We start from the raw sequence: 57,671 nt of genomic DNA on the forward strand, positions 1-57,671 counted from the left end.
CACGGCTCCCCGGAGCTACGGAAAACGCTTTTTCTAGTGATGGACGTACTCATTAAGAAAGCCCCACCAGATGACCCTGTGTTCTGCTTTATGAACAGGAAACGGGACGAGGGAAAACCTTACTTCGTCTACATGACCGCCGGGGCTAACAAATTTCTGCGCATTTACTACGGGAAGGTAAAAGAATACTTAGCTTCGCTTAACACAACCGAGTAGTTCCCTGCAACTCACTTGGCTGCCAGCGCTTTTTGCGGTGGCTTGTTTGCATTGCGTATTTTTACTCGCACTGTTTTCTCAATTCTTCTCTTGACATTTACTTTGCAGGCTCATAATAAATAAAACTTAATTTCAGGGAAAGCTTTAACACCCGCTGAAACATAGTCAAAACACATCCGAGACGAACCTATTCTTATTCCTTTAGAGAAACGGAAAGAAAAACAGGTCGTCAGGGAAACTATTAACTTTTACTTCTCCTGCCGGTAGAAAATTTATAGCTTCTATTATTTTTCACAAAGCGTTTACCCGGCGTTATATCTATAACAACCGCTATTGACGGTAGCCTGGAGGGCGCCTACTCCGGCTTTCGCCTGCAGTTGTACAGAACAAATAAAAGGCTAATGAATTTCCGATAAAGGAAGTTCATTAGCCTTCATGACAATTTATGATCAGCCTGTTACTTAAAAAAATCGTATTTTGCTTGTCGGAACGGAGCGGCCATAATAAACAAAAGGCCAATGTGTCCCTTAACGGGAACGCATTAGCCTTCACTTTTTTATGACCAGCCTGTTTTTGCACTTATACATTTGAAATGAGTATAATATGGCGCGCCAGCCTTGTCAATATATTTTTGTAAACTTTTCTTTTTATTTAGCTTCCTAAATATTACTCATTATCGTAAGCATCTATTTAACCTTCCATTTTTCCCCAAAACCTTACAATAATCAACTTTTTATAAGGTTTTACCACAAAACATATTAAATATTTTATAATCCTTGTATAATAAATGTATAGTAATAAATTATTTTCAAAAAAGCAGTCCACTTTCTACATAAAGAGGTACTATTATGACCTTTTATGAGCTTTCTATTATCGCTACCGTTTCAGCTACTTTGGCCGTTACGTGTGTATATTTTTTCTTATATTCACTTTACCGACAGAGTTATATCGGCTTATGGGCAGTTTTCTGGTTAGTGCATTTTATTATACAAATTTTCTACCGTACCCCATTTCATCAAATGTCTATCCCTATGTTTGTTACAGTCCTATTCACAGTCAACGCTAATTACGTATTGCTTCTATATGCCACCAGCAAGTTTTTGAATCGCACTATTAACAAAGGCTGGTATTATTGGGCCGGGGCAATCACTATATTTACAGATATCGCTTTCTATCTAAAAGCCCACTTTCTCGTACAGCTAATTCCTTCCTGCATATTTGTAGCCTGTGTTGATTTTTGGCACGGTTATATGTTCACTCGCAAGCTACCAAATAAAAGCTGGGGCAAAAATATCGTTGGCTTTGCCTTTGCCGGCTTGGGTATCCACACCCTGGACATGCCTTTCTTACTGCCTGTTACCTGGTTTGCTCCCTGGGGTTTCCTTATAAGCGGTTTGCTGCGTTTTGTTATATCAATAGGCACTTTGATTCTCTATTTAGAGAAAAGCTTCCATGATTTAAGCATAAAAGAGGCGCAGTATCGTCTATTGGCGGAAAATGCAGTCGATGTTATTTATTTGTACCGGCTACAGCCAAAACAAGGCTTTGAGTATATCAGTCCCTCAATCGAACGTTTAAGTGGCTATCCAGCTAGTCATTACTATCATTCTCCCGATATGTTTTTCTCCCTTATTCATCCTGGTGACACCTTTTTATTAGAGTCTCTGCTGCGCAATCCGGCTGCCCATGCAAAGCACCCCTTGATCATGCGCTTTATTCGGCGGAATCATGCTCTTATCTGGGTAGAACAAACCACTGTTCCTATTTTTGACGAACGGGGAGTTTGCACCAGCTTTGAAGGAATTATCCGCGACATTACCGCTCGCAAAAAACTAGAACAGGATGTCTCCCGCCTGGACAGATTGAATACGGTCGGACAAATGGCTGCTAATGTGGCCCATGAAATCAGAAATCCCTTAACAACCGTACAAGGTTATTTGCAGCTTTTCCTTAAAAAATCTATTTTTGCCCCTTATACCGAGCAACTGCATTTACTGATCAGCGAACTGGAACGTTCCAACCTGATTATCAAAGAATACTTGTCGCTTTGCCAGAATAAAGCCCGTGAATTAAAGCCGTGCCCGCTAAATAAAATCATCGAAGATTTACAGCCCCTCATTACCGCCGATGCTAATGCCTCCAACAAAGACATTCATTATTATCTTGCTCCCACTCCGGATATTCATCTGGACGAAAAGGAAATGCGGCAACTCATTTTAAATTTAGTTCGCAATGCGTTGGAAGCAATGGACTCCGGCGGAGTCGTCACAATCCAGACTCAGGTCAATGAACAGGGGGAATTGGTGCTTATTGTACAGGATCAGGGAAAAGGCATTCCTCCCCACGTTTTAGAAAATATCGGGAAACCATTTCTAACTACTAAGGAAAATGGAACAGGGATTGGGCTTGCTGTAGTATACCGGATTGCCGACGATCATCAGGCAAATATTCAGATAGAAACGGGACCAACAGGAACCACTTTCCGGATCATATTTAAAGTTTCATAATCTGTTGATTTTGACTCTCATAGACAAGGAGCCCTAACCAGGGCTCCTTGTCTGTTTTTTTATCCGGGTCTTCCCCGAAATATACATTTCAGGGTTACCATACAAACTTTTTTAAAGCAGGTGATGCCTATGCTTGCCTAAACACTGGAATCAGCCTGGAATAATAAGACTCATTTCAGCAAGAGTTTTGCGCTCACGAAAAGCAGTCTCATTCCAGGACGAATCGCTTTTACTCTCGCCGGAAGCAGGCGTAAAAGCGCAAGTTTGTTATTGGATAAAAAATTTAGAATGGAGAGGTCATGTATGTTTAATAAAACTGTAACAAAACCCTCAATTGAAAAACCCAATTCTGAAAACTTTCAAGTGCATACGGCCGTTCACATCTGGGAAAAGAATGAAATCTATAAACTACGCTATCAGGTATATGTCGAAGAAATGGGCAAAGCAGCCAATCACGCTAAAGGAAATCAACTTTACGATGAACTGGATGACCGGAGCCTCCTACTTTATGTTCAAACAGGAGAAACCATATTAGCCACCGCTCGTCTCACCATAGCAACGGCTGCTGAATATTCTAAAGAACTGGCCGATATCTTTCAATTGCATACCTTTCAAGCTGGTTTTAATGACCCTAATCTTTTATACGGACTTTGCACAAAGCTTGCCGTAAAAAAAGAATACCGCAATTCTACAGCGCTTTACCTGATTTTGTCGGAAGTCTATAAAATTCTGGCCGATCAGAACATTCGCTTTTGGTTTGGTGGTTGCAACCCTTACCTGGTTCCTTTATACGAACGCCTCGGCTTCCGGCGTTTTGCTCCCAACTTTAGCGATGAAGGCTATGGGCTGTTGGTGCCGATTATCCTCTTAGTAGATGATACTGAATACTTACGCATGGTACGGTCTCCCTTATACCGGCAAGCCCGAACGAGAAAGGCCAACCCGGAAACTGCCCGGAAATTTACGGAGTTATTTCCGGCAACCAGAAAAGTCCTGAACAGCCGCCTAACCAGGCCACATGATCTATGGACTTTTTTAACAGAAAAATTAGGAAAGCCTCTTACCAGCATTCCAGCTTTTCAACATATATCCCAAGCTGACACTATGGCATTACTTGAATCCAGTGCAGTCTTCTCTTGTAAGGCTAGTGATTGCCTTATTGAAGAAAACACAGCCTGCCACGATCTATATATTATTCTGTCAGGTCAACTAGCTACCCAATCTGCCAACCCAAAATTAATTTTACAAGCAGGCGAGGTATTTGGCGGAATTACCCCACAGATAAAACGACTGCCCTCCGATTCCATTATTGCGTTAGAAGATTCGGATTTACTAGTCCTTCCACAGCAATCGCTTGAACGGTATTACTATCCCCTTCAGGAAGCTGCGGCTACGATGACGGACAATCTGCTAAATCAGCAGGAGAAAACTCCCCAAATTTCATCTAGCAAAGGAGAAAACCGCCATGCCTAGAAAAGATACCTCCATCGACCTGATATTAGTCAATAGTTTTGCGCCACGGCACCGAATTGCTTCCGATGCCGCACTAGAAAATGGCTTGGCCATTATCCGGACCTACCTGGAAGACCGTGACTTTATCGTCTATGTTGCCGATGAACAACGCGTTTCCGCCGTTGAGGACGGTGTTCCCACCTGGCTTTTGACGGTCTTACGCTGGGTAGTCCAGCTGCAAGGCAACCCGCTAGTTAGCCGTTTCAAATCACTCACGCTGTTGGTCATGCTGCTGGCCTGGCCGCTACAATCAATTACCCTCGCTTACCGCCAAAAACATATGGACAAAATCATTGATAACCTGGCCACACTAGTTACAACCGACCATATTCCCTTTGTGGGAATCAAGGTTTGGGGAGGCGCTCCCTATGCCTGGAGCAAACGACTTTCCGCAAAAATTCGTGCTTTGTCCCCTGAAACGACCGTTATCGCCGGTGGACCTCATGTCAAAGTATACGGCGAAAATATGCTGGCTCAGGGAGAATTCGATCTTGCTATTATGGGACCTGGCGAAGAAGTGCTTGAGGAACTCTTGAAATTACGGAAAACTGTGCCGACAAAAGTGGAGTTTATGGCACTAGTACGGCATACTTTCGGCCCTTCGCCGCTCATCCGTACCGGTCATTACAGTGAATCTGGCGATTACTATGCCCATACTTTTATCATTCCCCGCTATCGGCCAGCCGATATGGCGGACAAAGTATGGTTCCACACTCTGGTGGACGGGCTGGGCTGCACCTGGAACAAATGCGCCTTTTGCTCCCATACCCGGCAAAGCATTCATTATACGCCTAGGCCACTGGAGGAAATCAAAGCAGAAATTTTAGCTATGACCAGCCGGGGAATTGCCTTCTTTCGCTTTAGCAGTTCAGAAACGCCACTGGCCCATGGCAAGGCTATTGCTCAAATGGTTCTGGCCAATGGCCTTAAAATCAATTATTCCATGTTTGCCCGTCCGGCAAAGGTGTCAAAATCTACCTATGAGGCCTACCGCTTGATGATTCGCTCCGGCTTAAGGGCTGTTTTCCTGGGCGGTGAAACCGGACATGATGTTATCAATGATAAAATCATGCATAAAGGTGTAGTAAGAAAAGATATCATTGACACCATTCATTGCATCAAACTGGCGGCAGAGGCAGAAAAACAATCCTGCCAGGTAGTTTTATCCATGATCTATCCCTGCCCGGTTGTCCCCGGCGTTACGTTAGAAGATGTTTTCGACGCTAATGTCCGTTTATTCAAAGAAGCTAATCCCGATACCGTTATCGTCAACCCGCCGGGAGTATTTCCAGGAACTACCTGGTTTGACAAACCGGAAGAGTTTGGCTTTACACTCAGCGAAAACTATGTGTATGAGTGGATGAACTACGAATATTCCGTTTCCAAACCGGTTGAATTCTGGAGTACCGTAAACTACAAACTAAATGGCATGGATATGAAGGAAATGCTGAAAGAATTAGGCAGGCTCAATCGGGAAATTACCGCCATGGGAATCCCCATCAATATTTCCGATGACTATCTAATGATGAGCCAGGCTATCGGCTATAACTCGCAAAATGACTTATTTGATTTCAAGAAAAACTCATTTGTCGATATCCTAAGCGGCACGTCCCCCTTTATCAAAAAAATCACACAAAGAATGAATGAACGCAGTGTCGATCTGGCAAAATCGAATTATAACCAGACAGACACAGCAAGCAAGCAAGGGTAAAAACGGCTATCGTCTAATCTCGAATACTGAATTGGTGTCCTAATCACAAAAAATACCCGTTTCCTCGCATACAGCTTGGAAACGGGTATTTTAGTTCTTGTAGTCAAATATGGCATGATTCAGGCAACTAATTCAGTCAGACCTATTTCAACTTGCCGCCTTCAATCACAATATCTTCCGGATTAATAGTGTCACCGTAGGCCGGTTTTAACGTCGCTTCATAGGCTTTATGAACATAGTTTTCCTTGCCCAGCGTTTCCAGTTCCTGATTGATCCAGTCTAACAGTTCCTTGTTGCCCTTTTTAACGGCCGGAGCAATGGTATCCTGGCTGCCAAGTGTGGAAATTCCTACGGTATAACCGGAATTTTCCTTAGCCCAGGCAAATAAAAGAGTATTATCATGGGCCAAAGCGGCGCCGCGTTTATCTTTAAGCGCTTCAAAGGCTTCCGTGTTCTGATCGTATTTTAAAAGTTCAATATCGGGATAATTCTTGGCAAAATAGGTTTCAGCCGTAGTTCCTTTATTAACAATCAGCTTTTTACCCTTTAACTGATCAACCGAAGTAATCGGCTCACCGGACGGAGAAACCACACCCAAAGCTACTTTCATGTACGGGTTAGCAAAATCAACTTTTTCTTTTCTTTCGTCAGTTACCGTAAAATTAGCCATAATAATATCTACTTTGTTTGCCTGCAGGAATTCCACCCGGCTGGCTGCTTCCACCAGGACAAATTCCACTTTGGATTCATCGCCCAGCAGATCCTTGGCAAAACGTTTAGCCAGGAACACATCAAAGCCTTGATTTTTGCCATTGGCGTCAACGAAACCGAACGGCGGTTTGTCACTAAATACACCAATGCGAATAGTGCCGCGCTGTTTGATTTCCTCTAGCGCACTCTTGGCTGGCTGATCGGCTTTTGGTGTTGCGTTAGAACCGCACCCGGCCAATACTCCGATCAATAATAATGCACTGAATACCACGGTTAGAATCTTTTTCATACTCATACTCCTCGTCTCCTCTTTTGTGTTTTATTTAATATTGGAATATATTTAAAAATTGCTGAGCCCGTTCGGTTTGCGGTTGCGAGAAAAATTGCTCCGGCTCAGCAATTTCACAGATCTTACCCTGATCGATAAACACGATTCGGTCGGCCACCGCTTTGGCAAAGCCCATTTCATGGGTTACAATCAACATCGTCATGCCTTGTTTGGCCAAACCAAGAATGACCTCCAGAACTTCCCGTACCATTTCCGGGTCCAGCGCAGCGGTAACTTCATCAAACAGCATAATCTCCGGGTTCATGCAAAGCGCCCTGACGATGGCAATGCGCTGTTTCTGACCACCGGATAATTGACGGGGGTAGGCATCCTTTTTCTCCAGGAGCCCGACCCGGTCCAATAGCTGCAAAGCCTGTTCAAGCGCTTCAGCTTTACTCCGTTGCTGTACCTTGGTCGGCCCCAGCAGGATATTCTCAATCACCGTCATATGCGGGAAAAGATCATAATTTTGGAAAACCATACCGATTTGCTGACGGGTCTGCTGCCAGTTCACCGTCGAACCGGTAAGGCTATTTCCCCGCAGTCTGATATCACCACCTTGTACCGGTTCCAGGCCGTTCAGGCAACGCAGCAACGTACTCTTACCACACCCTGACGGCCCCAGAATCACGACTACCTCTCCCTTATGCACCGTGAGGCTGATCCCGTCCAGTACTGTAGTCCCATCATATTCTTTACGTAATTCTTCTATTTCCAGCAAAACCTCATTGCTTGTTAAACTAATCGTAATCACTCCCTAACTCTGCCATTTGGCTTCTAATCGTTTCGACAACTTAGACAAAGGATAGCAGATGATAAAGTACAGGATAAAAATAAAGCCATATATCCAAAAAGAAGCGGTAGGTTCTTTTAAAATAGACCGTTCAATAATTTGCTGGCCTACTTTTACGACATCAATAACTCCGATCATGACCACCAGCGATGTGGTTTTCACCATACGGGTGGAAAGGTTGATTGCCCCCGGCAGCATACGGCGTACGGCTTGCGGAATCAGCACATACCGGTATAATTGCCAAAAACTCAGCCCCAGCGCCTTACCGGATTCCAGTTGATGCCTGGGCAGCGATTGCAGGGCGCCCCGGACAATATCCCCCAGTTCCGCCGCCCCCCATAAACTGAAGATCAGAATGGCTACCAATTCTCCCTCCAAGTGGATATCCAGCAAATTGGTCACGCCAAAGTAGACAATAAACAGCCACACCAAAATCGGTATGATCCGGAACAGTTCCAGATAAAGCCGACAAAACAGCCGTACCAGTTTGGATTGCACGGTTTGCAGCAAACCAAGCAGTATTCCCAGTATGGCGCCAAGCACAATGGAAGTAAAAGCGATTTGCGCCGTTACCAGCAAGCCGCCCATCAGCCGTTGCAGGTTAATGCCTTCGGTCAGCACATTAATTCCCGAACTCAGCATAACGCACCTTCCTTTCCAGCCAAGTCAAAAATAAGGATAAGGGCAGTAATAAAATCAGATACGTTATGACCAGCAGCAGCAATGCTTCAAAGGTACGGTAATACATGCCAATCAGGTCCTGGGTGGTATGCATCAGTTCCGGCAAAGCAATCGCTCCTACAATAGAGGTTTCCTTCAATAAAAAAATACAGTTGGCCCCCAGGGAAGGCAGCGTGACCGAAAAGGCCTGGGGCAAAATTACATACCGGATAAGCTGCTTGCGGGAAAGGCCGATGCTGAGCCCCGATTCTATTTGCGATTTGCTTACCGATTCCATACCTCCGCGAAAGGCTTCCGCCATATAGCTGCCGCCTAAAAAAGCCAGACCGGCAATAGCACAGGTTTTTTCTCCCAGGGTAATGCCCATTTTGGTAAGACCATAATACAGAAAAAAGAGTTGGATCAGCAGCGGCGTATTGCGGGAAAGCTCAATATAAGCATGAACTAGCTGCGTCAGGCCTCTAACCTTGTAATACAGAATACTGCTGCCCAAAAAACCGATAACAATCGAAGCCAATATACCAAAAAATGATAATTGCAAAGTAAGCCAGGCCGCTTTTTGATATAAAGGTATGCTTATTACAATAAAATCCCAGTTAATATTCAATAGATCACCACCTGTTTTCACCCATAATGCTTTTACGCTTCCCAAGCAGACAAACCATACGCTGTTAAATTGACATAGAAAAAGACCAAAAAAAGCGATATTACTACCAGCTTTTTTTGGCCTTTAGATGTCTAATCAGCCGTATATTTATCTTTATGTAACGTACAAAATTGGAATTTGTTCCGTACATATGCACTTTTTCTAATAATTATATAAATAGTAACACCCATATAACTTTATTGTCAATACTTTTTTTATTTCTAAGCATCGCCACACACAAGTACGGCTCCATTATATTCCGTTAATCAAAAAAAATGCCCCATTAAATTTGCTGAAGCTAAGCAAATCAGAGTTGCCATTAAACGATTCTGCTGGTTCGTTTAACGGCAACCCTGTATAGGAGGGGAAATTTGATTACTATATTCCTTTAGCTAAATGATAATAAAGCTCGTTCCACTTCAGTTCCTTTTTAAAAGCGTCGATCTCTGTTTTATTATTGATAACAACATACTCAATGCCTGCCATCTCGCTGAAATCTTCCATATGTTCCTGGGTAACCGCCTGGCTGAAGCTGCTGTGATGTGCGCCGCCGGCTAAAATCCAGGCCTCAGCACCTACTTTAAAGTCCGGCTGCGGAATCCAAAGAGCCCTGGCTACCGGCAGCTTGGGCAGCTCCTGATCAGGCGTAACAACAGCCAGCTCGTTAACCAGCAGCCGGAAGCGATTGCCCATATCAATCATGGTGGCATTCAAGCCGCGGCCGGCGGGAACATTAAAGACCAGGCGGGCCGGGTCGTCTTTGCCGCCGATGGACAGGGGATGCACTTCGAGAGAGGGCTTACCGTCTGCCACAGATTCACAAATTTCCAGCATATGAGCGCCCAGCACCTTCATGTTGCCAGTTTCCAGGTGATAGGTATAATCCTCCATTAACGAGGTACCACCTTTTAATCCGTAAGACATTACCTTCATGGCCCGAACCAGGACCGCCGACTTCCAGTCACCTTCCGGGCCAAAGCCGTAACCTGCCCCCATCAAACGTTGTACCGCCAGACCGGGAAGCTGCTGCAAACCGTGTAAATCTTCAAAAGTGGTGGTAAATCCTTTGAATTGGCCGGCTTCTAAAAATTTTTTCATGCCGGCCTCAATTCTGGCCGACTCCAATAACGCTTCCCGTTTGGCACCGTTTCGGGCTAAATCGGGATGTACGGTATAGGTAGCTTCATATTCGTCAACCAGCCGGTCAATTTCCGCCTTCTCAACGGAGTTAACACATGCAACCAAATCGCCCACCGCATAACCGTTAACCGAATAACCAAACTGAATCTGAGCCGCCACCTTATCCCCTTCGGTTACCGCCACTTCCCGCATGTTATCACCAAAACGGGCAATTTTGGCTCCCTGCCAGTCATTCCAGGCCAGAGCTGCTCTAATCCATACAGATAACCGCGCAGCAACGTCTTCATCCTGCCAGTAACCAACAATCACCTTACGGTTTTTCCGCAGTCGCGCCCCTACAAAACCAAACTCCCGGTCACCGTGAGCCGACTGGTTGAGATTCATGAAGTCCATATCGATATCTGCCCAGGGAATGTCCCGGTTATATTGTGTATGAAGATGGGCCAGCGGTTTTTGCAGTACTTTCAGACCGGCAATCCACATTTTCGCCGGGGAAAATGTATGCATCCAGGCAATCAAGCCAATGCAATTCTCTTCACTATTTGCTTCAATGCAGGTATTGTAAATGGCCTCCGGAGTAGTCAGTACCGGTTTACATATTACTTTCACCGGTATATCAATGTTCCCGGCTATCCCCCGGGCAATAATCCGGGAATGTTCTTCAACCTGTTGCAAGGTCTCGTCACCATATAAATGCTGACTGCCGGTAAGAAACCATACTTCTTTTTCGTTGCAATTTAATTGCATATTTCTTCCTCCCCATAGTCAAAATTCGCTTACTCTTCATCGGTACAGGCTACCTGCCCATAGTAAGCATGTTGTCCGTGCTTTCGTAGAAAATGTTTATCCAGCAAGCTTTGATCTACTGCCGCAACCCCCGGATTTAGTGTATGGGTGTATAAAGCCATCTTGGCTATTTCCTCCAGAACAACGGCATGATAGACAGCTTCCTGTTCATCTTTTCCCCAGGCGAACGGTCCATGATTGTTTACCAGCACGCCGGGAACGCTGGCGGGAGGTTTGCCCTGAAAAGTTTCCACAATGACTTCTCCGGTCTTTTCTTCGTATTGATTCTCAATTTCCTGAAAAGTTAATGGCCGCGTGCAAGGAATACCGCCGTAAAAATAATCGGCATGGGTGGTGCCGTGTACCGGAATAGATCGTCCGGCCTGAGCCCAAACGGTAGCATAGGTGGAATGAGTATGAACAATACCGCCAATTTCAGCAAACTGGTTATACAGCACTAAATGAGTGGGAGTATCCGAAGAGGGACGGTATTTGCCTTCTACCTGCTTTCCCCTCAAATCCAAAACCACCATATCTTCCGGCTGCAGCTTCTCATACTCCACGCCGCTTGGCTTTATCACTACCAGACCCTGTTCACGGTCAATGCCACTGACATTACCCCAGGTAAATAATACCAGGCCGTGCTTTTGCAGATCCAGATTAGCCTGCCATACAGAACGTTTAAGTTCCTCCAGCATAATGATTACCTCCTTCCCTTGGTCAGCTTACCTCTAACTCCAACTGGCAGGCCGGCGGCTGAACATTGCTTTGCGTCTTGGCCGTCTGTTTAAGTTCTTTTAAACGTTTCATCACATTATTGGCACCACGGCCAAAATAATCGTGCAGCGTTTTATATTCGGCATATAGCCTTGCATAGCGGGCGACATGCTCCGGCCTAGGCTCATATACCTGTTTAATCCTGGTCATTTTGGCGGCTGCGGCAAAAATCGTATCATAGCCGCCATCTTTTTCCCCGGCCGCTACCGCCCCAAACATAGCCGCGCCCAGAGCCGGCGTTTGCAATGATTCGGCTACCGAAATCTCCCGTCCGGTCACATCGGCATAGATCTGCATGAGCATATTGTTTTTCTGGGACAACCCGCCGCAAGCATACAATTCGTCGATTTTCACCCCGGCGTTTTCAAAGGCTTCCACGATCATATTGGTGCCAAAGGCAGTGGCTTCGATTAAGGCACGATAGATTTCTTCCGGCTTGGTCAATAAAGTAGCCCCCAACAGCAAGCCTGTCAAATGCGTATCCACCAGTACCGAGCGATTGCCATTCCACCAGTCCAGCGCCAGCAGTCCGCTTTCGCCCGGCACCAGGCGGGCTGCCTTTTCCTCCAGCAAGCTGTGAATACTAAGGTTGCGCGAAGCAGCCTCTTGCCTATACGCTGCCGGCACACAATGCTCCACAAACCACTCAAAGATATCACCCACTGCCGATTGTCCTGCTTCATACCCGTAATAGCCGGCAACAACCCCGTCCTCCACCACGCCACACATACCGTCAACCGTTTTTTCCTCCCGGCCCAGTACAATATGGCAAATCGACGTTCCCATGCTCATGACCAATTTCCCCGGTTCTACCACACCGGCCGCCGGTACGGCCACATGGGCATCGACATTGCCTACCGAAACGGCAATTCCTGCCTTCAGCCCCATTTTTTCCGCCATGTCCGGCAACAGTTCACCGGCCTTGCTGCCGATGGGCAAAATCGGGCTGTATAACTTTTCCTCCACCAGGTTCTCCATACGAGGATCCAAGGCTTTGAAGAATTCCCTGCCGGGATACCCCTCCTGTTTATGCCAGATGGCTTTGTAACCGGCAGTACAACTGTTGCGGACATCCCTTCCCGTCATCTGCATAGTGACCCAATCGGCAGCTTCCATAAACCGGTCGGCCGCCTCATAAATAGCCGGCGCTTCATTCACAATCTGCCATATTTTAGGGATCAACCACTCTGACGATATTTTTCCGCCGTAGCGGGATAAAAACTTTTCCCCTCGGTCGGCGGCAATTTGATTTAAGCGATTAGCTTCATCCTGCGCTGCGTGATGCTTCCAAAGTTTAACCCAGGCATGCGGTTCATCGTGAAACCCGGGAAGTTGGCATAAGGCCCTCCCGTCTTTAGCCACCGGCAACATAGTACAGGCGGTAAAATCAATCCCCAAGCCGATTACATCCTCCGGGTCAACCTTAGCTTCAGCAAGTACCTGAGGAACAGCCTCAAATAAGACAGTCAGATAATCCTCCGGGTTTTGCAGAGCCCAGTCATCGGGCAATACCCTATCGGTTCCCGGCAACACCTCATCAATCACGCCATCCTGATAGGCTACCACCGCATCGGCTACTTCCCTGCCGGTCGCTACTTCCACCAACAAAGCACGCCCGGATTGCGTACCAAAATCAATACCTATGCTGAACTTTTTACTTTCCACAACTTGCCCTCCCTCATTTTCAATTAAATCCAGAATTATTACGTCCGGTTTTCTGAATTGCAGCTATATATTTTATATAATAAATTAAATATTTAATTTATTATATAAAATATATACGCTACCGCCCATTATTTTCCTTCTTCTGAAAAAAATATATTTTCAAAAAAAAAGCGCCACTTTCCGACAACGCGAAAAGTGACGCTTCTAACTCTATTTTGATGTGCTACTTGTTCATGATAATTCCCTGCATCGTTAAATCAACAATGCCGTTTAAGGCTGCAGCCCGCCCCTCGGCCGAATACTCGATCCGGACACTGGCAAAACAGCTTTCCAACACCCGCTGCTTAATCACTTCCATCATACTGGCTTCTATAAGCTGATAAACTCTGGTGATTCCACCGCCAATAATCACCAGTTCAGGATTAAAGATATTAATCACATTGGAAACACCTACCCCGAGATAGCGGGCCACATTTTGCAACAGCTCCATAGCCAAGGCATCCCCTTGCTCCGCAGCGGCATACACATGCTCCGGTTTGACCGCTTCGGTATCCTGATCAACCAATTGCGCCACCAGCGAACTACGCCCTTCCCGCATAGCCTGCACAACCAGATTAACCAGCGCGGTTTCCGAGGCCATGGCCTCCAGACAACCCCGATTGCCGCAGCTACAAACAGGCCCGTTGACATCAACGGCACTGTGGCCGATTTCACCGGCGCTATCACCCAAACCACGGTATAATTCACCGTTTAAAATGATGCCCGAGCCAATCCCGCCGCCGACTCCCAAAAACACGGCATTCCGGATATCCCGGTAGGGGCCGTAATGATAGGAGCCCAGAGCCATAGCCCGCATATCATTTTCCACAAAAGTGGGAAGGTGGAACTGTGCTTCTACGATAAACTTCAGCGGTACATTGCGCCAGCCGGTACTGGGTGAAAACAGCGATACCCCCTCCGCCGACTTAACCGGACCGCGGACGATAATTCCGATAGCGGCAACATCCTTACCTTCTTCAGACGAACAAAGCAACCCGATGACATCCAGCATAACCGCCAGCACCTCGTCTTTATTGAGGTGGCGGGTATCCCTGTGAATTGTCTTACTAATTTCCAGCCCTGCATTAATTACATACCCGGCCACTTCTTTCGAACGAATATCGACTATGACCATTTTAGCCATATCCGGATTCGCCTTGAGCAAAACCGGCCGGCGTCCTCCGCTGTATTCGCCGATCATATACTCACTGATGATACCGGCTTCAATCAGTTTGCCGGAAATATTCGTTACCGTCGGTGCCGTCAACCCGGTTAGCTTGGCTATATCCACACGTGATATGGGGCCTCGCCGCCGGACCGTATTAACCACTAAAGCCTCATTCGGTCCTCCCACAGCTTTTAAATTTATCTGATTCGTTTCTGCCATAAGTTTATATCTTACCTTTCATTAGCCAGTCAGCATGTATGGGAAAACTGCTGATGCCAGAGTTTTTAATAAAATGTAATGCCGAAATTACAGGTAAGTAAGAAAAATCACCTGCTGCGACCAAATCGCAATTACCATAATATTTGATTGTTAAGTGTTATATTGTATATTACAACATAAAATTAAAAATCCTGCTAATTTCAATAATTAATTAAATTGTTTTTTTATCATTTTCTTGCATAAATTCGATAAAATGCTTTATTATGACTGTTTCGACTTCGTGTAAATGTCGAAAGCAACCGCCACCAGCAATACAAGTCCTTTAATAGTTTGTTGCATATCGACCGTGACGCCCAGCAATGACATGCCGTTATTCATCACGCCCATAACCAAGCCGCCGATAATCGCCCCCATAATAGCCCCCGTGCCGCCGGATACCGATGCCCCGCCAATAAAACAGGCCGCAATGGCATCCAGTTCAAACCCGACACCGGCTTTCGGCGTTGCCGCGTTAAGTCTGGCGGCAAAAACCAGGCCGGAAAGGGCTGCTAAAACCCCCATGTTGACAAAAACCCAAAATACAATGCTTTTGGTCTTCACCCCGGATAATTTAGCCGCCTTCTCATTGCCGCCAACCGCATAAATATGCCGGCCAATGACTGTTTTTGTGGTAATAAAGGTGTACATAACGATAAGAAAAAACAGTAGAATCAGTACGTTGGGCACACCTTTGTAAGAAGCCAGCAAGTACATGAACCAGTTAATGGCAATGGCCACAACGCCGATTTTTACCAGCATAAATTGAAACGGTATGACCTCAAAATTGTACCGTTGCTTGGCCTTCCGGCTGCTGATTTCAAAATAAATATAAATCAAAGTCAGTGCGATGCCAAGCACCAGGGTTGTAATGTGCAGGGAACTGCCACCGAACAGATCGGGAATAAACCCGTTGCTCACTTTCTGAAAACTGACCGGAAAAGGGCCTTTAGACTGTCCATTGAGTACCGTCATCGTCAGTCCTCGGAAAACCAGCATGCCTGCCAGCGTTACAATAAATGCCGGTATGCGGAAATAAGAAATCCAATATCCCTGCCAAGCCCCGGCCAGCGCGCCAAGCAGCAGGGAAAGCAGTACCGCAGGAATAACTCCCATCTGATTATCTACCATAAAAATAGCCGACATGGCTCCGACAAAGGCAGTGATTGATCCTACCGACAAATCGATTTGAAAAGCAACGATAACCAGCAGCATCCCAATGGCCAAAACCAGAATGTAACTATTCTGCTGGATCAAATTTGTCACATTTAACGGCATTAATAGTGTTCCCTTACTGACTATTTCAAAAAAAACCACAATAAAGATCAAGGCAAACACCATACCGTATTCCCGGATATTGTTCTGTATCATTTTTTTTAACATTTCCAACGATGGCCCCTCCTACCTTGTTATTACATGTTTCATGATTTTTTCCTGAGAAGCCTCTGCCCGCGGCAGTTCTCCGGTAATCCGCCCTTCACTCATTACATAAATCCGGTCGCACATACCCAGAATTTCCGGCAATTCGGAGGATATGAGCAAAACGCCCTTCCCCTGCTTGACCAAACTGTTAATAATGGTGTATATTTCAAACTTGGCTCCCACGTCAATGCCGCGAGTAGGTTCATCTAAGATCAAAACATCCGGTTCGGCAAAAATCCATTTTGCCAACACGACCTTTTGCTGATTGCCGCCGCTTAAGTTCACTGTTTTCTGCAAAATGCTGGAGCACTTTATATTGAGCTGCTTACGGTTGTTTTCGACCTCCACAATTTCCTGATTAGCGTTAACAATACCGTGGCGGGCAAGTTTTTTGAGATTGGCCAGCGTGGCATTCATTCTGATTTCATCGTCCAAAATGAGCCCGTATTGTTTGCGGTCTTCCGTCACATAGGCAATACCGTGACGAATAGCATCATTCACGGTTTCCAAAGGACATTCATGACCGTTTTTAAAAATCTGACCGCTGATTTTCTGTCCGTAGGACTTGCCAAAAATACTCATGGCCAGTTCTGTTCTGCCCGCTCCCATCAGTCCGGCAATTCCCACCACCTCACCTTTTCGGATGGTTATATGAATATCACGCAGGATTTGCCGGTCACTATGCAAGGGATGATACACATTCCAGTTCTTCACCTCAAAGATAACTTCGCCAATGACCGAAGTCCTTGGGGGAAACCGGTCGGTCAGAGTTCTGCCGACCATGCCCTGGATAATGCGGTCTTCCGTAATGCCGATTTTGGCATCAAGCGTTTCAATGGTAGCCCCGTCGCGCAAAATAGTAATCGCATCGGCAATACGGGAAATTTCATTTAGTTTGTGGGAAATCAAAATCGAAGTGATGCCCTGCTTTTTAAACTCCAGCAACAAATTAAGCAGATTATCGCTGTCTGCTTCATTCAGCGCCGATGTGGGCTCATCCAAAATTAACAGCTGCACTTCTTTGGAAAGCGCCTTAGCGATCTCCACCAGCTGCTGCTTGCCGACACCGATATTGGTAATGATTGTCCCCGGTAATTCTTTCAAGCCTACCTTCGCCAGCAATTCCTGCGTCCGTGCCGTAGTAGCGTGCCAGTCAATAATTCCCTGCTTTTTATTCTCATTGCCTAAAAAGATGTTTTCTGAGATCGACATATAAGGAATAAGTGCCAGTTCCTGATGAATAATAACAATTCCCTTTTTCTCGCTGTCTTTGATGGTTTTAAATTCACAACGCTCTCCTTGATAACGGATTTCCCCCTCATAGGTACCGTAGGGATATACTCCGCTTAAAATTTTCATCAAAGTTGATTTACCGGCACCGTTTTCGCCAAGCAGTGCATGAATTTCTCCTCTTCTAACCTGCAAATTGACATTATTTAGCGCTCTAACTCCGGGAAAAACTTTGGTGATGTTAATCATTTCCAAAATATACTCTCCCATTGCTTCACCTTCCCCACTCGCCTTAAGCCAAGTCACGTTTCCCGGCCGCGTATGATCAAAGAAATTAAATGTATTATTTGATGACAGCCACGGCCGTCATCAAATAATACAATACAACAGCATAACAATATGGGGGCTGACATACAACCGCCGTGTTATTGCAACTTATCCTCGGTATAATAGCCGCTGTCAACCAGGACTTTCTTATAGTTAGTTTTATCTACCGCAACCGGCGGCAAAAGATAGGAGGGAACAACCTTAACCCCGTTGTTATATGTTTTGTTATCGTTGGTTTCTGCCGTCTTACCGTTTAAAACAGCCTCTACCATCGCTACGGTAACCTTTGCCAGATCCCGGGTGTCTTTAAACACCGTCATGGACTGCTCCCCTTTGATAATGGATTTTATCGAAGGAATTTCCGCATCCTGCCCGGTAATAACCGGCATCGGGCGAGATCCGCTGCCATATCCCACGGCCTTTAATGAAGAAATAACACCAATGCTGATTCCGTCATAAGGCGACAAAACGGCATCTACTTTATCTGAAGTGTAATTTTTGCTCAACAGATTATCCATCCTGGTCTGGGCTGTAGCTCCGTCCCAGCGTAACGTAGCACAAACCTTCATATCCATCTGGCCGCTTTTTACCACCAATTTCCCCGAATCAATGTACGGTTTCAAAATGGACATAGCGCCATCAAAAAACATATAGGCATTATTATCATCCGGTGATCCACCGAATATTTCGATATTAAAAGGCCCCTTGCCTTCCTTTAACCCTAGTTTTTCTTCAATATACTGGCCCTGTAGAACCCCAACCTTGAAATTATCAAAAGTAGCATAATAGTCAACATTTGGTGTCTTTTTAATCAAACGGTCATAGGCAATAACCGGAATATGACTGTCTTTGGCTTTTTGCAGCACGTCGCTTAACGCTTCACCGTCGATGGAAGCGACAACCAGAACATTAGCCCCTTTGGTAATCATGTTTTCAATCTGAGCAACTTGATTTTCCACATTATCCTCACCATACTGCAGATCTACTTCATACCCTTTGGCCTGCAGTTGTTTTACAATATTGTCACCGTCGGCAATCCAGCGAGAAGACGACTTGGTTGGCATGGCAATACCCACCTTTTTCTTGCCGCCTTTGTCTGCGGCAGTGGGGCTGGTGGTTGATCCACAAGCTGCCAAAAGCATTGTCATTACCAATACCAGTAGGAGAGATACCATTTTTTTCATGAAAAAATTCCTCCTCTTTTTTCGGTTTTAGTTAACCTCTACACACCAATAACCAGACTCCGTTTTTCTTCCGTTCTACCTGTCCCGATCTATGATTTTCACTCCGTCAGCCCATCACCTCGCCATATTAATTAAATATAAAATTATCTTTTTAATTAACTTCGCTTTCCATTTTCCAATACCTGCTAAGTTTTTAAAAATTTTTTATATTTTAAATTTTCCGGTTAGAATTCAAAACGGAGGCGATCTACAGGACCTAACGCGGCTTGCTGCCACTCCCCTAAGTGAGAACCATTAGCAGGCCATACATACAAAAAAGACCGTATTGAATCCGGTTGGACTCAATACGGTCTTTTAACCCTTATTACAGCATACCCCATTGCCTGGTATATTCCAGGTATACCTGAAATTCATCAGCCCGGAAGCCGTGCTCCAGCAAGTAACGCTTCACCGCCTGTGCCTCCATGCTGCCCGACTCGGCCACAATCCGGTTTTTTCGCCGGTTAATGACAAATCCCCGGCTGACCAGCAGCTTTAGCATCGCTCCTCGCCGTGCCGCGGCCGGACTGTCTTTGGGATCAACCTCCGCCGACAGGATAATACGGGTAATGTATGTCACCATCGTTATTTAATCCCCAGCCAGTAACCGGCAAACACCGAACTGGACAGCCAATAGCCAAGCGGAACATTGATCAGAACACCCAGGGTAAAGGCAGCCAGAGGCTTCCAGCCTACCGCGGTCAGTTCACGGAACCGGGTGGTAAACCCGATGCAAAGGAACGTCCAGGTAAAGGCCCAGCCCCGCAGGGTCTTCAAAACTCCGATAACCTCTTTGGAGTAAACGGCGCCGCCTTGGGTTCCCAGCATGGTAATCACAAAAGTGGTAAACAGAGACGCCACAAAAAAGCCGATAATGAATTTGGGGAAACGCCGCCAAATTTCTTTTTTGTCGATTGTCTCCGCCGCACCCTTGCCTTTTTCCCATACCGTTACCGACAGAATAGCCACCAGGAACGCCCAAATACCGACAAACATATCGCGTCCTACCACTTTCATCAAAGTGAAGGTAGTCACGGCCCGTTCATCGCCAATAGCCTGCGCGGCGGCAAACCCGGCTGCATCGGCAAACTCGGAGGTACCGATCCAGGCGCCGGCGACGCCCGGTGCCGCCCCAACACCTTGGCCCAGGCCGGCAGCAGGAAGATCATCGCCACAGCCCAAACAATAACCAGGGAAATAGCCACCGAAACATGCTGCTTTTCCGCCCGGCAAGCCCCGCCAATGGCAATGGCCGCCGATACGCCGCAAATGGAGCCACCGGCTCCCAGGCAGGCGCTAAACCGCGGGTCCAGCCCAAACAGCCGCGTAGCCGCAAAATAAATAATGCCGAAGGTAACAAAGGAAACAATCAACGCCTGCAATATGGCCGCCGGACCGGCCGCTAAAATAATAGTAAACGGCAGGGTGGCACCCATGAGAATAATCCCGGTTTTGACATAATACTCGGTTCGCAGCGCCGGCTGAAACCATGCCGGCAGCCTCACCGTGTTACCAAACAGCAAACCGATTAAGAGCGCCAGAATCGGCGTTTCGAGCTGCCAGTTCTTAATTACCTGATTTGACCCCAAAATGGTTACCACAATAGAAGCCAGAAATAAAACCGAAAAACCAATAGCAAACCGTTTTCCGTTATAGCCCATCACCTGGGCACCGCCACTGAACACCAAGACAGCAAACACATAAAGATAGATAAGACCTGTTACCTGCTTCGTCAGCTCGACCGCCAGTTTTGCCGCGCCTGACCAGGCCGGAATAACAACCGCCATGACCTTGAACAGACCGATGCCACCGCCGAGAAAACCGGCCGTTGCCAGCAAAATGATGCCCAGAGCGATAATGATCGCCCAGGAATCCTCCTTTTTGAGCCAATCACTCAAGACTGGCGAATGTTGTTCCTTTACCGCAATCTCACTCATGTCATCCCTCCTACGTTTATCCGGGAGACTTATCCGTCCCCGTTATCCAAGAAAAAAAGGCTAAAGACTTTCCTCACGGAAAATCCTTAGCCTTCAGTTGCGCTGATCAGCCTGACTGTATTCTCTTGGATGATAAAGTTATACTACCATATTGTAAAATTCGGTGTCAAGATCTTCGGTTGTACTATTTACCGACACAGGATAAAATAAATCCGCCCAACAGCCCGCCGGCCGCCACACTGACGACGGTCGGAATGGCCCTGGCTACGTTGCCTCCGCTATAGATGCTGTTGGCAAACACGCCTGCCCCAATAGCCCAGGCCATATCCACCCAGGGCGCATCCTTGCCCTGCACAATTAGATTCACACCGGTAGCGCCGTTTAACACGCCGGGAATACCGATGCTGGCGCCGTGGTTTAAGCACCACATGGTGCCAATAAGAAACCCGGCGGCAATCATCGAACCGGCCATATCGTATTTGCCAAAGAACTTGCCCCACACTGTACTGACAGCAAAAACCACTAAAAATGCGCCGGTAAATGTGGTAATCATACCCGCTACAGACATGCTCTCTCCCCCTTTCAGCTACTAGCTTTATAGATTGACCTCTTTCCTTTCTGTTTGCACCGCCGGTTTATTAACCGCATCCATGACAATACCAGCAACGATACCACCGGTGATGCCGCCCAGAATACAAAGCACCAGCGTCGGAACAGCGGCCGCAAACGGCGCGCCGTTGAATACGCCCATAGCCGTGCCGGCAATGGCAATGCCTAACCCTTGGTCAACCACCGCTGCTCCTTCCTTGTTGTAAATAACCCCTACCCAGTGGTTAATGCTCCAGGCCAGCGATATAATGGCAAACCCTGCCAGCCAGCCGCCAAACACACCATACGTACCGGCAATCTTCCCCCAGACGTTAAATACCAGGATACCCGCCATACAGGCTCCCAACAACGATCCAAGCTGTCTCATGATTTCACCTCCTTCCCATTGAAGCTGTTTATTTCTTCCTATATTAAATGCATATTCCGTGCCACCTACCCCGGCATGGAAAAACCGGCTATAAAACGCTGTTTTTCTGAAATACCTTCCGTTTAGTTACCATAAGTACTATCTTTCCAGGTATTTTTTCCCCGATGGCCGGGAATTTTTTCCGCTATTCCGCCCTAGACAAAATAAAAAACACCTGCAGCCAGGTGTTTTTTATTTTGTCTACTTTAAAAGTGCGAAGGAATTAGCGGGAATTTTTTTGCAAAGCGAAGTGGCGGCAGCGCGCCTATCGCCATAGGTAAGCCGACGACAGCGAAGGCTTGTGAAAATAGACTGTCCCCATGCAAGTTATAATAGCGTCCAATGATTAATCCAGTCCAACAGTCCGTATTTGCGGGCCTTGGCGGCTACTGTTTTGTGAGTAATGCCCAGCGCCTTGGCGGCAGCGGAATAGCTTCCGTACCGTTCCAGGGCCGCCCGGATGATATCCTTTTCATACTTTTCCAGCGGAAAAATTTCTTCTTTGGTGATCGAACCGTAAAAGTGAGTCTCCTCCCCATCGCAGCGCCGTCCCTGATGAAAGCACTGCGGTAAATCGCAAATATCAATATAAGCCTCATCGGTCAGTACGACGACCCGCTCAATGATATTCTTGAGTTCCCGGACATTGCCCGGCCAGCCATACCGGACCAGCGCATCCATGGCAGCCTGGCTGATGCCTTTGACATCCCGGCCAAGCTGCCGGTTAAACCATTTAAAAAAATAATTAACCAACAAGGGAATGTCAGTTTTACGTTCGCCTAGCGGCGGCAGGTGAATGGGAATGACATTCAACCGGTAATATAAATCCTCACGAAAAGTCCCTTCCCGGACCATCTGTTCCAAATCCCGGTTAGTGGCTGCCACAATCCGCACATCGACCTGCAGCGTCATTTCACCACCGACCCGTTCAAACGTACTGTTTTGCAATACCCTGAGCAGCTTGGTCTGCATTTCCAGCCCCATCTCACCGATTTCATCGAGAAACAACGTTCCCTTATGAGCAAGCTCAAATTTTCCCAATTTTCGCTTAATTGCTCCCGTGAAAGCACCCTTCTCATGGCCAAACAGTTCACTTTCCAACAGCGACTCCGGAATGGCCGCACAGTTAACCTTGACCAGCGGCTGCAGCGAGCGCGGACCGGCTTGATGGATGCCTTCGGCGACCAGTTCCTTGCCGGTACCGCTTTTCCCTGTTATCAGCACGGTAGACTGGACCTGTGCCGCCTTGCCGGCCAGTGCCAGCGCCTCCAGGACGGTATGATGCATGCCGATAAATGACTGAAAGGAGGCTCCCGGCTTCAGCGCCCGGACAATCTTCTGCTCCGGTGTCTCACTGACATACCGTTCCGGATACCAGCGATTTTCCCGCTCTCGCTTCGACTGTTCCTCCAGCTTCTTTGACTTTTCGGTCACTAAGCGAACCGTTTCACTCAGGTTCTGAATAGTATCGCTGTGCTTTAAAACAGATATGATTCCGGTTACCCGGCCATTCGCCAGAATGGGCTGCAGCGTCGCCATAATCTGTGCCGCCGTATTTCGATCAGAGATCAGGGTATGGACAGTTTTGCCCGAAGCAAACACTTGCTTTACCATATCGCCCAGACAGGTATGCTCTAAGCTGGAACCAATCTTTAAGGACCGGTCAATCATGGCGCTGTACGCCTCATTAACATGAGTGATTGCCGCCGCGGCATCCAACACACAAACCCCATCGCCCAACAGCCCCAGCAGCACAGCCAGCTTCCCGTCAACCGACGCCTTTTTGTTCCGGAAGGAACCTGTCTCCACATCCCATACCAGATTTCGGAAATCACGCTCCACAAAAGCCGCCAGTTCCTCCTCCGCCGGCGGCGACACTTCATCCCTTGACGATATCCACAGCTCGGGATTGCGCAGATTGCACAACCGAAGTATGCTGACCACTTCCGTTACCGGTACGGCATCCTTTTTGCCATTGTCGAAGAAAAGCCGTGTCTGCCACCGTTCTTCCAGTTCCCGAGCCTTTAGCATTAGCATCAGCACAAACTCCAGGTTTAGCCGCGCCTCCGCCGCTACAATCGCCCTCTTCATTCGCTTCCTCCCTCACTAAGAAGCCACTGCTGTATGCATGGCAAGTTTCATGCCGGATTGCCTGCCGTATGACCGCAACAGAAGCTCCTCGCCAAAAGGTTTCTGCCCGTCCTTTTTTGCCTGACAGGTAAAAAATCCTGCGCCTGCCGCCGCAGCCCTTACAGCAAAAGTTTCCTAGAAAAAATACCGGCATAAATTCCGCCCTCCTTCTCTGAGTGCAAAAATTTATGCCGGCTCTCTGCTTGACGACATGTATACTATTAACAAAAAGTACCACTGCTCCTTTTATTATACGGGATTGCTGAACAAATGAAAAGGACCTGCCGGGTATTTCAACCCCTCTATTTTTTCTGCTGTACCTTATAAGAAGGATTTTCCAAAAAAAATGTCGAAATTGCATGCATATGTTTGCATTTTTTGATACGAGCATCGGGGGAGGAACTCATCTATGCTTCGCCTTCATTCCTTTAAAGCTAAATTGCTGTTATGGATTATGCCCCTCTTGACACTGGGTTTGCTCAGTCTTAGCGGCGGCGCTTACTGGTACATCAATCATGTCGTGCAGGAAGAGCTAACCGCCAGCATGCTGTCGGTCACCGCTAAGGCTGCCGAGAGCGTTAATACCTGGTGTAAGACCCTGTTGCTCGAACCGGAAACCATCGCGTCCACGCCGGCGGCTAAAATGATTAATCAAAGCTTTCAGCAGATTGATGAAGAAAACGCCAACCGTCACAGCTTTCTGCACCAAAAATATCCCGACATATTTCTGGATATCTATGCGGCCAACCGGGAAGGTGTGTATCATACCATCCAACAATCCGGCAACCGGCTTTCTATCTTTGAAGGCAGCATTCAAAACCGCGATTACTTTCGTTCCATTATGGCCGGCGGCCCTTCTCAGATCACGCCGCCGCTGTTGTCGCGCACGACAGGGCTCCCTACCATCTTCGTGGTAGCTCCCATTACCGATGACCGGCAGCAGCCACAAGGCCTTATCGGTACCGGCATCTCACTGGAATACGTACAACACATCGCCGAAAACCTTAAAATCGGTAAGACCGGTTATGGGGTTGTCATCGCTCAGGACGGTTCTTTTATCTACCACCCGGACCAGACGCTGATCATGGCGAAAAAAATCACCGACATATCCGATCCTGAGGTGGTGGAGTTGGGCAAACGGATGTTGTCGGGCCGTTCCGGCATCTTCCACTTCACCTCCCAGGGCGAAAAGAAGGTAGCCTTTTACCAGCCTGTTCCCTTGACCGGCTGGTCTGTGGCCGCCATGCTGCCGGAAGCGGAACTGCTGGCTCCTATCCGGCAGATGCTCCAGTGGCTGACTGCCATTACGGCGTTTATTCTCCTGCTCATCGGTGGTGTCATCTGGCTGGCAGCCAACCGCTTATCCCGGCCATTACAGGAGATGGAGGCCCATACCGACGAGCTGGCCGCCGGCAATCTTACGCTTGAACCGCTGACAATCCAATCACAGGACGAAATCGGCCGACTCGCCGGCAAGTTTAACTTCATGTCGTCAAAGCTGCGGCTCATGCTAAAGGAATTGGAGGGCAAGAATACTTCCCTGAAGCAGGAAGTTACCGCCCGCCGGCAAGCCGAAACAGCCTTGCAGCAGGCTCATGACAGCCTGGAAATAAAAGTGGAAGAAAAAACGCAGGAACTACTGGCGGCCAATCAGGAACTGACGGCCATGAATGAAGAAATTCAAACGGCCAACAGTACTCTGGCTACCATGAACCAACAGTTGGAAGAGGAGATTCAGGTACGCTGCCAGGTAGAAAACGATCTCGTACTGCGTGAGCGGCAATACCGGGCCAGCGTCAGCCTGTTGACCCGGCCGATTGAAGAAGTCGACCATTGTCTGAAAGCCATCCTGCAAAACGCGCTGCAATTAATTAAAGCACCCGGCGGCTATATTGGCATGTACAGTCCGGAAGGAACCGAATTTATCATCCATCATGCCGTCGGCATTCACGAAGCGCTCCTTGGAGAAAAAATGTCAGCCCACGCAGGGATGAAACAGGATGTATACCGGTCCGGCGAACTCATCTATACGGAAAATTACCAATGTTATCCTGGCCTTAATGGCGACGAACGGCTAAAACGGCTAAGCAGTGTCGTTATGCTGCCTTTAAAGCAGGACGGGAAAATCATCGGTATTCTGGCTGCAAGCTGGATCGACGAACGCCACCCGATTTCCCAGGAGGATATTGAGGTCATCCGGCAATTCGGCGATCTTGCCTCGGTAGCGCTGGAACGGGCCAGTGTCTATGCCGAAAACCGCCATATGGCGTTTCATGATTCGCTGACCGGCCTGCCGAATCGCGCCAGCCTCAACCGCTATCTGGAGGGAGAAATGCAAAAAGCCCGCAGCGGCATCGCCTCCGGTGTTATTTTATTCATTGATATGGATGACCTGAAAATGGTTAATGATAATTTCGGCCATTCCAACGGCGATGCCATTATCACCGCCGTTGCCGGCCATATCCGAGCGATCCTGGACCCCAGCGCCTTTGTCGCCCGTTTGGACGGCGACAAGTTCGTCACGATCCTGCCGGGCGAAGAACACTGCCGGCAGGCGGCCCAGATCGCTCAAAAAGTGCTGATGGCACTGAACCGGGAATATCCGGTGGCCGACCAGAGCCTGCATATGTCCGCCAGCATCGGTCTTGTTATTTATCCGGTCGACGGCGATACAGCCGAAGATATTCTAAAGAAAGCCGACAGCGCCGTTTATGCCGCCAAAAAGGCCGGCCGCAGCAGTTGGCGGTTTTATGATCCCAGTCTGCAGCAGGAGACCTATGAAGCCATCCTGCTCACCAACAGCCTGCGGCGGGTGCTGGAACGCGGCGAATTGTCGCTGCATTATCAGCCGCAGCTTTTACCGGACGGCCGGACGATAGTCGGCTTTGAAGCCTTGTTACGCTGGCACAGTCCGGAATACGGACAGGTCTCACCGCTGCGCTTTATCCCGCTGGCCGAAAAAAGCGGCCTGATTACTCCCATTGGCCAATGGGTCCTGGAAGAGACCTGCCGCTTTGTCAAACGCTTATCCGCCCTGGGCTGGGACGACCTGCATGTGGCCGTCAATATTTCCCCCAAGCAATTGTTAGCCTGTAATTTTGTTTCCCGTATCCGCACGATTATTGAAACAGCCCAAATTAAGCCGAAGCAAATCGTCCTGGAGGTAACCGAAAGCGTTCTCATTGAATCGCTGGAGCAAAGTGTGGAGAAAATGCAGCAGCTCCACGATTTCGGTGTAGCACTGGCTCTTGATGACTTCGGCACAGGCTACTCCTCACTGACCTATCTGAAGAGTCTGCCTGTCGATATCCTGAAAATTGATAAATCCTTTATCGACAAAAACTGTACCGATCATGACCAGCGTCAGCTTGTCGCTTCCATGATCGAACTGGGACACGCTCTCAACCTGACCATCGTCGCCGAAGGGGTCGAAACCGAACCGCAGCTGGAATTACTGCAACAATATGGCTGCGACTGCATCCAGGGCTATATTTTCAGCAAGCCCCTGCCGGAACAAGCGGCACTTGCATTCCTGGAGCAAAAACGCAAAAAGCTCTCCGTCCCGGATGGTCCTTCATAAAAATCATTATCACCTTGTCCCCATAATTGAAACAGACCGGAAGATCGTGGTGCTTCACCAGCTTCTTCCGGCCTGTTATTTTTTTGCCCACCGTTAATCAACCTTGTTCCAAACCGCCCTTCTCCACTAAAACGGTAAACGTACCGTCCCCGTTGTTTTCCACCTGGCATACCTTGTGGCCTTCTTCCTTAAGACTGCGGGGAATATTGGCAATAGGCTCGCCCTCCTGCATCTTAACTGCCAAGTACTGTCGGTCATCAATTTCTTCTAACGCCACCTTTACTTTCACAAAGGTAATCGGACAGACCACATCGGTAATATCAACAAAGGCATCTGCGGTTTGCGCCATTATAATACCTCCTCCAGTTTTGCCTGGAAGAGGTCCCAGCCTACCCGGTCCAGTGTATTGCGGAAACGTTCGCCTTGTTTGGCCTGCTCCTTAAAAAAGGCTAAAGCGGTTTCAATCACTGCGTGCAGCTTTTCTTCTTCAAATAAAATCGGAATGGTCTGCTTGCCAATGGCGATACGGTTGCCGAATAAACCGCCGAACGATACAATAAAGCCGCTGCGGCCGGTCCAGGCATCTACCGGGCAGGATTTGACACATTTGCCGCAATAAGTACATTGCTCCTGCTTAAACTGCAAATGCCGCGCCGTTTTATCCACTGCAATGGCCTCGGTCGGGCAGACGGCTTCACATAACCCGCAAAAGGTGCAAGTATCCTGCTGCCAGGCCGGCTGCAGCCCTCCTTTTACGCCCAGATCATTTTCTTCCGCTTTTAGACAGTTGTTGCGGCAGCCCGTAATGCCCAGTTTAAATTTATGGGGCAGTTCCCGCGCATAATACCGCTCGTCAAACTCCTTGGCCAAGGCTGACGTGTCGATCATGCCGCTGGGGCAAATGGCCGCCCCCTGGCAGGCGGTGATGGTCCGGACTCTGGGGCCGCAGGCCCCCGGCTGCAAACCGGCTTCGGCCAGTTCACGCTTGACTGTATCAATATCCTCCAGCTTAATGTAAGGAATCTCGATACTTTGCCGGGAAGTCATATGAATATAGCCCTGTCCATACCGGCCGGCCAGTTCATACACCTTTTTCAGTTGCTCGGCCTTAATTTGTCCTCCCACCACTTTTAGCCGCAACGAAAATCGATCCTTTTGGATTTGCTTCATAAACCCGCCCTTTTTCAGTTCCTTATAATCGACCTGTGCCATACTATTCCCTCCCTATTATGCGTATTTCTTCTTCACTGCTCGTTCCCTGCACAATCCGGAACCCTTTCACCACCGGCTGCTCCCGGTCGAGCAGCGACACAATGACATAACTTGCCTGCGGATCAAAGGCCAGACGCTTATCTTCTGCCGAAGGACGTGCCGGCGACGCCGGATGGCTATGAAAATTGCCCAGCAGGCTCCAGCCCTGTCGCCGCATATCTTTAACAGCCGCGAATTGCTCCTCCGGATCCATCGAAAAATGCTCCGGACTGTTATCCAGATTGGCAAGCGAATATACCTTTTCCACCACTTTGTTGCCCGCTGCATCCACTGTTCCCCCTAACAGGCCGCAGGCCTCTACGGGTGCAGCAGCAAGGGCTTGCCGGACTAGTTCACCATAACCGGACTCGGTTAAAATAATCAAACCAGGCTCCTCCCTTCGCCATTACCGTTCTTATTTGTGGGCCACCTCGCACACCGCCTGCTCGTAATCAATCAGTTCGGTTATGGTCGGCTGCTCACCGCACACCTGACATTTGGCATTACCAGACAGCTTTACCTTCCGAAAATTCATGGTCAGCGCATCATAGGTAAGCAACTGACCGGTAAGCAGCTCGCCTACTCCCAGTATGTATTTAAGCGCTTCCGTAGCCTGTATGGTACCGATAATTCCACCCATGACTCCCAACACCCCGGCCTGTTTACAGGTCGGAACAGCATCAGGCGGCGGCGGGGCATGAAAAATACAGCGATAGCAAGGACCCTGACCGGGAACATAGGTCATGGTTTGCCCTTGAAACCGGATAATTCCGGCATGAGAGAAGGGCTTTCTCAGCAGCACACAGGCATCATTAATCAAAAACTTGGCCGGAAAATTATCGGTGCCGTCAATAATAAAGTCGTAATCCCGATCCTGGATAATGCCTGTGATATTGCCGGCATTAACCCACTCCTGGTAGGTATGGACGGTGACATCGGGATTCAGCTCCGCGATGGTTTCTTTGCCTGACTGCACTTTGGGCTTGCCTACATCCCTGGTCTGATGAATGATCTGCCGCTGCAGGTTGGATAACTCCACCGAATCAAAATCCACCAGACCAATTGTACCAACCCCCGCCGCCGCTAAAAACACCGCCGCCGGAGCCCCCAAACCACCGGTCCCGACAATAAGCACCTTACTGCCCAGCAGCTTCCGCTGTCCTTTTACACCGACCTCTTTGAGAATAATATGGCGCGAATACCTTTCCAGTTGCTCATTGGTAAAACTCACGCTCTGCCACCTCCCATAAAGTACAAAAATTCCACTTGGTCACCGTCTTTCAGCAACGTAGCGGCAAAATTCTCCCGGTCGATCCATTCATCATTGATTTGTATCGTCACATAATTGGCCATTTCCACCTGTTGGCTTGCCAGCAATTGATCCACACTGATGGCTTCCGTCAAGACCAATTCGTCGCCATTTACTATAATTTTCATAGTTTCAACCCTCCTTTCTATTGCTGGGAAATCGTTGACACAGTGAACCTATCACCAGGCAAAAAGAGGTTAAGGAGATTCCTACACCCGTAAGAATCTCCTTAACCTCCAAAGATTTGGTCAGCCAAGAATTCAGCGCCGCTTCCTTATCCACATCACGATCTTATTTCCCCGTATCAGTTTACTGCAGGGTTATTACCGTCAGGAGCAGCCGCCGCAGGAGCCATGACCGCACTGTGTTGCGCAGCCGCCGGCCAGGTGCCGCAAATGATTATTTCTGATAAATTTTCCCCGCTTACCGTAAGCCTCCAGGGCTTTATCAATACGCCCCGAAACCATAAGCGACAGAAGGCCTTGCTGTTGCAGTTCCCGTTCTGCCCGGGGACCAATTTGAGCGGTTAGCACGACTTCACATCAAGGAGCAACCCGACTTTTTGCCTATGCAAATCCTCCGCTGCCGAATCAGTGTTGGCAGCCAAAAGCTGCCGGCGCTCCAGCAGCCGGTACTCCCCCTGCTCATTGACTTCATAAATCCAAAACTCACCAGCCCGGCCAAAGTGCTCATCAATCAATTCACCATTCGTACTGGTGACCGCGACCTTTGCCATATACAGCACCTCCCTTATTCATTCACCGGCCACTTTTCTCAAACGGCGACCGGTACCGCATCGGCAAGCAATCCCGCCAGCCGCCGGCCAATAAGCTGCTGAAACTCCGCCTGTTTGCCTGTTGCGCCATGATCAAACTCGGTTACGACAAATTCCTTAGGCGCCTGGTACTGCTCGTATAGTTCCTGGGAACCCGCCAGCGGCACCACCACGTCCGCCGTCCCGTGAATAATCAGCAACGGTGTGGTAAGCCGGCTCGCCGCGCTGATTGGGTCATAATCCTGGGTAGCCAAGCCCTTGACAAACTGACTGTACAGAGTGAAGCCCCGGTCAAAGAAATTTTCAATCTTCTCGCCGCGCAAAGACTTCTGCCAAAGCTCCGGCCCGATGATCCGTTCCTGGAAATTAGCCACCGGCTTGGTTACCGGCGCGAAAACAATACGGCCCATCACCCGCTCGATTTGATCTTCGTGTGTCAGTACCACCAACCCGCCCAGACTGTGACCATAAAGCACCACCGGTGATGTGGCAAACTGGTCCTGTCCGTCCACCCACTGCAGCACATTGGTCAAATCCTCCTGCCAGCCGGTTATGCTGGTATCGGTGGCAAAATCGCCGTCGCTGTCACCGGAGCCGATATAATCAAAACGCAGCACACCGTATCCTGCTTTTTCTAAAAAATTAGCTAAATTTAACGTAAGATGGTTATACCCCACCTTATTGCCGGTAAAACCATGGCACAGCACCAACAGCGGAGTTCCCGGTTTAAAGCCTTCCGGCAAGTGCAGCATGGCCGACAGGCGCTGTCTTCTGCTTGCAATCCATAGATGTTCTTTCATACACTTGGCCTCCTTCTTTATGACAAGTACCCGGTTACCAACTAAAAAAGGTCAAAAGAGATTGACAAATTGCCAATTTCTTTTGACCTTCAGTTATCTGATGAGCCAGGACACATCCATATAAATAACTCATTTATTATATTAACTGTATCATCAATAAAGAAAGTTGTCAACATCCAGGCCGTCTTCCACGTTACCCTTAAGCGAACACCTTGTTAAAGGCCTGTTCCAAATCCGCAATTAAATCCTCAGGAGTCTCCAGACCAATAGATACGCGGACTGTTTCCGGTGTAATACCGGCCAGTCTTTGTTCTTCAGCTGTCAATTCGCCGTGGGTTGTTTTGGGGGAGTTAATGATTAAAGAACGGGCATCACCCAAATTAGCCTGATAACTGAACAAATTCAGCGAATCAATAAATGCCGAAATCTGCTCATCGGTACCCTTGACTCCGAAAGTAAACAAACCGCCGGCTCCTCTGGGAAGATATTTCTCCGCCAGAGCCCGGGACGGACTGTTCTTTGCCCGGGGGTGCCTGACCCAGGAAACAACGGATTTTTCCTCCAGATACCGCAGTATCTTATCAGTGTTGGCAACCTGTTTTTGCATCCTTTCTGAAAGTGTCTCCAAACCTAACAAAACCAAATAAGCATCAAAAGGACTTAGCGCCGCACCGAAATAATTCAAATAGTTTAGACGGACCCGGAAAGTGAAGGGGGCGTCCGGAAATACCTGCAGAAAATTCCGGGGACTGCCCGTCGCATCCCGCAGGGTATGATAAGGCTCCAGGAAATGGGGGAACTTGCCGTTGTCCCATTTAAACCGGCCGCTTTCCAGGATTACCCCGGCAATCACATTGCCATGCCCGCTTAAGGCTTTGGTCGCGGAATAGACCACAATGTCGGCCCCGTATTGAATGGGATTGAGCAGATAAGGAGTTGCCACCGTGTTATCCACAATCAAGGGAATATCATTCTCATGGGCAATCTGAGCCAGCTTTTCTATATCGGCCACAATCGCATTGGGATTGCTGATGCTTTCCACATAGATGGCTTTGGTATCCGGCTTGATGGCCCGGCGAAATTCTTCCGGATCATCGGGCTTTTCAACCTGATCGATGCCGATACCGAACTTCGGGTAAATTTTTTTAAAACTGTCAAAGGTTCCGCCGTAAAGCTGCGGGGTAGTCAGTATCCTGCCGCCTCCTTCAGTTACATTGAGCAGGGTATAGGAAATCGCGGCCATGCCGGACGCTACGGCCACAGCGGCAGCGGCCCCATCCAAAGCCGCCAGCCTTTCTTCCAGTACTGCCACCGTGGGATTGCCGATCCGGGTATATAAAAATCCCGGTTCAGCAAACGTAAACAACCGGGACATCCGGTCAGTATCCCCTAATTCGTAGGAGGCCGTCTGATAAATCGGAACCGAAACCGCCCGATTGTGCTCCTCCGGCTTGTAGCCCGCCCTTACTTTCAATGTGTCAAAACCGTATAATTGCTCCTGTGCCATACGTTAACCACTCCCTTCACGCCTTGTTTATATGCCTTATAGGTTGCTATTTACCGGTACGTGTCCAGCACCCGGTCATACAGATCCTCAATTAGCCGGAGTCCCCCGTTATAGCCGGCGTAGCCGCCATGCAGCACAAGACGGTAAGCGACCGGCACGCTGACAATCAAAAGATCGGCACCGATTTCTTTGGCTAAATCCCGTTCCCAGCCGCTGCCGATAATCAACGACCGGTTTTTCCGCTCATCGGCCCGGATTTCCTCCTGAATAGCGCCGCCGTCAATAGAAAAGCGGACTTCGGCGGAACGGAGCGGGGAAATATTGGCAAACTGGCTGCGTACAGCTTCCTGATACTCCTCCGGTATATTATCAATCACAAACTGTCTGGCCGGAATAATACCGAGCTCATTCAACAGATATTTGGCCAGGCCGACAGCATAGGTTGCGTCCAAAATGGTATAAAACCGCCGCGGCAGGCCGTAGCGGAATTCCAGCATGAAGTCCGCCGTTCTCTCAATATGCATATAAAACCGTTCTTCTTCTTTTCGAATAAATTGTTCTGCCTTCTGCCGGTCTACCTTGGCAAAATCGGCCACTTCCCGTAAGAATTTGGAGGTCTCATTGCCGCCGACCGGCAGATAGGGGAAATGATAATAGGCGGTTCCATATTTTTGTTCCAGGTGTTTGGCAATCGCCAGTCCGGACCAGGCATTGACAACCAGGTTGAATTCGGCATGGGGAATGGACTTCCATTCGTCAACCCCGCCCGAACCTACGCCGAACAAAATGTTGACCTTAAGACCGATGCCTTCCAGAATACGCTTAAGCTCTTCCAGATTGCCGTTCCAGTACGGGTCCTGATAGGGAATGGTTGCAAACACGTTAACCAGTCCCGGCTGTTTCGTTCTGTCCGGGCTGAACTTGTCAACATACTGATCGATAATGGCGTTAACCACCTTTTCATGGCTTACGTAATTATTGCTTTTAAAACCACCGGTTTCCACATACACAATAGGTTTATCCTGCGCCTGATACTGACCGGTCACCTGACCGATATCGTCGCCGACAATGTCCGAAGTACAACCGGTCAGCACCACATAGAGATCGGCGTCAATCACTTTGAGCGCACCCTCGATTACATGCTTCAGCTTTTCTTCCCCGCCAAAGACAATCTCCGCTTCACTGGCATTGGTGCAGGGTACGGTATTACCGCCGGCATAGCCTTCCCCCTGACCCAGCAGCCGGTTGATTTTATCGCCGCAGCCCGGTCCGGCATGCAGAATCGGCACCGCCCGTTTAATGGCTACGATAGACTGCTGAGCGCCGAGAGCACAGGAGTAACGGGGCTGTTCAATAAATGTCGACATGGGCGTCACCTCTTAGAAAAGAAAATGGATTTTGTTCCAGCCACCATTTGGTATAAGGCATGGTACTATGTTTGGCAAGATTGGTGACAAACTCCCTGTTATCAAGCGTTTCCAGTATCCGCTCCGCGTAATTAAGAACTCCCTGATAACCAAACCCAAACTGCTCGTCACCGATCAGTAAAGTTGGGATACCCAGTTTGGCACCCCAAAGGGTCATGCCCCCGTGTCTGGCAATCATGATGTCCGGCCGGACTTTGTTCAGGATATTCACCAGCTCATAGGCTTGTTTGTTGCAGACATTATAGTTGGGCACATCGCCATAGGTATTGATATCATGAGCCAGCGCATCGGAGGTAATATCGCCATTATCATAGATCGGATCATGATGAAAAATGGCCGCCCCCTGAACCTCCAGCCCCAATTCTCTAAGCAGCGCAATCAAGGCATGCCCGTGGGCGGCTCCTGCCGTCAGGTAGGCGGTTTTTCCCTGCAGTTGCCGGCGAAACTCCTCCAGCTTTGGCAGCACCCGCTGATGCTCCCGGACAATCAGTTTTTCAATTTCCTGTTCCCGGTCCAATACCCGTCCCAGTTCCCGCAGCCAATTGTCCGTTCCGGCTATTCCATAGGCCGGCGGGGCTTTGATTTCCGGCACACCGTATACCTGTTCCAGCGCTGCGCCGATATAGGTCCCCAGCGTTGGGCAGATCTGGATGGTCGCTGCCGCCTCGGCGATATGTTCCAACTGGGCAACGGTGGAAAAAGGAACGATATAGTCGGCTTCGTAGCCTAGGGGGTTCAAGATTTCGTCGAAGATTTTGCTGCCCCAAAAGTTGATAATGTTTACTTTATTGCTTTTCTGCTGCGGCGGTTTCACGATCTTCCTGACAATGGAATGGTACGCCGCATCAAAGCCCGTTGTCCAGATTTTGGACTTAAACCCTTCACAGAAGCAGGCTACCACGGGAATGCCCAGTTCTTCGGCCAACGCGTTGGCCACACCCTCGACATCATCACCGATAATACCGGAGGCGCAGGAGGTCGTTATAAAAATGGCCTTCGGCTTTACCCGCCGGAAAACTGCCCGGATCGTGTCTTCCAGCTTTTGCGTCGCGCCAAAAATGGTATCCTCTTCTTCGATATTGGTGTTAAAATACCGGCCGATTACCGGTGGCAGTTCACGTTCCATCTGACCCACCCGGTAAACAAAATTAAACGTAAACATGTCACCCGCACAACCTATCGGGGCATGATTAACCACGGCCGCATCCTGAATCATAGAAAGCTGGCAAAAGGCGTTGCCCGAGCTGCAGCCCATGCACTGGCTGAAGCTCCGGTCACTGTCTCTTAGTTTTCCGGCCCGCGAACACTGCACCAGTTCCCGGGCGGTTCCCTCAAAGCCGGTGATCGAACCCAACCGGGCTTCCCGTGTTAACACCTCTGCTGCTTTAAGATTAATGGCACTCATCTGGACTCCTCCCCTATCTCCTGTTGCTGTCTCCGGGAAAACCGAGCCGGTACGCCCCGGTAAGTACAGCCATTTGGGTCTTTTTATACAAAAAAGACCGGATTAAACCCCTGCCATGCAAGAGCTTAATCCGGTCTCCGGTCTATTGATCGGTCAACCATACCACTATGTACTTACGCCTTATTGTAAGCTGACCGGCCGGCCCTTGTCAAGCAACTTTCGCGGCTCTCTACCCTCACAGATCTTTAGGACGATAGCCCGCATTCGACAAAGGCTTGCTCCAGATCGGCGATAATATCCGCCGCAGCCTCCAGGCCGATACTGAAACGAAGATGTCCGTTCCGGAATTCGGGCGGATAAAAATGATTGCGTTCGTCATCGGGGCCGACATAGACAATCAGGCTTTCATCATGACCGATGGAAACGGCCGGAACAATTAATTCCAGCGAGTTGATAAACCGGTTATGGATGGCGGCATCGGCTTTTAACCCAAACGCCATAACCCCGGAAAACAACGACATTTGTTTTTGGGCAATCCCATGCTGCGGATGACTGCTGAGACCGGGATAAGCCACAAAATCCACCGCCCGGTGTCCTGCTAAAAACTCAGCCACCGTTTGCGCGGTCCGGCTATGCTGCTCCATGCGCAAAGGAAGGGTAACCACACCGCGCATGATCAGCCAGGCATTAAACGGACTGATCACGCCGCCCAGATTGACCATGGCCTGCCGCTTGATCCGGTTAATCAGCTCCTTACGGCCGATAACCGCTCCGCCCATGGCATCGCCATGACCGTTAATATATTTAGTCAGGCTGTGAATGACAAGATCGGCGCCCAACGCCAGTGGCTGCTGCAAATAGGGTGAGGCAAAGGTGCTGTCCACGCTCAGCAAGGCTCCGGCCGCCTTGGCAATCCCGGCGATGGCCGCTATATCGCTGACCCGGGTAGTCGGATTGCCCGGTGTTTCAATATGGATCAACCGGGTATTGGGACGCAGCGCCTGTTTAATCTCTTCCAGGTTGGCGGTATCCACCAGTGTGGTTTCCACGCCATACTTATCAGGAAAATATTCCTGTAGCAAACGATAAACGGCTATATAGGAAACGTTGGAGCAAATGACATGGGACTGACTGTCTAAAAAGGTGAAAAATACGCCGGCCAGGGCCGAAACACCGGTGCCTAACACCACGCAGTCTTCTCCCCCCTCCAGGGCGGCCAGTTTTTCCTGCAGGTAAATCTGATTGGCCGAAGTATTGCGGGTATAAACCAGTTGGTCGGGATCGCTCCAGTTCATGGCGGAGGCATCCTCCGGCAAGCGGTAGCTGTTGGCCATCGTCAAAGGTCTTCGAATCGCCCCGGTTTCCTTATCAATGCCATTGCCGGCATGTATGCATTTTGTCCGAAAATCAATCTGTGTTTTCTTCATCCCTGCTGTGACCTCTTTTCCGTTATTATTTTTAACCTCAGTCTACTCCCTGCCGCCGCGGACCGTCTAGTGGTCTGTAAACGCTAAAGCAATAGGCTGAATTGCGAGAGATTTTTCGTCCTGCGAGGCGGAGGAGGCGCACATATCGGGAATATGTAAGCCGACGACAACAAAGCAGGGCAGAAAAGATCTCGTAAGAACACTATAGCATTAGGGGTTACAAACCACTAGTACCTTGTCAATCCTAACACTGTAAGAATAATGGCGAGGGTATTTTTCGCGAGACAAGGCGGAGGACGGAGGCATACCGTTAGTATGCCGACTGACGACAACGAAGGCTTGCGGAAAATAGACCGTCAGTATTCACTGGATTAGGGTTGATAAGGTACTAGCAAGGTGTGAGGCAGCAAAATCTGGTCTTGGCAGTAAACAAAAAGAGCTGAAGGTCAAACGAATTGCGTTCGTTTGACCTTCAGCTCTCTGATCAGTCTAGCTATATCATAGCATACACAGCCCTGCATTTCAATCGCTTGCCGGCATTTAGCCGGACAAGTCAGGCGCTGGCCCCGACCGTGGTGGTGTAGATTTTCTCGATGAGCGTCAGCGCGCCCCGGTAGCCAATATAAGAGCGGGACAGCACCACTTCATAAGAAGCCGGAAACCCTACTTCAACAATGGAGCCTTTTAACTCTTTGGTTAAATCCCGTTCCCAGGTAGTCCCGAAAATAATGGGCGGTTTGTGACCAAAGTTAGCCTGCCGGAGAATCTGGTGGATATGATAGCTGTCTTCCTCGAACTCCACATCGGTGGCAACGTCAGCGGCAATCCTATGATACTCGGCCCGGATGGCCTCACGGTATTCCTCCGGCGGATTTTCCGTAATAATCTGCTTGCCGGGAATCACCCCCAATTGGTTCACAAGAAACTTGGTTATCGCCAGGTTATAGGCACTGTCACCGACCACGGCAAACTTAGCCGGCAGGCCCCACCAGTATTCGGCATAAAAATCGGCAAAATCCTCTAAATAGCGATAATAGGTTTTTTCCTCGCTTTGAATAAACGCCTCGGTTTTCGCTGGATCAAGCCCGGCAAAGTCAGTTACCTGGCGCAAAAACCGGCCGGTCTCCTGAGCCCCAATCGGAATAACCGGCACATGCAAAAAAGGCTGACCGTAGGTTTCCTCCAGGTGCTGGGCTGTCTGCAGTCCCAGCCAGGGAGAAAGCACCAAGTTAAACTGAGCTTTCGGGATGGACTTCCATTCGGCGATCCCCTGCGACTCTGTGCCGAACAGGATATTGACCTTAAGACCGATTCCTTCCAAAATCCGTTTGATTTCCGCCAGGTCGCCCCGCCAAAAGGTATTATGATAGGGCAGCAGCGACCATACATTAACCAACCCCTGCTCCCTGGGACCATCATAGGGACCGACATATTGATCGATGATGGCTCTTGTCACCAGTTCATGACCGGTAAAGTTGTTCCCTTTAAAGCCACCCGTCTCGGCATAAACAATGGGCACGCCCTGCTCCTGGAACTCACTTACCACCGAGCCAACATCATCACCCACCAGATCGGCAATACAGCCTGTCAGCACTACAAACAGATCGGCTTCAAGAATGTTCAGGGAGGCGGCAATTAACTCCCGCAGGCGCTCTTCGCCACCGAAAACTACATCTTTTTCCGACGAATTGGTACTGGGGACTACGGCCCCGCCGCCATAACCGCCGCCCTGAAAGCCATTATAAAAACCGACATTCATAAATTGTTTATCCGCACAACCCGGTCCGCAATGGACGATCGGGATGACCCGGGGAATAGCGGCGGCGCTGTGCAGGGCGGCGATGGAGCAAACATAGCGGATCTGCTGGATGGAGTTTGTTCTTCCCTCCCGGCCGGATACATTGTCAATCGTCTCCAGGAAATTTTTCTTCTCAGACATACGCGGCTCGCTCCTTTTTCAGTAAATTGGCATCCTTGGCCAGGATAAACGGGTCTTTCTGCTTCAGCCACCAGGACTTATAGGGAAGCCGGGTATGGGCGGCCAAATCCTCATGGAATTTTTTATGGGCCATAATTTCCAGAATGGTTTCGCCCAAATTAATAATTCCCTGATAGCCCAGCGCATGGTGTTCATCCCCCAGTGGCGCGGCCGGAATGCCTAAACGGGAAGCCAGCGGGGCCAGCCCGTTATGGCGGATCAGGATAAAGTCCGGTTTGACTCGTTGCAACAGACCGTAAAATTGATACTGCTGGCGGTTGCAGACACTAAAGGCAGGAACGTCGCCATAATGGTCGACGAGGTGGGCCAGGGAATCCTGCCGGGCATCCTGACTGTCATAAATCGGATCATGATGGAAAACCAGCGAACCGTCAACCTGAATACCCAGTTCCCGCAGCACAGCAATCAGGCCATGGGCATAGGCCGAGCCGGTAGCCACATAGCCCTTGAGTCCCTTAAGCTGCTGACGCAGCTCAGCCAGACGGGGCGCGATCCGTTGATGTTCCTTGGCAATATAGACTTCCGCCTGCTCCTCCCGGTGCGTGACTCTGGCCAACTCCCGGAGCCAGGCATCGGTGCCGGCAAAGCCATAAGGCTGGGGAGCCTTGACTTCGGGTACGCCAAACTGCTGCTCCAGAGCGGCTGCCATGTACGAGGACAAGGTATAGCAAAAGCCGACCGTAGCTGCCGCTTCGGATAATTGCGCCAGGTCATCCACCGTAGCCAGATCCACCACATAATTAACCCGCAGACCCAGTTCAGCCAGCATCGGCGTAAACACATCGGAGCCCCAGAGGTTGATCACGTTAACCAGGTCTTCCTGCTTTTTCGGATTTTTCCGGACAAGCTGCCGCACAATGCCATGCTGCGTGGCATCAAACCCTGTACTCCAGTGCTTGGATTTAAAACCCTCGCAATGAAGCGGAATGACCGGAATGCCAAGTTCCGCCTCCATTTGGCTGGCCACACTGTCCACATCATCACCGATAATACCGGTGGAGCAGGAGGTGGAAATAAAAATGGCTTTGGGCTTGTTGCGCTCCCAGGCATCGCGGATGGACTGCTGTAACTTTTCAATACCGCCGAACACCATATCCTTCTCTTCCAGATTGGTGCAAATCATTCGCAGGTTTTCCACCGGCAGCTTGCGCAAGGCAAGGCCGTTACGATAAATGGAATTATAAATCACCTGTCCGGCGCCACAGCCGATTGGCGAGTGCTGAACAAGTACGGCGTCCCGCACATTTCCTGCCTGGCACTCCACCATCTGCTCACTGCAAACCGAGCCTTGCGTAAACGGACCCTGCAATTCGCAAAGGGTACGCGCCTTGTCCCGGCCACCGCATTGTCCCCCGCAGCTTTCGCCGCGCGCATAGGCCGACTCACGGGAAAGCTCGGACGCTTTACCGTCCCAGGCAATAATTGTCCCCAGACGCTGCTCACGGCTTTCCACCACCGGTGTATCCAGATTGATCTTCATGGTTTTATCCTCCTTGTATGAAAATTAAAGGCTGAAAGTCTACTCCGTTTACGAGTAGACTTTCAGCCTTTAGTTTGATAACTAATCAGCTCTCCTATCGATTGTAAGGGCCCCGGGCTTTACATAAACCGGTGCCGCCGCTGGGCCGAAATAAGTTCGGTATTCATACCCGCCTCATGCAGACCACCGCTATAGCGGCCATGTTCCATTTTGACGCAGAGATCCATAACGGTAAGCAAGCCGGCGGCACGGGCTTTTTCCGCTGCCGCCAGGTTGATAATTTTTAGCTGCAGCCACACCGCCGGTATCTTACAGGCTATCGCTTCCTCCACGATAGGCAGGCAAGCCTCAGCCGGCCTGAATATATCCACTAAATCAACAGGCTGGCCAATACTGGCTAAGTCGGGATAACACTTTTCGCCAAGAATCTCCGTGGCCCGGGGATTGACCGGAATGATTTTATAGCCGGCTGAGCGCAGATAAGTGGCAACAAAATGGCTGGCTTTCTGCCGTTCGGCCGATAAACCGACGATGGCAATAGTCCTGGTATGATCCAGAATCTTTTGAATAACCTCCGGATTTTGATAAAGAGCCTGCTCCTCGCCAGTCAACGCCGAATTCATAGTTAGCGAGCCGCCAGTGCCTGTTCCAGATCCCATAGCAAATCCTCCCCTGTTTCTATTCCCACCGACAGCCGGATAAGTTCAGGTCCCACACCGGAGCTTGCCAATTCTTCGTCCGTAAGCTGCTGGTGTGTCGTAGATGCCGGATGGATGATCAGACTGCGTACATCACCGATATTCGCCAAATGACTGAACAGTTTTAACCGGGCAATGAATTTCTTGCCGGTCTCCCGCACATTTTCGCCGGGCTGTTTCTTTAACCCGAAGGACAGCACAGCTCCGGCTCCTTTCGGCAGGTACTTTTGAGCGATATCATACTGGGGGTGGCTGGGCAGCCCGGCGTAGGAAACCCACGCCACTTTGTCATGTTCTTCTAAAAACTGCGCCACTTTTCGTGTATTTTCCACATGCCTGTCCATCCGGATTGACAGCGTTTCAATGCCCTGCAGCAGTAAAAAGGCATTCATTGGCGACAAACAGCAGCCCGTATCCCTCACTGTCTCGGTCCGCACTTTCATTAAATAGCCGTAATGGCCAAAGGTATCATAAAATTTAAGATTATGGTATTTGGGCGAAGGCTCGGCAATGGACGGGAAAGCGGAATAGTCGAACTTACCTGATTCCAGTACCACGCCTCCCAGTGAATTACCATGGCCGCCAATAAATTTAGTGGCTGAATACACGGTAATCGTCGCGCCAAACTCCATGGGTCGGCATAGGTAAGGCGTTGCCAGCGTATTATCAATAATCAGCGGTATGCCGTGGCTCTTGGCCAAGGCCGCCACCTGTTCAATATCCAGTATACTGCCGCGCGGATTGCCGATCATTTCACTGTAGAGGGCTCTGGTCTTAGGCGTAATGGCTTGTTCCCAGGCACGAAGATCGGTGGGATCCACATAATGAACGGGATTACCCATTTTTTTCAACGTATGGGTTAACTGGGTAACCGTTCCGCCATACAGATGGGAGGAGGCCACCAGTTCATCACCCGGCTCTAACAGTGTCATAAGCGCCGCCAGTTGGGCCGCCATACCGCTCGAAGTGGCCACCGCACCGGTTGCACCTTCCAGGGAAGCCATTCTTTCTTCAAAGATGGCTACCGTAGGATTGCTGATGCGTGAATAAATATGCCCGTACTGCTTGAGGTCAAATAACTCCGCCGCATGGTCGGCATCATAAAACACAAAAGAAGAGGTCTGATAAATCGGCACAGCCCGCGCCCCGGTCTGCGTATCCGGAATATGTCCGGCATGAATCATACGGGTATCAAAGCCAAACCTGCGTTCGCCGGTCATTTTATCAGCTCCTTATAAAGGCAGCCACGTTAGGATCTTGCTGAAGCTTTGCCAAATCCTCGGCCGTCGGCAGTTTCGATTTATCCCGTTCCACATTAACCAGGCATAAAAAGCCCAAATGATCGCCACGGCTGGCCTTAAATTGATGCCAGGTATTGGGTGGTACGGTTATCACATCATTTTGCTCAATAGAATGAATGGTATCCCCCAGGAATACTTCTCCCTTGCCGCGTAAAATAAGCACTAAGTGCACATGTTCATGATATTCCAGTGAAGAGTAGCCATCGGGTTGCACTTCGAAATACCGCAACTGACAGGGTAAATTCCCCAAACCGTCAAACAATACCTGACGGGTAATGCTTTTAAAGTTGGTACCGTTTTCCTGATAAGCCAGGACTGAAACGTTATCCCAGGTAAAATCTCCGTTATGACGAGTGATCATACTTTATTTCCTCCTTTAACGGAGACTGTGGTCATTGCCACCATCTGGCACATGTTTGCCGCAGCCTCCTTATTGCCATTGCAATTATACGGTATTCGTTTAATCCGATGGTAATGATCCATAGGCAACCACTGATTAATTCACACTGCACGTCCTGATGGATCTTTTTCCGCCTGACTGCGTCAGCAAAACCTTGAAATAGAGACCGCTATTCCTGCAGTTTTGCTTCCTTGCCAGACGAAAAAATCTCTCGCCAGGCCGGCAGACTCATTAAATCAGTGGTTACCTAAGCCTTATGACAAAGTATCCACAATCTGACGGAAATAGCGGCAATTCGCTACTAAATCCGGCCCTTGTTTAAACAAGCCACCGCCCATTAAAAAAACAACGTCTTTTCCGTATACCTCCAGCATCTCCGGAACCTTCTCCAGCGTCATGCCGCCCCCCGGGCTGGGAAATATCGGTTTGATATGCCCCATTGGCACCTGCGTACCGGCGACAATACTCCGGCATTCGTCCCGGCTGAAAGAAAACCGTCCGCCAAAGTTAGGATAGATGACCGCATCGGCGCCGGCCAGCCGGCTAAGCTGACCATACAACGCGTAATGGGCGATACCCATACCCTGACTGGCCGCCATTACGTAGCTTCCCTGAAAAGCCGGATGACTGAATACCGGCAGGGCCAGACTGTCGTCGTCAGCCAAATAGCGCATGGCATCCAGCCCGGTTAACGCCGGCGAAATCAACAGCCCACCGGCCCCCGCCGCTTTAGCCAAGCGGGCCCGCTCGGTAATTTCACCAAAAGCAGCGGTAACATTCGGAACATAGATACTGCTATGGCCTGTCTCCTTATTGGCTTTGGCCACGGCTGCCGCGCAGCGGGTTATCCGTTCCTCGTAAGGAGCAAACACCTGATTGGAAAGGCCATGATCGTCTTTAATAATGTCAATACCACCCACGGCGCATTGATAAGCCAGCTCGGCCAGTTGGTCCGCCGTCAGCCCCATGGGTTTTAAGGCAACAAACAAGAGCGGACGATCAGTCACGGTTAGCAGCCGGCGTAAACCATCCCGGCCAAACCGGGGACCTTTAAAAGCGTTTAGCAAACCCGGCGGCAGGTCCAGCTTTTCCACCAGAATTCCCGGCTTGATGCTGATATTGCCAAACAGGACATTGAGAAACTGAGTCAATTCATAGGCTGTGCTTTCAACGGCATAACTAATATCAGCGTAATATGCGCTATCCGCTTTGGTAAAGGATTCAATACGCCCTACGATTTCATCGCGGATAAACCCTGGTTGTAACAGTTCGGCCGGATATTCCACCGTTTGCTCCACACAAATATCCCGGGCTTTGGCATAGGCCTCCTGTTCTTCACCGGTAAGACGGTAAGTTACTATAAACCGTTCTCCTGAAATCATAGAATCTCCTCCTTATTAACCGCTCACAGTTTGCCCGGCCGGCTTGCTCTCTTTGTTGGCATCTTCCAGATAGGAATGCACAGCGGTTCTGTTTTTCTTAAACCAGAAGTAGAGCGCAAAGTATATGACCAGTACGCCGCCAATGATAATAACATTCTGGCTTAAAAAAGCAAGGAAGAGAAGGCCCATGAACGGATGAGCCAGAATACCGAAGCTGGTAATCATTACGCCAACAGCCGGGATTTTTACGCCAACCTGAGTGGCTACCTCGGTAAAGAGCGGCGCCGTATAGGAGCACATGTACAGCCCCAGGGCAAACCAGATGGCCCCGGAGATAATGCCTTTAAGAATGTTGCCGTTCGATACGGCAATAACCACTTCGATCATAAACGGCAGCGCAATTAAATCCACCATCGGCAACGTCGTATTGCCCGGTAAAATGAGCGCCAGTACAACCATCACCGGAATTAAAATAATACCGGTAATTAATGTTGCCGGTTCACCATAGCCAGCCGCATCATTAACGGCCAAATACCATTCCCTGCTTTTCACGCCGCTTTTGGCCGTTTTCTTGCTCGCTTCGGTAAGCGGCAAAAACGCCGAGGCAAACACACCGGCCACTTTGGGGAAGATATTCATAACGGCGGCCGTACCGATGGCCAGCCCGGCGATTTCGCCCCAGGCGGTCAAAGTGGACAATCTGCTTAGATTACCCATAATACCCAGGAAAATACCGAGTAAAAAGCCTAAGAACATAGGTTCACCCAAAAAGCCCAGTTTCTTTTGTATGCTTTGCGGATTGAGGTTTATTTTATGTAAGCCAAACTTATTTAAAAGCCAGTTCATGGCTACGGCGTACGGAACAGCCTCCAGATGATGGGGTGCCGTCATGGCGCAATTGGGATACCCATAGTAGGTCGACCAGCGTTTGGCCAAAACTTCGGCAAAAAGCAAAATATATAGATTCATAACAATCATGCAGAAAACAGCTAATACCATATTATTCGTCAATAAATAGATCAAAGATCCCCAGACCATAAAAGAATAATTATTCCAAAGATCGCCGGGCATAAAAATATTAGTCCATTTCAGTAAAAATAACACAATTTGAACTAACAGGGCCAATCCGACGAAAACCATGCCTACTTTCGTGGAATAGCCTACGATTGCCGTTGTCTGCCAGCCTAAATCCATGACCGGCAGGTTAACACCCGTAATTTCCACCATGCGCTTTACCACCGGCGCTACCAGCGGAATATACGAACCAATCAGCATATTAAAACCTGTCAGGCCGATCCCGGCCAACAGTGCGGCATTAAACGCCTGCTTGGGTTTTATCTTCAGAAACAGGGCAACAATAAACAACACAACCGGTACAAAAATAGCCGCTCCGAAGGTATCAAAAATTTGTTTCAATACTTCAAAAAACATATACTACCACTCTCCCGCTCATTTAGATTGACCATTATGCTTCGGCTTCCAGTCCCTTAATCACACCAAGCGCCCGTTCCAGGAACTCCTCTTCACCGAAGCCGGTCAGAAAACCAACGGCATTAATGGCCGGAATAGCAAATTCACCGGAAATGGGGCTGGTATGGGCAATAAAATCATAATTTCCTGCCAGCAAGGCACTTTCCACGCCGCCCGGATTGACTTCCACCGTAACAATCTCGTAGCCCACTTCCCCTAATCTTTCTTTCAGCTTGCCTGATACCATGGCCGAGCTTACTGTTCCCGATCCACATACACTCAAAATTCTAATAGGCCTCATCATATCTCCCCCTAAATTTTTTTATTATTCACATATGGCCGGCAGGCAAGCCGGACAGCAGGCTGCAAACCTCTGTTGCCACAGTTGCCTGTTTTATCTTGGTAAGCAGCGTTTCATCCTGAAGCATGGTCATTAGCTGGGTCAGTACTGCAAGATGTTTTTCCGGTTTGTCGACGGCAAGCATCATGACAATTTCTACAGGCAGCACAGTATCCAGGCTCCCCATCATCTGGAAAGCTACCGGCTGTTGCAAGATGCCCACTGCCAGGGCAGGCTCCAGTACATGACTGCTGTCGGTATGGGGAACAGCCACACAAGTCCCGGCGCCCGGCAAACCGGTAGGATATTGTATTTCTCTTTGCAGCACGGCGTCCTTATAGGACTCTTTTACCTTCCCCTTGCCAAACAGCGTATCCGCCAGCTTGCCAAGCACCTCTGCCGGAGTTTGGGCCGCCATGTGCAGCCGGACCAGCTCTGCGTCGATCAGGTTCAAAGCTTCACCTCCCTTCCTTTTTAATAAGCAAAACCGCTAGTGCCTCATCCGGCAGAAATCTATAGCAGACCACCGGCCTTTTTGCCGTCAGTCTTCGTTGTCGTCGGCTTACATAGATCCGATATGCGCGCCTCCTCCGCCTTGCCTGCCGCCAAAAATTCTCGATGTTACACTACATCTTCCTACCGGATGAGGCACTAGAGACACAAAAAGAGGCTCCGGAAAAGAAATGCTTATCTTCTCCGGAGCCTCTAGTCTCTCTAGTCAGCTCATTACCTATTATAGAAATCATACTATACGGTTTCTTCTTTAGTCAATCCATCTGATCATTTCCCCGATAGTTCTAGAGTTTCATTCATACTGCCGGTACGGTAACCCTCCAGATCGAGGGTCACAAAAGAAAATCCCAGTTTCTTTAATTCCTGGCTAATCCGCAGCGAGTTTTCCGGCTGGGCTAACAGGGGAATATCTTTGGCCGCCACTTCGATCCGCGCGATATCGCCATGATGCCTGACCCTGATCTGACCCGAACAAAGCGTCTTGATAAAGGCTTCCGCCAGTTCCACCTGCTTTAACCGTTCGGCTGTAACCGGCAGCCCGTAGACAATCCGGGATGACAAACAGGCGGCGCTGAGTTTTTTCCAGGTCGGCAGGCCCCATTCTTTGGACAGGCTGCGAATCTCTTCCTTGGTTATGCCGCATTCCAGCAGCGGGCTGCGTACACCCGGCAATTCGGCAACAGCCTGCATGCCTGGCCGGTAATCGGCCAGATCATCGGCATTAGAGCCTTCCAAAACCCAATGGAAGCCCTGCTCTTTAGCCCAGGCAGCAATTACGGTAAACCGCTCCATTTTGCAATGGTAGCAGCGTTTTTCATCATTCTCAACAAAACTGGCATTATTAAGCTCACTAATCGTAAGCAAAACATGCTTGATACCCAATTTCCCGGCGATCTCCACCGCCTCTTTCCGCTCACTGGCCGGCAACGTCTCAGAACAGGCGGTTACGGCAATTGCCCGGTCATCGTACAAGGCCTGTTTGGCGGCAGCAGCCAGAAACGTGCTGTCCACCCCGCCCGAAAAGGCGACTACCACACTGCCCATACTGCGCAAGGTGTCCAGCAGCTTTTTAACTTTTTCTTCTGTATTCATCCTTCATGCTCCTTTCCCAGTGCGCCGCCAACTTTGAAAGTGCAAATTAAATTTGCGGGAATTTTTGCGTAAGGCAGGGTGACGAAAGAGCGCCTAGCGAACATAGGTAAACCGACGACAACGAAACCTTACAGAAAAAGATCCGTGAAGAAATTGTAATTTCAAAGTTGATGAACCACTATTTGCGTCACTTAAATCATAGGTATTTAAGTAACGCCAACTACTAATCAGCCTTCCTTTACCTGCAGTCCGGCTCCGGTCAATTTCTGACCCACCGAAGACCAGGAACGCTTGGCAAAAACCAGGGGTACTCCTCTTAGCTTGGCAAGCTGCTTCACATTCTGCGCCGTATTGTGATTGATGTAATCGGTCAACACAACAATCAGACGGGTGGCTTTCGGAATGTTGAATTTTTTCTTATCCGCCGCGTTCCTACCTGTAATATGTTCAATATGATGAATGCCTAATTCCTGCAACTCTTTCTCAATTCTTCCGAGATTATCGGCGCCAATAATTAATACCGACATCTTTCTCACCTCTTTACATATTGGTCATTCGCTTATGACCAAAGCGGGCGCGCCTCTCTGATCATATAAAAAGCCGGAATGATGACAATGTCATTCATTCCGGCCTCCGGTTATCCAGTCGGTCGTATCCTGCGTCACAGCACACCGCCGTAGCGCCAACAAAAGAATGCGGCTGCATTCTACTCGCTGATGGTATTAGTATATGATTATTTCTTATCATATCGTCAATACGGAAATCTGTCAACAAATACTCGCAAGTTTCGTTTGCTTTTCTAGGGCGTGTTTCAAACTAACGGAAATGCTCCATGACGAGTATTTTTGCGCCAGACAAATTATTCTTTTGCAGGAAAGCAGCCCCTGTTTCAAAAAAATCTTATCGAAGTATGGCACAAAAAGAGCCGTCAGGGAACGCTTCTTATAGTTTGAAAAATATGCCTGGTGCTCGATTAACTCTGAAAACGCAAATTAAATCGGGAGGGATTTTTTCGTAAGGCAAGGCGGAAAGGGCAGGAGCGCTTATCGAACATAGGTAAGTCTACGACAGCGAAGTGATGCGAAAAATAGACCGGCAATGTTTATTAAGATTGATAAAGTACTAGGGTTATGCCGAGCGGAAATATTTTGCCAGCTTACGCCTTACCCGCTGGATGGCGTTATCCACCGTTTTAGGCTTGCATTGCAATTTTTCCGATATATGACGCGGCTTATAGCCGCATATATACAGCTTTATAATGCTTCGTTCACGGTCGGTTAAATAACTTTCGATCACCCGCAGCATGGTTTCCACTGTTTCCCGGTCCAATATCACAGCCAGCGGGTCATCCAGCCGCTGATCCAATATCAGCCTATCCAGAAATTCATCTGTCCCGTTGTCCCCGCTGAAATACAAGGAGCAGGCAGTATTAGCGGCCTTGTGCTTATTCCGGTTGGCCATCCGGATCGCCGACTTCATCATGTTCTTAATATTGATTAAGGCCGTGACTTCAAAGCTATATTTTTCATTGGGCACATAATGTAAAACCGCCTTGTATAGTCCCAGCAGCCCCCATTGGTACAAATCATCCACATCGCCCCCCGGCAGGTAATAACGGTTGGCATAGGCGTAAATGCTGTTTCTAAAGCGCTTTACGATACGGTTAAACTCTTCTTCAATGATATTTCCCGAGTCGTCAAAACAACAAGTTAGCATGGTTATCCCTCTACCCTATGATTTATCTAGCATATCCCCTGCGACTGCACAGCGGCAAGGACAATGAATGCTTTCTTCTGTCATCCGTTGCTAATATAAAACAAGCATGAACGTAAAGTAACACAATAGACTTGTGTTACTTTACGTTCATGCTTAAAACGCAAAATTCGACAAAAAAACAAGGACTTTTGCCCATAATAATGAAATTAACTATATCGCCATAGCAGAAAATTCTGGAAAGGATGTGGTTTTTATCGAATATGTAGAACCTATTCGTTCGAAACGTCAAATTGAACAGATTAAACGTCATTTTAAGAAAAACAGCCTGCGCAATTACCTGCTCTTCGTCCTAGGAATCAATAGCGGTCTGCGAATTTCTGATTTGTTATTGTTAACGATTGAGGATGTCAATGAAAAAGACCGGATTATTCTCCGTGAGAAAAAGACAGGCAAAACAAAAGATTTTCCCCTATCCGATACTTGTAAAAAGGCGATTGAGGAATACCTTGCCGAAGTGGGGCCTAACGGCCAATGGCTGTTTAAAAGCAAAAAGGGCAACCGGCCAATTACCCGCATTCAGGCATACCGGATCATCAATCACGCTGCCCGGACGATTGGCCTGAAAGAAGCAATTGGCACGCACACGCTGCGGAAAACTTTTGGCTACTGGGCTTACAAAAACGGCGTCGATATTACCAAGATTCAAAAATTGCTCAACCATTCCGCTCCCAGCATTACCTTATCCTATATTGGTATTACCAAAGAAGAACTTGATACGGTGTACATAACGTTAAATCTATAAGTTTTTCTGTACTGACGATACAATTTATGTAAGTTAAACCAACATGTCTATTTTTTTGTATCCATTTACTTTTTTGTAATAATTAAGAGAAATAAAGAGGATTTTGTTACCTTAAAATAGAAGACATTGGAAAAGAAGTAAGTGTAAGTAACTCTTCTATCGTGTAACACAAGTCTATTGTGTTACTTTAGCACCTTAGCAAAAAGAAAGCATAACTTTATCGTTCCAAAGTTATGCTTTCTCTATTCTATTCCGCCAAAGCAACCTCGAGACGGAAAATACCCGCCTGGACACGCCGGGCAGATAATCAGTAATTCCCTGAGCAGCCCGGGTGTACCCGTTAGTTCAGAGGAATTTTGATAATGACCCGGCTCCCTTTGCCCTCTTCCGATTTGATTTCCAACCGTCCCCTTAAGAGGTTAATACGTTCCCGCATACCGAGAACCCCGAAGCTTTCAATACCAATGGCAGCACTATCCACGTCAAAGCCCTTGCCGTTATCATCGACAATGGCCATAACAAAATCCCGGCGAAACTCAATAAAAACCAGAACCCTGCTGGCTTGAGCATGTTTTTCCACATTATTGACCGCTTCCTGAATAACCCGGAATAAGCCGATTTCAACATAAGGGTCGAGGCGTTTTTCCTCACCAATGGTCCGGACTTCACAAATAAGCTCGCTCCGGTCCTGCATAGTCTCCAAGAAACGTCGCACCGTGGGCAATAACCCCAGATCATCTAAAGTCATAGGCCGCAAATCAAAGATAATTTTACGTGTTTCTTTCAAACAGCTCCGAACCTGAGTCCTTAAGCTTTTCAGTTCGGTTTTTACCCGTTCCACATCCACATCAATCAACCGCTCACAGACTTCGGCCCGAAAAACCACATTAGCCATAGCCTGGGCCGGACCGTCATGAATCTCCCGCGCCACCCGCAGGCGTTCCTCTTCCTGAGCCTTGATAATTTTCGCGCCAAAGGCCTGGCTCTGCTGCAGAGTTTCCAGTTGAACAGCCACGCCTTCCATCTGGCTGCCCAGATAGCCTAACACTACACCGACCTGGGAAACTAAATTTTGGGCTTTATCTACCGTCTTCTTCAGCGACCGCAGGCGAATCTCCAGATCGTCCCGCTGCCGCTTCAGGTTTTGCTCATGTTCCCTGGCCACCGCCAGCTCTACCTGGATATTTTTGGTTTCGTCATAGGTCTTCTTTATATCCTCTTCGGTGTGGATATGAAAATTGCGGCTTACAGCCATCAGTTTCAGCCGGGCTCTTTTTTCCTTTTGCTCCAGTTCGTCCACGACGAAAATAATATCCACTGTAGCCTGCTTTACCCGTTCTACATCTTTTTTCACAGACTCCATTTCATTTTTCGCGGCCTCATAAATATCAAAAATTTGCATCTTGCTTTGTTCAATGGCGTCTAATGTGTTTTTTACAATCTTATCAAGTATTTTTCCGTCAATTGTATTGTTCATGCTTTCACCCTGTGTTTGCCGTTTTCTGTCTTTCTTTAACCGCGCCAGCCGCTCAGCATGGCTCATACCCATCCAGATTCGGTAAACGCTCTTCCATTACCTGCTTGGCGGACATTTTTTCTTTATCTATTTTTGCATTTTTATGGGCTATCCGGCGGCTCGCCAACTTTGAACCGGGAAAATGATGGCGAGGCAGTATTTTGTCAGTCAAAGTGAGGAAAAAAGCATACCGCAGCACGTTGACCGACGACATATTGACCGCCGGCAATTTCTGTTTCAAGGATAGTAACCACTAGCCCAAAACAAAAAGATTACTTGCAATGAGTAATCTTTTTGTCTATTCTATCACAATTATATCAAATCACGCATTAAACCAGCAGTGCTTTCACCCGGTCTACTACATTTTCCACGGTAAAACCGTATTCCTTAATCAGCCGTTCGCCATTGCCTGACGCTCCGAAGGTATCAATGGCCAGTACGTCGCCACCGCTGCCGGTATAACGGTGCCAACCCAGGGACGCTCCCATTTCAATGGCTAACCGGGCCGGTACGTCCGGTGGCAGTACGCTCTTTTTGTATTCCGGCGGCTGTGCTTCAAAGCGATCCCACGAGGGAAAACTGATTACCGAGACGGCAATATTTTCCGCTGACAACTGCTTCTGTGCCGCCAACGCCAATTCCACTTCCGAACCGGAAGCCAGGAGCAGAGCCTGTGGATTTTCTGCCGCAGCCAGCACATAGGCGCCTCTGGCCACACCGGCACGGGCTGCTTCCGGCGTCGTCACATGGGACAGGTCCTGCCGGGAAAGCACCAGCGCCGTAGGTGTCTTGGAGGATTCCAGCGCCAGCTTCCAGGCAGCAGCCGTCTCATTGCCGTCAGCCGGACGAATAACGCTGAGATTGGGCATTGCCCGCAGCGAAGCCAACTGTTCGATCGGTTCGTGCGTCGGACCGTCTTCGCCGACAGCAATGCTGTCGTGAGTAAATACATAGGTAACCGGCAGGCCCATCAAGGCAGCCAACCGGATAGCCGGCCGCAGGTAATCGGCAAAAACGAAAAAGGTTCCGCCAAAGACCCTGAGTCCCCGGTGCAAAGCCATTCCGTTTAAAATGGCGCCCATGGCAAATTCCCGCACACCAAACCAGATGTTGGCGCCCTGGTAGTCTTCGGCGCTGAAATTGCCGCCGTTTTTCATTGCCGTCTTGTTGGAGCTGGCCAGATCGGCGGAACCGCCAAACAGACAAGAAATCTGATTAGCCAACGCATTGATGACTTCGCCGGAAGAGGACCGGGTTGCCAGTTTTTTCCCACCTTCATAAACCGGTAGCTGCCGTTCCCAGCCTTCCGGCAATTTACCGGCCATGGCCGTTTCCAATTCACGGCCCAATTCGGGAAACTCCTGTTTGTAACTGGCAAACATGGCCTTCCAAACCGCCTGTTCCTGAATGCCCCGTTCTTTTACCGCCTGCCCAAAATGTTTGTACACCTTGGAAGGAACATGGAATTCTTCATGAATCCATTGGTAGGCTTGTTTGGTAGCTTTTGCTTCTTCCCGCCCCAGGGGCGAACCATGGGCGGCGGAAGTCCCGGCCTTCTTCGGCGAACCGAAGCCGATCACCGTCTTTACTTCAATTAAGGTCGGTTTGTTCAATTCCTTCTTGGCCGCCGTCAACGCCGCGTCGATCGCGGCGATATCGTTGCCGTCTTCCACATACAAAACCTGCCAGCCATAGGCCTCAAACCGCTTTTTTACATCCTCGGAAAACGACAGGTTCAGCTTGCCGTCCAGCGAGATATCATTGGAATCATACAGCACGATCAGCCGTCCCAGCTTTAAATGTCCGGCCAGTGAGGCGGCTTCGCCGGAAACCCCTTCCATTAAATCTCCGTCGCCGCAAAGGCTGTAGCTGAAATGATTAATCAGGTCATAGCCCTTTTGGTTGTAGCGGGCTGCCAAATGCCGTTCGGCCATGGCCATGCCTACGGCCATGGGAATTCCCTGCCCCAATGGACCCGTCGTTGCATCTACCCCCGGTGTGTGTCCGTACTCAGGATGGCCGGGCGTCTTGCTTTGCCATTGCCGGAAGTTTTTCAAGTCCTCCAGTGTTACATCATAGCCGGACAAGTGCAGCAGGCTGTAAAGCAGGGCCGAGCCATGCCCCGCCGACAAAACAAAACGATCCCGGTTGAACCAATCCGGATTAACCGGGTTGTGAGTCATATGCTTCGTCCAGAGCGTATACGCCATGGGCGCCGCGCCCATAGGCATCCCGGGATGACCGGAATTGGCTTTTTCAATGGAGTCAATCGCCAGAGTACGCAGCGTGCTTACCGCCAGCTGCTCAATACCACGATCCATAAACAATCCTCTCCTTTATACCATGATTATACCCAGCGCCCAAATACAATTCAGGTTGCTAACAGCAACATAGTATTAGCAACCTGAACGATAACGTATCTATGTTGTTAATCTGTAAAATTACAGCAACCACTCTCTGACGGCGCTCTTTGCGCCTAAGATCATTCCGTTAATTTTCAGCAATTAATAGAGTGCGTCAATAACAGGCTGTGCTTCTTTCAACGACCGGAAAATCAAAGTCGGTTTTACCTCCGCCTGCGGGACGTCTTCCAGCGTACTTTCACCGGTGAGCACCAGAATGGAGGTCACCTTATTGCCCTTCGCCAAGGCAATATCGGTATACAGCCGGTCACCGACAATAGCGATTTCCTCTTCCTTTAAGCCGGTTTTCTTCAATATATACTCCAGCGTGTGAACGGTCGGTTTGCCGAAGAACTCAGGAACCCTGCCGGTCGAAGCGGTAATCAGTGCGCAAATGGAGCCGCAGTCAGGAATATAGCCGTCTACCATTGGGCAGTTAAAGTCAGGATTTACACCGTAGAACGTTGCCCCGTTACGGATAAAGGTACAAGCTTTGGTTAAACGGTCATAGGCCAGGGACGTATCAAAGCCAACAACCACAATGTCCGGGTTCTCTTCCACTAGTTTTACGCCGGCTTCTTTAAAATCATTCTGCAAGTATTGGTTACCTAATACAAACACGGTCTTTTCCGGCATGTTATCCAGTAAATGTGAGATGATAACATGATTGGAAATAAAAATCTTTTCCTCAGTTACAGGATAACCCATTTTGGTAATACGGTCCACATATACTTTATTATTTTTTGAAGAATTATTAGTGAAGAAGCGGATCATTACATTGTTTTCTTCCAGTTTGTGCAGAAACTCGATGGCTCCGTCCAAAATCTTGCTTTCCAGATAGATGGTCCCGTCCATGTCAAATACAAAGCATTTAATCTTTTTCAGTACTTCCTGGGCATACGCCTTATCCATGGCTTGCTCAATGCTATACATATAGTTATTTTCTTCCTTTACCTGTTTATTTTACGTATTCAGCCGCTTCCTTAGCCAGATCTTCCAAAATAGCTACATCAGACAGCAAGTTAAGAACGCTATAGCGGGGACGGACTTCTTTGGCCATGATAATACCGTTCAGGGCCGTTGCGTCATCAATACCGACTTGACAGGGTTTTACCGGAGCACCGGCGTTTTCCATAAGCGATCTTACCTTGGCTGCCGACGGTGCAGCTTTGGCAATTTTCATAATCGCTTCATAATTTTCTTTGATTTTTTGAATCCGGGCAATCCGTTTTTCGATAGAGTTTCTGCCGTCTTTTTCGCTTAATTTTAAAATTCCCGGTGAAGCTTTACCATACATGGCAATGACTTTTTCCTTCCAGGCTTTTTCATCAAAGGCTTTAGCCACACTAATCGCCTTGTCAAAATCTATCTTGGCCGTAGTCAAAAGTTCATACAGTTTGGCGGTAATGACGCTGGTCATGCCGACTTTTGTGCCATGGAGCAAAGCTTCTTTACCGGCGAACAGGAAGGCCATTTCCCAGAAGTGGGCAATATGATGTTCGCAGCCGGATGCAGGACGGGAGTTACCGACAAAGCTCATGGCGATACCGGTGCGGACCAGACCTTCCATCAGATTCCTGATGGCGTCGTCTTCCCTTTTCTTCACGCCTTCCATTTGGGTTACGCATTTTTCAATGGCGTCGCTGGAGATTTTGGCGGTTACCGGGCAATGATATTCGCCGTTGACTATTTCACTGATCAGCCAGTCATTGAGGGCCGAATACTTGCCGATAATATCACCGAAGCCAGCCAGGATCATGCTCATGGGAGCTTCTTTCAAAATGTCTACGTCGCCGATAATAACTTTAGGGTAATCGGAGGTGACACTGGTCTTCAAATTGTCGATAATTAAAGCCGAAGTATCGGAAGCATAGCCGTCCATGGAGGGAGCGGTGGCCACACAAACCGAAGGAACCTTGATCAGCCAGCTAGCGAACTTAACCAAATCATTCAAGCTGCCGGAGCCTACAGTTACAATCACGTCGGTGGTTTTTTCCACCTGCAGCACCAGTTTGCCTACCGCTTCTTCGTTCGGTACGAGATGGCCCTGCGACTGATAGACAAATACCTTATGCTTCAGATTGCTGGCAGTTAAGAGTTCAGCCACTTTTTTACCGGCTACTTCAAAGGTATGTGAGTCAGCTACAACCAAAGCGTTTTTGCAGCCCATTTCAGCCAGTACGCCGGGGAGCTTATTAATGGCTCCGTTTTCCACAATAATCTTGTCAATGTTAACACTATGGGGTTTACCGCATTGGCATTCCAGAGTGCTTCCCAAAAATTCATTGATTTCCATTTTACCCACATTTTCTAATGTCAAACCCATGAACATCACATCCTAACTTAATATTTGTAGTTTTACGCAAACCAGCCTACAAAGCTTTGGTAAAACCAAAACCTATAATCTCAATAAAAAGTGCTAACATAATATAGCGATTTAGTACTTTTACATTTGCAAACATTCTTTTATTGGTTATTTTATTTTTTTATTTTCTTATTGTATGTTATCACTTTTTATTGTATATTATCACTTTTTATTTTATATGATCACGATATTATTTTCAAGTAACCTAGGATATTTTTTTATAGTTTCCTCATCACCCTTACTAAACATACCTTGTTCAAAGTGCTTCGTGAGAAAACAACAATAAGGGTTTTCGCAAAAACCCTTATTGTAGAACAAACTCCTATATACACTTCTCTTAAAATATCCCTAATATACCGATAATCGCACCAAATCCGATCAGTAATCCACTAAATTTAATTAGCGATACCCCTTGTCTAACCTTGCATAACACAACCAGCATCAATACCAGCCGAATGAGGCCAGGCATTAACTTCTTCATCAAATCGGCTTGCA

At 48.6% G+C, this 57,671-nt stretch carries 51 protein-coding genes and 1 pseudogene; 6 read left to right on the top strand and 46 right to left on the bottom strand.

Translation table 11 applies throughout. The features are described from left to right. From F3H20_RS20150 to F3H20_RS09645, 4 genes and pseudogenes are all read left to right on the top strand, one after another. Window positions 1–216, top strand: a pseudogene (locus tag F3H20_RS20150) (IS110 family transposase); the annotation flags it as partial. A 1,250-nt stretch (window positions 217–1,466) separates the two neighbouring features. Next, window positions 1,467–2,723: an ATP-binding protein gene (locus F3H20_RS09635; RefSeq protein WP_188128266.1), complete on the top strand. Its 1,257-nt coding sequence runs from the start codon at window positions 1,467–1,469 to the stop codon at window positions 2,721–2,723. A gap of 303 nt (window positions 2,724–3,026) precedes the next feature. Further along, entirely contained in the window at window positions 3,027–4,196 is a 1,170-nt protein-coding gene (locus tag F3H20_RS09640) for an N-acyl amino acid synthase FeeM domain-containing protein (RefSeq protein ID WP_188128267.1), read from the top strand. Continuing rightward, window positions 4,189–5,946, top strand: coding sequence for a B12-binding domain-containing radical SAM protein (locus F3H20_RS09645; RefSeq protein ID WP_149734722.1), 1,758 nt, complete (start codon window positions 4,189–4,191; stop codon window positions 5,944–5,946). Before F3H20_RS09640 ends, F3H20_RS09645 begins: the two co-directional genes overlap by 8 nt. A 142-nt stretch (window positions 5,947–6,088) precedes the next feature. On the opposite strand, the gene F3H20_RS09650 is transcribed toward F3H20_RS09645, so the two are convergent. From F3H20_RS09650 to F3H20_RS09725, 17 genes are all read right to left on the bottom strand, one after another. Then, window positions 6,089–6,952 (bottom strand): cysteine ABC transporter substrate-binding protein, encoded by an 864-nt coding sequence (locus F3H20_RS09650; RefSeq protein WP_281246129.1) that lies wholly within the window; start codon window positions 6,950–6,952, stop codon window positions 6,089–6,091. Between the two features lie 28 nt (window positions 6,953–6,980). Continuing rightward, window positions 6,981–7,706, bottom strand: a complete 726-nt coding sequence (locus tag F3H20_RS09655) for an amino acid ABC transporter ATP-binding protein (protein WP_188128282.1) — start codon at window positions 7,704–7,706, stop codon at window positions 6,981–6,983. Between the two features lie 36 nt (window positions 7,707–7,742). Further along, window positions 7,743–8,420 carry an amino acid ABC transporter permease gene (locus F3H20_RS09660; RefSeq protein WP_149734723.1) on the bottom strand — a complete coding sequence of 226 codons (678 nt, stop codon included), beginning with the start codon at window positions 8,418–8,420 and terminating at the stop codon, window positions 7,743–7,745. Continuing rightward, window positions 8,401–9,066, bottom strand: coding sequence for an amino acid ABC transporter permease (locus F3H20_RS09665; RefSeq protein WP_149734724.1), 666 nt, complete (start codon window positions 9,064–9,066; stop codon window positions 8,401–8,403). Before F3H20_RS09665 ends, F3H20_RS09660 begins: the two co-directional genes overlap by 20 nt. Window positions 9,067–9,483: 417 nt before the next feature. Beyond that, entirely contained in the window at window positions 9,484–10,992 is a 1,509-nt protein-coding gene (gene araA / locus F3H20_RS09670) for an L-arabinose isomerase (RefSeq protein WP_149734725.1), read from the bottom strand. Window positions 10,993–11,021: 29 nt separating this feature from the next. Then, on the bottom strand, window positions 11,022–11,729 hold the full coding sequence (gene araD / locus F3H20_RS09675) for an L-ribulose-5-phosphate 4-epimerase (protein WP_149734726.1): 708 nt from the start codon (window positions 11,727–11,729) through the stop codon (window positions 11,022–11,024). Between the two features lie 22 nt (window positions 11,730–11,751). After that, window positions 11,752–13,473 carry a ribulokinase gene (locus F3H20_RS09680; protein ID WP_149734727.1) on the bottom strand — a complete coding sequence of 574 codons (1,722 nt, stop codon included), beginning with the start codon at window positions 13,471–13,473 and terminating at the stop codon, window positions 11,752–11,754. Window positions 13,474–13,696: 223 nt separating this feature from the next. Further along, a complete protein-coding gene (locus F3H20_RS09685; RefSeq protein ID WP_149734728.1) occupies window positions 13,697–14,899 on the bottom strand; it encodes an ROK family transcriptional regulator in 1,203 nt (400 codons plus the stop codon). Window positions 14,900–15,160: 261 nt separating this feature from the next. Continuing rightward, on the bottom strand, window positions 15,161–16,318 hold the full coding sequence (gene mmsB, locus F3H20_RS09690) for a multiple monosaccharide ABC transporter permease (RefSeq protein ID WP_223191717.1): 1,158 nt from the start codon (window positions 16,316–16,318) through the stop codon (window positions 15,161–15,163). 18 nt (window positions 16,319–16,336) lie between these two features. Then, complete coding sequence (mmsA, locus tag F3H20_RS09695; RefSeq protein WP_149734730.1) at window positions 16,337–17,857, bottom strand: multiple monosaccharide ABC transporter ATP-binding protein; 1,521 nt, start codon at window positions 17,855–17,857, stop codon at window positions 16,337–16,339. A gap of 155 nt (window positions 17,858–18,012) precedes the next feature. Further along, window positions 18,013–19,098, bottom strand: coding sequence for a multiple monosaccharide ABC transporter substrate-binding protein (gene chvE, locus F3H20_RS09700; protein ID WP_149734731.1), 1,086 nt, complete (start codon window positions 19,096–19,098; stop codon window positions 18,013–18,015). Between the two features lie 364 nt (window positions 19,099–19,462). Continuing rightward, the gene (locus F3H20_RS09705; RefSeq protein ID WP_149734732.1) at window positions 19,463–19,720 is read right to left on the bottom strand and encodes a hypothetical protein; all 258 of its coding nucleotides are present in this window, start codon (window positions 19,718–19,720) and stop codon (window positions 19,463–19,465) included. 2 nt (window positions 19,721–19,722) lie between these two features. Beyond that, on the bottom strand, window positions 19,723–20,286 hold the full coding sequence (locus F3H20_RS20450) for a putative sulfate exporter family transporter (protein ID WP_394349567.1): 564 nt from the start codon (window positions 20,284–20,286) through the stop codon (window positions 19,723–19,725). After that, a complete protein-coding gene (locus F3H20_RS09710; RefSeq protein WP_394349566.1) occupies window positions 20,169–21,074 on the bottom strand; it encodes a YeiH family protein in 906 nt (301 codons plus the stop codon). The genes F3H20_RS20450 and F3H20_RS09710 overlap by 118 nt, the downstream gene beginning before the upstream one ends. A gap of 184 nt (window positions 21,075–21,258) precedes the next feature. Further along, window positions 21,259–21,642, bottom strand: a complete 384-nt coding sequence (locus tag F3H20_RS09715) for a Lin0368 family putative glycerol transporter subunit (protein WP_149734733.1) — start codon at window positions 21,640–21,642, stop codon at window positions 21,259–21,261. Window positions 21,643–21,669: 27 nt separating this feature from the next. Continuing rightward, the gene (locus tag F3H20_RS09720; protein WP_149734734.1) at window positions 21,670–22,050 is read right to left on the bottom strand and encodes a Lin0368 family putative glycerol transporter subunit; all 381 of its coding nucleotides are present in this window, start codon (window positions 22,048–22,050) and stop codon (window positions 21,670–21,672) included. Window positions 22,051–22,416: 366 nt separating this feature from the next. Next, window positions 22,417–24,180, bottom strand: a complete 1,764-nt coding sequence (locus F3H20_RS09725; protein WP_149734735.1) for a sigma-54 interaction domain-containing protein — start codon at window positions 24,178–24,180, stop codon at window positions 22,417–22,419. Between the two features lie 448 nt (window positions 24,181–24,628). On the opposite strand from F3H20_RS09725, the gene F3H20_RS09730 reads away from it, so the two are divergent. Beyond that, on the top strand, window positions 24,629–27,799 hold the full coding sequence (locus F3H20_RS09730) for an EAL domain-containing protein (protein ID WP_149734736.1): 3,171 nt from the start codon (window positions 24,629–24,631) through the stop codon (window positions 27,797–27,799). Window positions 27,800–27,896: 97 nt separating this feature from the next. On the opposite strand, the gene F3H20_RS09735 is transcribed toward F3H20_RS09730, so the two are convergent. The 24 genes from F3H20_RS09735 to F3H20_RS09845 all read right to left on the bottom strand — a co-directional run bounded on the left by F3H20_RS09735 (window position 27,897) and on the right by F3H20_RS09845 (window position 50,091). Next, window positions 27,897–28,148 (bottom strand): sulfurtransferase TusA family protein, encoded by a 252-nt coding sequence (locus F3H20_RS09735; RefSeq protein ID WP_188128268.1) that lies wholly within the window; start codon window positions 28,146–28,148, stop codon window positions 27,897–27,899. Further along, entirely contained in the window at window positions 28,148–29,011 is an 864-nt protein-coding gene (locus F3H20_RS09740) for a 4Fe-4S binding protein (protein WP_149734738.1), read from the bottom strand. Before F3H20_RS09740 ends, F3H20_RS09735 begins: the two co-directional genes overlap by 1 nt. Before the next feature lies 1 nt (window position 29,012). Continuing rightward, window positions 29,013–29,435 carry a M67 family metallopeptidase gene (locus F3H20_RS09745; RefSeq protein WP_149734739.1) on the bottom strand — a complete coding sequence of 141 codons (423 nt, stop codon included), beginning with the start codon at window positions 29,433–29,435 and terminating at the stop codon, window positions 29,013–29,015. A gap of 30 nt (window positions 29,436–29,465) precedes the next feature. Further along, window positions 29,466–30,281: a HesA/MoeB/ThiF family protein gene (locus F3H20_RS09750; protein ID WP_149734740.1), complete on the bottom strand. Its 816-nt coding sequence runs from the start codon at window positions 30,279–30,281 to the stop codon at window positions 29,466–29,468. Then, window positions 30,278–30,487 carry a sulfur carrier protein ThiS gene (thiS, locus tag F3H20_RS09755; protein WP_149734741.1) on the bottom strand — a complete coding sequence of 70 codons (210 nt, stop codon included), beginning with the start codon at window positions 30,485–30,487 and terminating at the stop codon, window positions 30,278–30,280. Before thiS ends, F3H20_RS09750 begins: the two co-directional genes overlap by 4 nt. A gap of 201 nt (window positions 30,488–30,688) precedes the next feature. Further along, window positions 30,689–30,892, bottom strand: a complete 204-nt coding sequence (locus F3H20_RS20155; protein WP_223191710.1) for a hypothetical protein — start codon at window positions 30,890–30,892, stop codon at window positions 30,689–30,691. Beyond that, the gene (locus F3H20_RS20160; RefSeq protein WP_223191711.1) at window positions 30,886–31,095 is read right to left on the bottom strand and encodes a NifB/NifX family molybdenum-iron cluster-binding protein; all 210 of its coding nucleotides are present in this window, start codon (window positions 31,093–31,095) and stop codon (window positions 30,886–30,888) included. The genes F3H20_RS20155 and F3H20_RS20160 overlap by 7 nt, the downstream gene beginning before the upstream one ends. Before the next feature lie 38 nt (window positions 31,096–31,133). Next, the gene (locus F3H20_RS09765; RefSeq protein WP_149734742.1) at window positions 31,134–31,934 is read right to left on the bottom strand and encodes an alpha/beta hydrolase; all 801 of its coding nucleotides are present in this window, start codon (window positions 31,932–31,934) and stop codon (window positions 31,134–31,136) included. 199 nt (window positions 31,935–32,133) lie between these two features. After that, complete coding sequence (locus tag F3H20_RS09770; RefSeq protein ID WP_149734743.1) at window positions 32,134–33,441, bottom strand: O-acetylhomoserine aminocarboxypropyltransferase/cysteine synthase family protein; 1,308 nt, start codon at window positions 33,439–33,441, stop codon at window positions 32,134–32,136. Window positions 33,442–33,491: 50 nt separating this feature from the next. Further along, window positions 33,492–34,808, bottom strand: coding sequence for a nitrogenase component 1 (locus F3H20_RS09775; RefSeq protein WP_149734744.1), 1,317 nt, complete (start codon window positions 34,806–34,808; stop codon window positions 33,492–33,494). Beyond that, a complete protein-coding gene (locus tag F3H20_RS09780; RefSeq protein WP_149734745.1) occupies window positions 34,792–36,273 on the bottom strand; it encodes a nitrogenase component 1 in 1,482 nt (493 codons plus the stop codon). The genes F3H20_RS09775 and F3H20_RS09780 overlap by 17 nt, the downstream gene beginning before the upstream one ends. A gap of 245 nt (window positions 36,274–36,518) precedes the next feature. After that, window positions 36,519–37,700, bottom strand: coding sequence for a trans-sulfuration enzyme family protein (locus tag F3H20_RS09785; protein WP_149734746.1), 1,182 nt, complete (start codon window positions 37,698–37,700; stop codon window positions 36,519–36,521). A 553-nt stretch (window positions 37,701–38,253) separates the two neighbouring features. After that, window positions 38,254–39,639 carry a nitrogenase component 1 gene (locus tag F3H20_RS09790; protein ID WP_149734747.1) on the bottom strand — a complete coding sequence of 462 codons (1,386 nt, stop codon included), beginning with the start codon at window positions 39,637–39,639 and terminating at the stop codon, window positions 38,254–38,256. After that, entirely contained in the window at window positions 39,632–41,179 is a 1,548-nt protein-coding gene (locus F3H20_RS09795; protein ID WP_149734748.1) for a nitrogenase component 1, read from the bottom strand. Before F3H20_RS09795 ends, F3H20_RS09790 begins: the two co-directional genes overlap by 8 nt. Window positions 41,180–41,298: 119 nt before the next feature. Further along, window positions 41,299–41,838 (bottom strand): CoA-binding protein, encoded by a 540-nt coding sequence (locus F3H20_RS09800; RefSeq protein ID WP_223191712.1) that lies wholly within the window; start codon window positions 41,836–41,838, stop codon window positions 41,299–41,301. Continuing rightward, window positions 41,805–43,097, bottom strand: coding sequence for an O-acetylhomoserine aminocarboxypropyltransferase/cysteine synthase family protein (locus tag F3H20_RS09805; RefSeq protein WP_149734749.1), 1,293 nt, complete (start codon window positions 43,095–43,097; stop codon window positions 41,805–41,807). Before F3H20_RS09805 ends, F3H20_RS09800 begins: the two co-directional genes overlap by 34 nt. Before the next feature lie 4 nt (window positions 43,098–43,101). Then, complete coding sequence (locus F3H20_RS09810) at window positions 43,102–43,539, bottom strand: cupin domain-containing protein (RefSeq protein ID WP_149734750.1); 438 nt, start codon at window positions 43,537–43,539, stop codon at window positions 43,102–43,104. A 293-nt stretch (window positions 43,540–43,832) separates the two neighbouring features. Continuing rightward, on the bottom strand, window positions 43,833–44,960 hold the full coding sequence (locus F3H20_RS09815) for a RuBisCO large subunit C-terminal-like domain-containing protein (protein WP_149734751.1): 1,128 nt from the start codon (window positions 44,958–44,960) through the stop codon (window positions 43,833–43,835). Window positions 44,961–44,975: 15 nt separating this feature from the next. Then, window positions 44,976–46,391 carry a PTS galactitol transporter subunit IIC gene (locus tag F3H20_RS09820; protein ID WP_149734752.1) on the bottom strand — a complete coding sequence of 472 codons (1,416 nt, stop codon included), beginning with the start codon at window positions 46,389–46,391 and terminating at the stop codon, window positions 44,976–44,978. 34 nt (window positions 46,392–46,425) lie between these two features. Then, window positions 46,426–46,734, bottom strand: coding sequence for a PTS sugar transporter subunit IIB (locus F3H20_RS09825; protein WP_223191713.1), 309 nt, complete (start codon window positions 46,732–46,734; stop codon window positions 46,426–46,428). A 25-nt stretch (window positions 46,735–46,759) separates the two neighbouring features. After that, window positions 46,760–47,224 (bottom strand): PTS sugar transporter subunit IIA, encoded by a 465-nt coding sequence (locus F3H20_RS09830; protein WP_149734753.1) that lies wholly within the window; start codon window positions 47,222–47,224, stop codon window positions 46,760–46,762. Between the two features lie 326 nt (window positions 47,225–47,550). Then, on the bottom strand, window positions 47,551–48,375 hold the full coding sequence (gene larE / locus F3H20_RS09835; protein ID WP_149734754.1) for an ATP-dependent sacrificial sulfur transferase LarE: 825 nt from the start codon (window positions 48,373–48,375) through the stop codon (window positions 47,551–47,553). Window positions 48,376–48,602: 227 nt separating this feature from the next. After that, entirely contained in the window at window positions 48,603–48,902 is a 300-nt protein-coding gene (locus F3H20_RS09840) for a DUF2325 domain-containing protein (protein ID WP_091748386.1), read from the bottom strand. 601 nt (window positions 48,903–49,503) lie between these two features. Further along, window positions 49,504–50,091: a sigma-70 family RNA polymerase sigma factor gene (locus F3H20_RS09845; protein ID WP_149734755.1), complete on the bottom strand. Its 588-nt coding sequence runs from the start codon at window positions 50,089–50,091 to the stop codon at window positions 49,504–49,506. A gap of 244 nt (window positions 50,092–50,335) precedes the next feature. Between F3H20_RS09845 and F3H20_RS09850 the strand changes: the two genes are divergently transcribed. Next, window positions 50,336–50,893 (top strand): site-specific integrase, encoded by a 558-nt coding sequence (locus F3H20_RS09850; RefSeq protein WP_149734756.1) that lies wholly within the window; start codon window positions 50,336–50,338, stop codon window positions 50,891–50,893. Between the two features lie 340 nt (window positions 50,894–51,233). On the opposite strand, the gene F3H20_RS09855 is transcribed toward F3H20_RS09850, so the two are convergent. The 5 genes from F3H20_RS09855 to F3H20_RS09875 all read right to left on the bottom strand — a co-directional run bounded on the left by F3H20_RS09855 (window position 51,234) and on the right by F3H20_RS09875 (window position 57,137). Next, a complete protein-coding gene (locus F3H20_RS09855; RefSeq protein ID WP_149734757.1) occupies window positions 51,234–52,370 on the bottom strand; it encodes a sensor histidine kinase in 1,137 nt (378 codons plus the stop codon). Window positions 52,371–52,422: 52 nt separating this feature from the next. Continuing rightward, window positions 52,423–52,650, bottom strand: coding sequence for a hypothetical protein (locus tag F3H20_RS09860; protein ID WP_149734758.1), 228 nt, complete (start codon window positions 52,648–52,650; stop codon window positions 52,423–52,425). A gap of 88 nt (window positions 52,651–52,738) precedes the next feature. Continuing rightward, window positions 52,739–54,730, bottom strand: coding sequence for a transketolase (gene tkt, locus F3H20_RS09865; RefSeq protein ID WP_149734759.1), 1,992 nt, complete (start codon window positions 54,728–54,730; stop codon window positions 52,739–52,741). Window positions 54,731–54,913: 183 nt separating this feature from the next. Beyond that, the gene (locus tag F3H20_RS09870; RefSeq protein ID WP_223191714.1) at window positions 54,914–55,744 is read right to left on the bottom strand and encodes an HAD-IIA family hydrolase; all 831 of its coding nucleotides are present in this window, start codon (window positions 55,742–55,744) and stop codon (window positions 54,914–54,916) included. A 25-nt stretch (window positions 55,745–55,769) separates the two neighbouring features. Next, window positions 55,770–57,137, bottom strand: a complete 1,368-nt coding sequence (locus F3H20_RS09875; RefSeq protein ID WP_149734760.1) for a sn-glycerol-1-phosphate dehydrogenase — start codon at window positions 57,135–57,137, stop codon at window positions 55,770–55,772. Window positions 57,138–57,671 lie beyond the last annotated feature (534 nt).

It is taken from the genome of Propionispora hippei DSM 15287, assembly GCF_900141835.1.
Taxonomy (GTDB): Bacteria; Bacillota; Negativicutes; order Propionisporales; family Propionisporaceae; genus Propionispora; species Propionispora hippei.

Bases quoted from the DNA above. Each gene is read 5' to 3' on its own strand.
- F3H20_RS09635 (WP_188128266.1), top strand. From the start codon at position 1,467: ATGTTCACTCGCAAGCTACCAAATAAAAGCTGGGGCAAAAATATCGTT.
- F3H20_RS09640 (WP_188128267.1), top strand. From the start codon at position 3,027: ATGTTTAATAAAACTGTAACAAAACCCTCAATTGAAAAACCCAATTCT.
- F3H20_RS09645 (WP_149734722.1), top strand. From the start codon at position 4,189: ATGCCTAGAAAAGATACCTCCATCGACCTGATATTAGTCAATAGTTTT.
- F3H20_RS09650 (WP_281246129.1), bottom strand. From the start codon at position 6,952: ATGAGTATGAAAAAGATTCTAACCGTGGTATTCAGTGCATTATTATTG.
- F3H20_RS09660 (WP_149734723.1), bottom strand. From the start codon at position 8,420: ATGCTGAGTTCGGGAATTAATGTGCTGACCGAAGGCATTAACCTGCAA.
- araA (WP_149734725.1), bottom strand. From the start codon at position 10,992: ATGCAATTAAATTGCAACGAAAAAGAAGTATGGTTTCTTACCGGCAGT.
- araD (WP_149734726.1), bottom strand. From the start codon at position 11,729: ATGCTGGAGGAACTTAAACGTTCTGTATGGCAGGCTAATCTGGATCTG.
- F3H20_RS09685 (WP_149734728.1), bottom strand. From the start codon at position 14,899: ATGGCAGAAACGAATCAGATAAATTTAAAAGCTGTGGGAGGACCGAAT.
- mmsB (WP_223191717.1), bottom strand. From the start codon at position 16,318: ATGTTAAAAAAAATGATACAGAACAATATCCGGGAATACGGTATGGTG.
- mmsA (WP_149734730.1), bottom strand. From the start codon at position 17,857: ATGGGAGAGTATATTTTGGAAATGATTAACATCACCAAAGTTTTTCCC.
- chvE (WP_149734731.1), bottom strand. From the start codon at position 19,098: ATGAAAAAAATGGTATCTCTCCTACTGGTATTGGTAATGACAATGCTT.
- F3H20_RS09705 (WP_149734732.1), bottom strand. From the start codon at position 19,720: ATGGTGACATACATTACCCGTATTATCCTGTCGGCGGAGGTTGATCCC.
- F3H20_RS09710 (WP_394349566.1), bottom strand. From the start codon at position 21,074: ATGAGTGAGATTGCGGTAAAGGAACAACATTCGCCAGTCTTGAGTGAT.
- F3H20_RS09715 (WP_149734733.1), bottom strand. From the start codon at position 21,642: ATGTCTGTAGCGGGTATGATTACCACATTTACCGGCGCATTTTTAGTG.
- F3H20_RS09720 (WP_149734734.1), bottom strand. From the start codon at position 22,050: ATGAGACAGCTTGGATCGTTGTTGGGAGCCTGTATGGCGGGTATCCTG.
- F3H20_RS09725 (WP_149734735.1), bottom strand. From the start codon at position 24,180: ATGAAGAGGGCGATTGTAGCGGCGGAGGCGCGGCTAAACCTGGAGTTT.
- F3H20_RS09730 (WP_149734736.1), top strand. From the start codon at position 24,629: ATGCTTCGCCTTCATTCCTTTAAAGCTAAATTGCTGTTATGGATTATG.
- F3H20_RS09735 (WP_188128268.1), bottom strand. From the start codon at position 28,148: ATGGCGCAAACCGCAGATGCCTTTGTTGATATTACCGATGTGGTCTGT.
- F3H20_RS09740 (WP_149734738.1), bottom strand. From the start codon at position 29,011: ATGGCACAGGTCGATTATAAGGAACTGAAAAAGGGCGGGTTTATGAAG.
- thiS (WP_149734741.1), bottom strand. From the start codon at position 30,487: ATGAAAATTATAGTAAATGGCGACGAATTGGTCTTGACGGAAGCCATC.
- F3H20_RS20160 (WP_223191711.1), bottom strand. From the start codon at position 31,095: ATGGCAAAGGTCGCGGTCACCAGTACGAATGGTGAATTGATTGATGAG.
- F3H20_RS09765 (WP_149734742.1), bottom strand. From the start codon at position 31,934: ATGAAAGAACATCTATGGATTGCAAGCAGAAGACAGCGCCTGTCGGCC.
- F3H20_RS09770 (WP_149734743.1), bottom strand. From the start codon at position 33,441: ATGGCACAGGAGCAATTATACGGTTTTGACACATTGAAAGTAAGGGCG.
- F3H20_RS09775 (WP_149734744.1), bottom strand. From the start codon at position 34,808: ATGTCGACATTTATTGAACAGCCCCGTTACTCCTGTGCTCTCGGCGCT.
- F3H20_RS09780 (WP_149734745.1), bottom strand. From the start codon at position 36,273: ATGAGTGCCATTAATCTTAAAGCAGCAGAGGTGTTAACACGGGAAGCC.
- F3H20_RS09785 (WP_149734746.1), bottom strand. From the start codon at position 37,700: ATGAAGAAAACACAGATTGATTTTCGGACAAAATGCATACATGCCGGC.
- F3H20_RS09790 (WP_149734747.1), bottom strand. From the start codon at position 39,639: ATGTCTGAGAAGAAAAATTTCCTGGAGACGATTGACAATGTATCCGGC.
- F3H20_RS09795 (WP_149734748.1), bottom strand. From the start codon at position 41,179: ATGAAGATCAATCTGGATACACCGGTGGTGGAAAGCCGTGAGCAGCGT.
- F3H20_RS09800 (WP_223191712.1), bottom strand. From the start codon at position 41,838: ATGGGATCTGGAACAGGCACTGGCGGCTCGCTAACTATGAATTCGGCG.
- F3H20_RS09805 (WP_149734749.1), bottom strand. From the start codon at position 43,097: ATGACCGGCGAACGCAGGTTTGGCTTTGATACCCGTATGATTCATGCC.
- F3H20_RS09810 (WP_149734750.1), bottom strand. From the start codon at position 43,539: ATGATCACTCGTCATAACGGAGATTTTACCTGGGATAACGTTTCAGTC.
- F3H20_RS09815 (WP_149734751.1), bottom strand. From the start codon at position 44,960: ATGATTTCAGGAGAACGGTTTATAGTAACTTACCGTCTTACCGGTGAA.
- F3H20_RS09820 (WP_149734752.1), bottom strand. From the start codon at position 46,391: ATGTTTTTTGAAGTATTGAAACAAATTTTTGATACCTTCGGAGCGGCT.
- F3H20_RS09825 (WP_223191713.1), bottom strand. From the start codon at position 46,734: ATGATGAGGCCTATTAGAATTTTGAGTGTATGTGGATCGGGAACAGTA.
- larE (WP_149734754.1), bottom strand. From the start codon at position 48,375: ATGAATACAGAAGAAAAAGTTAAAAAGCTGCTGGACACCTTGCGCAGT.
- F3H20_RS09840 (WP_091748386.1), bottom strand. From the start codon at position 48,902: ATGTCGGTATTAATTATTGGCGCCGATAATCTCGGAAGAATTGAGAAA.
- F3H20_RS09845 (WP_149734755.1), bottom strand. From the start codon at position 50,091: ATGCTAACTTGTTGTTTTGACGACTCGGGAAATATCATTGAAGAAGAG.
- F3H20_RS09855 (WP_149734757.1), bottom strand. From the start codon at position 52,370: ATGAACAATACAATTGACGGAAAAATACTTGATAAGATTGTAAAAAAC.
- tkt (WP_149734759.1), bottom strand. From the start codon at position 54,730: ATGGATCGTGGTATTGAGCAGCTGGCGGTAAGCACGCTGCGTACTCTG.
- F3H20_RS09870 (WP_223191714.1), bottom strand. From the start codon at position 55,744: ATGTATAGCATTGAGCAAGCCATGGATAAGGCGTATGCCCAGGAAGTA.
- F3H20_RS09875 (WP_149734760.1), bottom strand. From the start codon at position 57,137: ATGGGTTTGACATTAGAAAATGTGGGTAAAATGGAAATCAATGAATTT.